Source organism: Sphingobacterium sp. UBA6645, from assembly GCF_002455685.1.
In the GTDB taxonomy this organism is placed as follows: Bacteria; Bacteroidota; Bacteroidia; order Sphingobacteriales; family Sphingobacteriaceae; genus Sphingobacterium; species Sphingobacterium hotanense.
Genome location: NZ_DKLH01000010.1, coordinates 1 through 57671 on the forward strand (window position 1 = coordinate 1; position 57671 = coordinate 57671).

General features: G+C 40.9%; 49 protein-coding genes (1 of these 49 running past the window's edge). 27 read left to right on the forward strand and 22 right to left on the reverse strand.

The features are described 5' to 3' along the window. Positions 1 to 210: 210 nt before the first annotated feature. Genes B2400_RS01865 through B2400_RS01875 form a run of 3 tightly spaced genes read right to left on the reverse strand, consistent with a single transcriptional unit; the run spans position 211 to position 3248 of the window. On the reverse strand, positions 211 to 711 hold the full coding sequence (locus B2400_RS01865; protein ID WP_260042603.1) for an FKBP-type peptidyl-prolyl cis-trans isomerase: 501 nt from the start codon (positions 709 to 711) through the stop codon (positions 211 to 213). A 20-nt stretch (positions 712 to 731) separates the two neighbouring features. Then, on the reverse strand, positions 732 to 2741 hold the full coding sequence (locus B2400_RS01870; RefSeq protein WP_293930436.1) for a thioredoxin domain-containing protein: 2010 nt from the start codon (positions 2739 to 2741) through the stop codon (positions 732 to 734). Positions 2742 to 2762: 21 nt separating this feature from the next. Next, a complete protein-coding gene (locus B2400_RS01875) occupies positions 2763 to 3248 on the reverse strand; it encodes a SixA phosphatase family protein (protein WP_149524992.1) in 486 nt (161 codons plus the stop codon). Between the two features lie 375 nt (positions 3249 to 3623). Here B2400_RS01875 and B2400_RS01880 point away from each other — a divergent pair, with 375 nt between their 5' ends. Genes B2400_RS01880 through B2400_RS01895 form a run of 4 tightly spaced genes read left to right on the forward strand, consistent with a single transcriptional unit; the run spans position 3624 to position 8284 of the window. Continuing rightward, positions 3624 to 4805, forward strand: coding sequence for a hypothetical protein (locus B2400_RS01880; RefSeq protein ID WP_293930440.1), 1182 nt, complete (start codon positions 3624 to 3626; stop codon positions 4803 to 4805). A gap of 16 nt (positions 4806 to 4821) precedes the next feature. Continuing rightward, positions 4822 to 5853 carry a glycosyltransferase family 2 protein gene (locus B2400_RS01885; RefSeq protein ID WP_293930442.1) on the forward strand — a complete coding sequence of 344 codons (1032 nt, stop codon included), beginning with the start codon at positions 4822 to 4824 and terminating at the stop codon, positions 5851 to 5853. Further along, on the forward strand, positions 5850 to 7097 hold the full coding sequence (locus B2400_RS01890; RefSeq protein WP_293930444.1) for a glycosyltransferase: 1248 nt from the start codon (positions 5850 to 5852) through the stop codon (positions 7095 to 7097). The genes B2400_RS01885 and B2400_RS01890 overlap by 4 nt, the downstream gene beginning before the upstream one ends. A 5-nt stretch (positions 7098 to 7102) precedes the next feature. After that, on the forward strand, positions 7103 to 8284 hold the full coding sequence (locus tag B2400_RS01895; RefSeq protein ID WP_293930446.1) for a glycosyltransferase: 1182 nt from the start codon (positions 7103 to 7105) through the stop codon (positions 8282 to 8284). A 22-nt stretch (positions 8285 to 8306) separates the two neighbouring features. Here B2400_RS01895 and B2400_RS01900 read toward each other — a convergent pair whose 3' ends face one another. From B2400_RS01900 to nuoH, 12 genes are all read right to left on the reverse strand, one after another. Beyond that, a complete protein-coding gene (locus B2400_RS01900) occupies positions 8307 to 9122 on the reverse strand; it encodes a glycosyltransferase family 2 protein (RefSeq protein WP_293930448.1) in 816 nt (271 codons plus the stop codon). A 7-nt stretch (positions 9123 to 9129) separates the two neighbouring features. After that, positions 9130 to 9936 carry a glycosyltransferase family 2 protein gene (locus B2400_RS01905; protein ID WP_286652104.1) on the reverse strand — a complete coding sequence of 269 codons (807 nt, stop codon included), beginning with the start codon at positions 9934 to 9936 and terminating at the stop codon, positions 9130 to 9132. 94 nt (positions 9937 to 10030) lie between these two features. Continuing rightward, a complete protein-coding gene (locus B2400_RS01910; RefSeq protein WP_293930451.1) occupies positions 10031 to 11269 on the reverse strand; it encodes a glycosyltransferase in 1239 nt (412 codons plus the stop codon). A 50-nt stretch (positions 11270 to 11319) separates the two neighbouring features. After that, positions 11320 to 12342, reverse strand: a complete 1023-nt coding sequence (locus B2400_RS01915) for a glycosyltransferase family 9 protein (RefSeq protein ID WP_293930452.1) — start codon at positions 12340 to 12342, stop codon at positions 11320 to 11322. Between the two features lie 8 nt (positions 12343 to 12350). Beyond that, positions 12351 to 12956, reverse strand: a complete 606-nt coding sequence (locus tag B2400_RS01920) for a DUF4254 domain-containing protein (RefSeq protein WP_149525001.1) — start codon at positions 12954 to 12956, stop codon at positions 12351 to 12353. A 179-nt stretch (positions 12957 to 13135) separates the two neighbouring features. Further along, the gene (locus B2400_RS01925) at positions 13136 to 14632 is read right to left on the reverse strand and encodes an NADH-quinone oxidoreductase subunit N (RefSeq protein ID WP_293930454.1); all 1497 of its coding nucleotides are present in this window, start codon (positions 14630 to 14632) and stop codon (positions 13136 to 13138) included. A gap of 9 nt (positions 14633 to 14641) precedes the next feature. After that, positions 14642 to 16246 (reverse strand): complex I subunit 4 family protein, encoded by a 1605-nt coding sequence (locus B2400_RS01930; protein WP_293930456.1) that lies wholly within the window; start codon positions 16244 to 16246, stop codon positions 14642 to 14644. A 1-nt stretch (position 16247) separates the two neighbouring features. Beyond that, complete coding sequence (locus B2400_RS01935; RefSeq protein WP_293930458.1) at positions 16248 to 18251, reverse strand: NADH-quinone oxidoreductase subunit L; 2004 nt, start codon at positions 18249 to 18251, stop codon at positions 16248 to 16250. Further along, positions 18251 to 18556, reverse strand: coding sequence for an NADH-quinone oxidoreductase subunit NuoK (gene nuoK / locus B2400_RS01940; RefSeq protein WP_286652110.1), 306 nt, complete (start codon positions 18554 to 18556; stop codon positions 18251 to 18253). The genes B2400_RS01935 and nuoK overlap by 1 nt, the downstream gene beginning before the upstream one ends. Then, positions 18553 to 19095 carry an NADH-quinone oxidoreductase subunit J gene (locus B2400_RS01945; RefSeq protein WP_293930461.1) on the reverse strand — a complete coding sequence of 181 codons (543 nt, stop codon included), beginning with the start codon at positions 19093 to 19095 and terminating at the stop codon, positions 18553 to 18555. Before B2400_RS01945 ends, nuoK begins: the two co-directional genes overlap by 4 nt. Continuing rightward, positions 19095 to 19655 (reverse strand): 4Fe-4S binding protein, encoded by a 561-nt coding sequence (locus tag B2400_RS01950; protein ID WP_394344164.1) that lies wholly within the window; start codon positions 19653 to 19655, stop codon positions 19095 to 19097. Before B2400_RS01950 ends, B2400_RS01945 begins: the two co-directional genes overlap by 1 nt. Before the next feature lie 4 nt (positions 19656 to 19659). Continuing rightward, positions 19660 to 20733, reverse strand: coding sequence for an NADH-quinone oxidoreductase subunit NuoH (gene nuoH / locus B2400_RS01955; protein ID WP_149525007.1), 1074 nt, complete (start codon positions 20731 to 20733; stop codon positions 19660 to 19662). A 248-nt stretch (positions 20734 to 20981) separates the two neighbouring features. On the opposite strand from nuoH, the gene B2400_RS01960 reads away from it, so the two are divergent. Continuing rightward, on the forward strand, positions 20982 to 21758 hold the full coding sequence (locus tag B2400_RS01960; protein WP_293930464.1) for an META domain-containing protein: 777 nt from the start codon (positions 20982 to 20984) through the stop codon (positions 21756 to 21758). A gap of 364 nt (positions 21759 to 22122) precedes the next feature. On the opposite strand, the gene ispG is transcribed toward B2400_RS01960, so the two are convergent. Both ispG and B2400_RS01970 read right to left on the reverse strand, forming a co-directional pair. After that, positions 22123 to 24129, reverse strand: a complete 2007-nt coding sequence (ispG, locus tag B2400_RS01965; protein WP_293930466.1) for a (E)-4-hydroxy-3-methylbut-2-enyl-diphosphate synthase — start codon at positions 24127 to 24129, stop codon at positions 22123 to 22125. 27 nt (positions 24130 to 24156) lie between these two features. Further along, positions 24157 to 25089 carry a LiaI-LiaF-like domain-containing protein gene (locus B2400_RS01970; protein ID WP_149525010.1) on the reverse strand — a complete coding sequence of 311 codons (933 nt, stop codon included), beginning with the start codon at positions 25087 to 25089 and terminating at the stop codon, positions 24157 to 24159. 211 nt (positions 25090 to 25300) lie between these two features. Here B2400_RS01970 and B2400_RS01975 point away from each other — a divergent pair, with 211 nt between their 5' ends. From B2400_RS01975 to B2400_RS01985, 3 genes are read left to right on the forward strand one after another with little or no spacing between them, the layout of a single operon-like run. After that, on the forward strand, positions 25301 to 26035 hold the full coding sequence (locus tag B2400_RS01975) for an MlaE family ABC transporter permease (RefSeq protein WP_149525011.1): 735 nt from the start codon (positions 25301 to 25303) through the stop codon (positions 26033 to 26035). 4 nt (positions 26036 to 26039) lie between these two features. Then, entirely contained in the window at positions 26040 to 26798 is a 759-nt protein-coding gene (locus B2400_RS01980) for an ABC transporter ATP-binding protein (RefSeq protein WP_293930468.1), read from the forward strand. A gap of 37 nt (positions 26799 to 26835) precedes the next feature. Further along, a complete protein-coding gene (locus tag B2400_RS01985) occupies positions 26836 to 27756 on the forward strand; it encodes a class I SAM-dependent methyltransferase (protein ID WP_260042580.1) in 921 nt (306 codons plus the stop codon). A gap of 62 nt (positions 27757 to 27818) precedes the next feature. Here B2400_RS01985 and B2400_RS01990 read toward each other — a convergent pair whose 3' ends face one another. The 4 genes from B2400_RS01990 to B2400_RS02005 form a co-directional block, all read right to left on the reverse strand. Beyond that, positions 27819 to 29600, reverse strand: a complete 1782-nt coding sequence (locus B2400_RS01990; protein ID WP_286652119.1) for a hypothetical protein — start codon at positions 29598 to 29600, stop codon at positions 27819 to 27821. Between the two features lie 747 nt (positions 29601 to 30347). Continuing rightward, positions 30348 to 31190 carry a formyltetrahydrofolate deformylase gene (gene purU, locus B2400_RS01995; RefSeq protein ID WP_286652434.1) on the reverse strand — a complete coding sequence of 281 codons (843 nt, stop codon included), beginning with the start codon at positions 31188 to 31190 and terminating at the stop codon, positions 30348 to 30350. A gap of 52 nt (positions 31191 to 31242) precedes the next feature. Continuing rightward, entirely contained in the window at positions 31243 to 33096 is a 1854-nt protein-coding gene (locus B2400_RS02000) for a DNA topoisomerase IV subunit B (RefSeq protein ID WP_293930472.1), read from the reverse strand. A gap of 205 nt (positions 33097 to 33301) precedes the next feature. Beyond that, a complete protein-coding gene (locus B2400_RS02005; protein ID WP_149525016.1) occupies positions 33302 to 33808 on the reverse strand; it encodes a phosphoheptose isomerase in 507 nt (168 codons plus the stop codon). Positions 33809 to 33920: 112 nt separating this feature from the next. Between B2400_RS02005 and B2400_RS02010 the strand changes: the two genes are divergently transcribed. From B2400_RS02010 to B2400_RS02055, 10 genes are all read left to right on the forward strand, one after another. Next, entirely contained in the window at positions 33921 to 36137 is a 2217-nt protein-coding gene (locus tag B2400_RS02010) for a helix-turn-helix domain-containing protein (protein ID WP_293930474.1), read from the forward strand. 40 nt (positions 36138 to 36177) lie between these two features. Further along, positions 36178 to 36405, forward strand: coding sequence for an AtpZ/AtpI family protein (locus tag B2400_RS02015; protein ID WP_246172455.1), 228 nt, complete (start codon positions 36178 to 36180; stop codon positions 36403 to 36405). Continuing rightward, entirely contained in the window at positions 36398 to 36802 is a 405-nt protein-coding gene (locus tag B2400_RS02020; protein WP_149525018.1) for a hypothetical protein, read from the forward strand. The genes B2400_RS02015 and B2400_RS02020 overlap by 8 nt, the downstream gene beginning before the upstream one ends. A gap of 88 nt (positions 36803 to 36890) precedes the next feature. Next, positions 36891 to 37979: a F0F1 ATP synthase subunit A gene (atpB, locus tag B2400_RS02025; protein WP_149525019.1), complete on the forward strand. Its 1089-nt coding sequence runs from the start codon at positions 36891 to 36893 to the stop codon at positions 37977 to 37979. A 38-nt stretch (positions 37980 to 38017) separates the two neighbouring features. Further along, positions 38018 to 38209 (forward strand): ATP synthase F0 subunit C, encoded by a 192-nt coding sequence (gene atpE / locus B2400_RS02030; RefSeq protein WP_099367593.1) that lies wholly within the window; start codon positions 38018 to 38020, stop codon positions 38207 to 38209. 102 nt (positions 38210 to 38311) lie between these two features. Next, positions 38312 to 38812 (forward strand): F0F1 ATP synthase subunit B, encoded by a 501-nt coding sequence (locus B2400_RS02035; RefSeq protein WP_149525021.1) that lies wholly within the window; start codon positions 38312 to 38314, stop codon positions 38810 to 38812. A 26-nt stretch (positions 38813 to 38838) separates the two neighbouring features. Next, positions 38839 to 39381, forward strand: coding sequence for a F0F1 ATP synthase subunit delta (locus tag B2400_RS02040; RefSeq protein WP_149525022.1), 543 nt, complete (start codon positions 38839 to 38841; stop codon positions 39379 to 39381). A 56-nt stretch (positions 39382 to 39437) separates the two neighbouring features. Continuing rightward, complete coding sequence (atpA, locus tag B2400_RS02045) at positions 39438 to 41012, forward strand: F0F1 ATP synthase subunit alpha (RefSeq protein WP_293930481.1); 1575 nt, start codon at positions 39438 to 39440, stop codon at positions 41010 to 41012. 108 nt (positions 41013 to 41120) lie between these two features. Further along, a complete protein-coding gene (gene atpG, locus B2400_RS02050) occupies positions 41121 to 41999 on the forward strand; it encodes an ATP synthase F1 subunit gamma (protein ID WP_149525024.1) in 879 nt (292 codons plus the stop codon). Positions 42000 to 42428: 429 nt separating this feature from the next. After that, on the forward strand, positions 42429 to 43109 hold the full coding sequence (locus B2400_RS02055; protein ID WP_293930482.1) for a sterol desaturase family protein: 681 nt from the start codon (positions 42429 to 42431) through the stop codon (positions 43107 to 43109). A gap of 124 nt (positions 43110 to 43233) precedes the next feature. Here the strand turns inward: B2400_RS02055 and B2400_RS02060 are convergent, their stop codons facing one another. Next, entirely contained in the window at positions 43234 to 44280 is a 1047-nt protein-coding gene (locus B2400_RS02060; protein ID WP_293930484.1) for a 3-oxoacyl-ACP synthase III family protein, read from the reverse strand. 68 nt (positions 44281 to 44348) lie between these two features. Here B2400_RS02060 and B2400_RS02065 point away from each other — a divergent pair, with 68 nt between their 5' ends. From B2400_RS02065 to gluP, 9 genes are all read left to right on the forward strand, one after another. Then, positions 44349 to 44630, forward strand: coding sequence for an ATP-dependent Clp protease adaptor ClpS (locus tag B2400_RS02065; protein WP_149525026.1), 282 nt, complete (start codon positions 44349 to 44351; stop codon positions 44628 to 44630). Positions 44631 to 44725: 95 nt separating this feature from the next. Then, on the forward strand, positions 44726 to 47212 hold the full coding sequence (locus B2400_RS02070) for a TonB-dependent receptor domain-containing protein (protein WP_293930487.1): 2487 nt from the start codon (positions 44726 to 44728) through the stop codon (positions 47210 to 47212). 60 nt (positions 47213 to 47272) lie between these two features. After that, entirely contained in the window at positions 47273 to 48088 is an 816-nt protein-coding gene (locus B2400_RS02075; RefSeq protein WP_293930489.1) for a 3-keto-disaccharide hydrolase, read from the forward strand. Further along, complete coding sequence (locus tag B2400_RS02080) at positions 48088 to 49206, forward strand: SGNH/GDSL hydrolase family protein (protein ID WP_293930491.1); 1119 nt, start codon at positions 48088 to 48090, stop codon at positions 49204 to 49206. The genes B2400_RS02075 and B2400_RS02080 overlap by 1 nt, the downstream gene beginning before the upstream one ends. 211 nt (positions 49207 to 49417) lie before the next feature. Beyond that, a complete protein-coding gene (locus B2400_RS02085) occupies positions 49418 to 50638 on the forward strand; it encodes a FecR family protein (RefSeq protein ID WP_293930493.1) in 1221 nt (406 codons plus the stop codon). A gap of 189 nt (positions 50639 to 50827) precedes the next feature. Beyond that, positions 50828 to 54166 carry a TonB-dependent receptor gene (locus B2400_RS02090; protein ID WP_293930494.1) on the forward strand — a complete coding sequence of 1113 codons (3339 nt, stop codon included), beginning with the start codon at positions 50828 to 50830 and terminating at the stop codon, positions 54164 to 54166. 11 nt (positions 54167 to 54177) lie between these two features. Further along, positions 54178 to 55824 (forward strand): RagB/SusD family nutrient uptake outer membrane protein, encoded by a 1647-nt coding sequence (locus tag B2400_RS02095; RefSeq protein WP_293930495.1) that lies wholly within the window; start codon positions 54178 to 54180, stop codon positions 55822 to 55824. Positions 55825 to 55849: 25 nt separating this feature from the next. Beyond that, entirely contained in the window at positions 55850 to 56596 is a 747-nt protein-coding gene (locus B2400_RS02100; protein ID WP_293930496.1) for a creatininase family protein, read from the forward strand. Positions 56597 to 56606: 10 nt separating this feature from the next. Then, a protein-coding gene (gene gluP / locus B2400_RS02105) for a glucose/galactose MFS transporter (protein ID WP_293930497.1) crosses the window boundary here: on the forward strand, positions 56607 to 57671 show its 5' portion. Its footprint extends 144 nt past the window's final position; the window shows 1065 of its 1209 coding nt (coding positions 1-1065); the start codon lies at positions 56607 to 56609; its stop codon lies off the right edge, out of view.

Below are 57671 nucleotides of genomic sequence, written 5' to 3' on the forward strand. Positions count from 1 at the left end.
ACAACTTGCCACACGATGTCTTCTTTGAGAATCGTTATAGCGATAAAACACTATATACAATACAAATTGACGTCAGGAGCGTTAAAACTATCAAATATCGACTTACTGCTTAAAACTCAAAAATGAAAACAGTAATGAAATCGCAAAAGCTATAAAACAGAAGAAGGTGCCTTTTTAGACACCTTCTTTTTTTTTAAATTTACTAATTACTTAGTGGGCTTCATTTCCGTCGATGCCATGTGCATGGCCGTGCGACAACTCTTCAGCAGTTGCTGGACGAGAAGCGATTACTTCGATGTCGAAGTTTAATTTTTTACCAGCCATTGGGTGGTTAAGGTCAGCAACTACCGTTTCTGGAGTTACTTCGATAACTACCGCGCGGAATTGGTTTCCTTGGTTATCTTGCAAAGGTATTACTTCACCAACAGGAGGAAGTCCAACTTCTTGGAACATTTCCGCTGGTAATTGTGCGATTGCTTTATCGTCACGCTCACCGTAAGCGTCATTTGGTTCTAATTCGAATGATGTTTTATCACCTGCGTTTAATCCAGCGATGTTTTCCTCAAATTTAGGAAGCATCATGCCTACACCATATAAAAATGTTAACGGATTGTCCGATGTTGTTTGCTCTACAAAGGTTTTTTCTCCATTTTCTTCAATTGTATGAAGAACGTAATTCAACGTTACTACGTTGTTGTTTTCTACTGCCATTGTACTTAGTTTATGGGGTACTAGCCCTGTTTATTATTTATTAATTCTATTATTTGGGCAATCGACGTTTGCGGAAGACTGCATGTTTTATTCTGGCAAAGGTATGCTTTTGATTCCATACCCGCTTTATATTCTAACAAGGGTAGACTGCTTTTTGTTCCACCTAATGTTACTTTATTTGGAATATAATACTGGTCTAATTCCTCTCGCCACTCGGAAGCATCTGCTCCGGTAAGCGCTATTTCCCAAATTCCGTAGTGCAGTTCCAGTAAGTGAATGGCCCAGTTTGAGTAGGCTGACCCATATGATTTAATGTGCGGAAATACATTTGCGAAAACCTGATCGGCTATTAGCGTATATTGTTCCTCATCGAACAAGATGCCTAACTTATACAATTGGCGTACCATTGTCGATACCGAACCCGGAATGACATTATCCATGATTTCACTTTTTCGTGCAATCAGTTCTTCCCCATGTGAGGAAGTGTAGAAAAATGTGCGTTCGTCTTTGTCGTAAAAAATGTTAATCGCTTGTTCTGTAAGTGTTTTTGCGCGGTTAATCCAAGTTTCATCAAATGTCGCTTCGTATAAACTGATGAAGGATTCAATGCTGAAACCATAGTCATCTAAGAATCCAGGAATACTTCGGTTGCTGTCAGCCGGTTGGTGCAGTAGTATGTCATTTTCATGACATTTTGTCCATATAAACTCCGCTGTTTGCTTCGCTAGGTTCAAATAATGATCATTTCTAAAGGTGCGGTAAGCATCTACGAGTCCTTTGATCATCAACGCATTCCAGGTCACAAGCTGCTTATGGTCTAAACCGGGTCGGATTCTCTGTTCGCGGTAATTCAGTAGAGTTTCTTTAATTGACTTTAGTTCTTCTTCCCATTCATATTCGCTGTAGCCAGCCTCGGCGATCAGTTGATTATCATCTGCGCTGAGGTAAGGAACGTTCGTTTGTTCTTCGGTCCAATTCCCGTTTTTGCTGATATGGAAGTAATTTCTTGCTAGGTCTGCTCGATCGCCGAGAATATCAAACTCATCATAATCGAAGCTATAGAATTTGCCTTCTATGCCCTCGCTGTCGGCATCTAATGCGCTGTAAAATCCACCGTTAGGATCAAGCATTTCACGTTCGGCCCAAGCAATGGTTTCTTCTACTACACGCTTATAGAGGATAGTTGGCTTCTGCTGGTAGGCTTCACTATAAAGGCTTAGTAACTGCCCATTATCGTATAGCATCTTCTCGAAATGCGGAATATGCCAGCGGTTATCGACAGAATAGCGTGCGAAACCACCTCCAATTTGGTCGTAGATACCGCCATTTGCTATTTTTTCTAAGGTAAAGTGTACATGGTCTAATATTGCCTGATCTTTACTTAATGCGCCATATCTAAGGAGGAACGACCAATTGTTTGGCAGAGGAAACTTAGGAGTACGGCGATACCCCCCTTCATTTTGATCGAAGGTTTCTATCCAAGGGTCTACAATATTTAATAGGTCCTGCTTTGTATAGGCTTCTGGTATTTCCTGAATCGGTAGCTTTTCTGCTTGTTGTATGCCTTTTGTTAAGCGATCTGCATAGTCTAAGGCAACTTCTGGTGTTTCTTCCCACATTTTAGCAATCTGTAGGAGCACATTTTGCCAATCCTGCGGTTTAAAATAGGTGCCTCCATAAATAGGGCGGCCGTCCGGCAAACAGATACAGTTCAATGGCCATCCGCCGGCGTTTGTCATCAGTTGGACGGCTATCATGTAGATTTGATCGATGTCCGGTCGTTCTTCGCGGTCGACTTTGATCGATACGAAAAACTTGTTCATGGTTTGTGCGATGGCGTCGTTTTCAAAACTTTCGCGTTCCATCACATGACACCAATGGCATGCCGAATAGCCGACACTAATGATGATGAGTTTATTTTCTTCCTTTGCCTTTTTTAAAGCTTCCTCGCCCCAAGGGTACCATTGTACCGGGTTGTGGGCGTGTTGTTGTAGGTAAGGGGAGTTTTCGTTCTGCAGTTTGTTTGCCATAGAATACGAAGGTAGAGAATATTACTGAATTGTGTTCAGTAAGGTCGCTGTACCTCCTGCGAGTTCGGAGAAGTTAAAGTTGTCAGGTAAAGTTAATATGGCAACGTTGGAAGTCGCTAGGTCTACCTCCGCGTGACTGAGGTAGTTTGTTAGATTGGAAAGTCCTGGATTATGGCCGAAGACTAGCAGTTTATCAACCTTGTTAGGCATACCGTTTATGATTCGTAGGATATCGATGAAGTGTGCCTCATATATTTCTTTGGTTTCTTGAATGTCCGCTAAAGGATAGCCTAATATTTCACAAAAGATGTCTGCTGTTTGTTTTGCGCGATTGGCGGAGGAGCTGATAACGAGCGTATTGCTATCAATCTTTAGCTGTGTTGCCAGCTCGTTGGCAATTCTGATTGCTCTTTCTTTTCCTTTGGATATAATATTACGGTTATAGTCGTTTTTCAAAAGGCCATGATCTTCGGCTTTTGCGTGACGTATGAGATAGAGTGTTTTCATACCTAGTGTAATTCGCTGTTAATTGACTAGCTAATTTAAGGTTTTCTGGATTAAATGTGTGTTTCTAAATTGTTAATATTGAGGGGGATTCCGAGCATACCAAGTAGGACCTATATAGGTTTAACCTTAAAGCGATTCTTAATACTATATTTTTTACTTAAAATTGAAAAAATATCGCGAATCATATTTTCGTTGCTGTAAGCGGCAATTAGAAAAATATTTAAAAATCCTCTTAATGGCTGTTACGTTATAGAAGGAATTTACGTTATTTACAGTAGATTGTTTGTGAGCATTTATATGTTGTTTAATAAAACTGTGCTGCGTTTTGGCGCATTTACTTTAATTCTTTTTCTTACAGCTTGTGCTAGAGGAGAAATGGAGTTATTTCCCGAGGAAATTCCGGAAAAGGTAGGAAGAAAAGATTTTACTATTGATTTGCAAGTTAATATTTTTCCGCAGCAGGTAAATATTGATATGCTGGCAAATGGGAACTATCCAAGATATGTAAAACCAGAATTTATCAAGAATATCGGATATAACAATAGCAGCTATTGTCATCCTGATGTACAGTATTTTCCGGATGGTTTTCAAGGCTATAAGTATTGGATGGTTTTTACGCCTTATTTTGGCGCCATTGGAGGCGATCAATTGGCAAAGCGTTATGAAAACCCGACAATTGTTGTATCTAACGATGGCTTGAATTGGGTAGAACCTGCGGAAATTGTTAATCCGATTCAGGCATGCCCAGGTTATAAGGAGAGTTTTCGGGAGATGCAGGGGGAGCAGATTCAAGGATTTTGGTCCGATGTGGATTGGTTATTTGAAGGCGGGGAATTTCAACTGTATTATCGAGGGAGCTTTTTATCAGCAAAAGCTTTGTCAGCGCGCGGAGCAAAGAGTCAAAACAACCGCGCAAAATTGATAAAGAACGCGCGTAGAACCATCGTTCGTCAAACTTCGAGGGATGGCGTGCATTGGGATCCTTTAGAAGCTGTCATGTATTCTGATGTCCCTTATTCGCCGAAGAATAGTCATATGCTGTCACCATCCTTTCTCAAAGTTGGTGAAGGCTATGTTAGTTACGAGGTGGAGCTGAATTCGGGGAAGAAACACTTTAAGCAGGATAAGCCTTCTTTTGTTATACAGCGGAGTTCGACCAATGGACTTGATTTTAGTCGCTTTTCAAATAGTAAAATTGTTAACTTTATCAATGAGCCCTGGATCCGACAGAATCGCGATAATGGTCCCTGGCATTTACAAGCGAGCTATGTAGACGGTTTTTACTTTCTCTGTATCGCTGTGGGTGATGTGAAGAAGTACACTGCTGATCAATTGTATCTTGCTTTTTCGAACGATGGACTAAATTTTTACGTCTGTCCAAAACCTATTATTACAGAGGATGCCTACCGCTCTGCCATTTTTCCAAAAACTGTTGATGAGAAAGCCGTTCAGTTCGGAGCAATACTAGGTTATAAAACTGGTGTTTTCAAGTATGGGGAGATGAGTCTACAGTGGGCTCAAATGCAAGAGCTGATTGATAATAAGATGGATAGGTAAAAAGAATTAAGATATTTTGGAGAGAAACGATATTCTGATTTCAATAATTATCCCTGTTTATAACCGGGAAGCATTTATAGGACAAGCAATTGAAAGTGTTTTAGGACAGAGCGTTGTTGATTTCGAGCTTTGGGTGGTTGATGACGGAAGTAAGGATCGGACTTCGGATATTGTTCAGGGGTATGCGCAGCGTGATGCTAGAGTTAACTATGTTTATCAGGAAAATGCGGGTGTCTCGGTTGCTCGAAATGTAGGTCTGTCGCGTGCGGGCGGTAAGTACGTCTATTTCTTGGATTCGGATGATGCTTTAGATTTCGAATTTTTAAGAACTTCTATTGATGTGATTGAACGTTCCGCAGCAGATGTGGTGGTTGTGGGGCAGCCATATCAAGATCGACTACCTCATCCAACGGCTTTGCCGACCTGCGGGCAATTGTGGCGTCATGCGTTCTTAAAACAAAATAGCACTGTCCGTTTTCCAGTAGGAGTACAGCCTGGCGAAGATGGCCTATTTTCTCACTGTTTATTAGCAATGACAGACCGTATCGCCGCAAATCCAGCTGGTATTTATTATTATGGACGACATGAGGGGCAGAATCATCTTCTGATTAATCGCGATTGTGAGTCCGTATTGCAGCAGATGGATAAGTGGTTTACTTATTTGGATGATTTTTACAGCAGGGAATCCTTATTTGAGCGTCGTGCGTTACATTTAGCCAAATTTTTGGAGCATGAACGCTTTGAGCTCCGCTATTTGTTAATGCCATTCAACGCAGCACAAAAGGAACGAGTATTTCAGTCCGTACAGGATTTTTATAAGCGAAGAGTGGCTCCTTACCTACCTAAAGAGGAATTTGACAGTTTATCAGGTAGGTTTCAGTTATTTTTAGAAGCTAGTAGTGCGGAGGATTTCGATGAACAATACGAACGTTATAAGAGCCGCATCAATAATTCGATCAAGTGGAAGCTTAAGCTATTGAAGTTACTGCCGATTTCTTCTTGGAGAAGAAAGATAAGGCAACAATTATGGAAGAAAGAAATTAAATGAAAATAATATTTATACAGCATAATTCCTTTTTAAATGGGAACGGTGGGTCAGAGAAAATGTGTACTTTTTTAGCGAATAGCTTTTCAGAAAAGGGGCATGAGGTCAGCATCGCCGTAAACCAAAAGGAGGGGGGCAGTCCCGTTTTTCCTTTGAATTCGGACATCAAGGTTGACAATATTTATAACGCTCGAGTCGATCAGATTGAGCTTCTGCCCATTGTTAATTATTCGGGGAAAAACCCAATCGCCTGGTTAGTTGGAAAGATAAAAAAGAAATATACGAAACAGGTCAATAAGAATAAATGCCGAGCTTTCCCCGACGGGTATCAAGGGGTTTATAAGCATAACCTAAAGAAACGATCGGAGCAATGGTACGCGTATTTAAAGGCCGCAGAACCAGATTTGATTATAACGATGTCTACGGCTTCGCTATTGGAGATTACCTACGATAATACTTTGGATATCCCGATTATCAATTCTGTGAATGGGCGTCCGGATTATGATTATGAGGATGTATTTGGTCGAAGAGATCCCCTAGAAAAGAATCTGCTAAAGAATTCTTACTCGCGCTTAAGTGGAATTCAGATTTTATTGGATGATTATGATAAGTTTCTTCCGGATACGTTTAAGGGCAAGGTATTCGTAATCGGCAATCCATTCCCTGAGGTCGACACGACGGAACACGTGGATCATCAAATAGAAAAGAGTCAATACGTCATCTCCCATTTAGGACGTTTAGATAATGATTGTAAGCAGCAAACTCTAGCAATTGAAGCATTCCATCGTGCGTGTAGCGAGAATTCTGAATGGCGATTGGATTTGTGGGGTACTGGAGCAGATCGGGATTTGATTCAACAGAAAATTGATGAACTTGCTCTAGGTGATAAAGTCGCTCTTAAGGGCTTTTGCACCGATCCGATTGCTGTTTTAAAGAACGCAGATATATTTTTATTTCCGAGCCGGTATGAAGGTTTTCCTTTGGCATTAGGGGAAGCGATGTCTGTTGGCTTACCTGCTATTGGTCTGGGAAGTTGTTCGGGCGTAAATAAGCTTATTGTAGATGGAGAATCCGGTTACTTAGTTGAAAATGTAGAAGCGATGGCATCTCGGTTAAAACAGTTGATGAACAATTCGGCGTTGAGGCAAGAAATGGGAAAGAGGGGGGTAGAGCTGATGCGCGCCTATACGCCGGCGTCAGTATTGGCGAAGTGGGATGAGTTGATAAATGAAATTGTAGAGCGATAGAACAGATGAACAAGAGAAAGATTTTGTATTTCATGACCGACAATCCGATGCGGTATAAGGCGGGAAATACGACGCGTTGCAATAAGATGTTGGACTACTTTAGCAGTAGATCTGACGTTTTTGATGTGGATTTTCTGACGCTTCAACCTTGGACAGAAGAGGAGATAGAGAAATTCAAATCGATTTATCCAACGATTAACCTGGATCTGTTTCGGCCAGGGAGCGAGTTTTCAAAGAAGGATAACTATACGAAATACTTCATTCACGAAAAATTACCTCGTTTGATTGGCAAGAAAAGAAATGCGAAAAAGTTGATCAGTCTGGTTACTCCTTTTGTTGAGAAGCAACTCCTCGAGCGATACGCAGATAGGCATTATGATGTCCTCATAGTAAGTTATGCTTATTGGGCTGAGCTTATAAAATTGATCCCAGCAACCTATAAGATAAACGATACGCATGATTTTCTCTCTGTTCAACATGCACCGCAAGAATCCAATGATTTCGCAGCAGTAGGTAAAATGTTTCAGGAGGAATTAAGCCTTTTGAATCCATTCGATGAAGTTTGGTCTTATTCAGTGGAGGAACGTTTTATTTTCGACCAATTCCTGAACACCAAGGTTAAATTAGTTCCGCTTTCTTTTGAAGACCGAACAGCAGAGGGGGTAATTGCTAAAGAATACGATATACTTTACGTCGCAAGCGATAATCATCATAATGTGACGAGCATGAATTGGTTTATGGAGCATGTATTACCGTCGTTAAAGAACAGAAAAGTAACGGTGGTAGGAAAGATTTGCGATGCTATTCCTGATCATTCTCAGATAACGAAACTTGGTCTTGTTGAGGATCTAGATAAAGAGTATTCGAAAGCCAGGATAACCATTTGCCCCATGCTTTCTGGTACTGGGGTAAAGATTAAGGTGCTGGAGTCCCTGTCGTTTGGAATCCCAGTAGTAACGACAATGAGAGGGGTCGATGGACTCTTAAATAAGACGAATAACGGATGTTTGATTTCAGATAACCCTACGGAATTCGTGGATAATATTGAACTGTTATTAAATGATGACAAGGCTTATCAGATGCATCGTGCTGATGCGGTCCGATACTTTCAGCAACACCATCACCCATCGAAAGAATTAGATTTTCTGAACAGCAGTTTGTTGCAAAGCGATTCGAGTAGACGTTAATTAGTTTTTGCTGTTCCGAGCACTACTGTTTAACAATACCTTCTTTTGCCCACACCTTTTTTGTGGTTATGGTATCTTCTAATATTTTGTCGTTTTCAGGAAGGTTCTCCTTGTTGTTTTCTTTATGATATAAGTGATAAGCAACTGCTGCGAACTTTAAGAATCTTTTTTTGACCCCGGTGTTCATTAAGCGAAATGCGAGCTCCGCATCTTCACTTCCCCAGCCCTGAATTGCTTCATTATAACCATTAACAGCGAGCAGGTCTTTCTTCCAAAAAGACATATTGCAACCTCTTAATATTCGAGGTTTATTTTTCTTATATCGATCAGCAAGGAATCGAGATAATATGCCTGAACGTAGGCTGTTCAAAATAAATGGCAACGGGAATTTATGCCTTTGAACTTTGATCGTAGACTTTTGCTCTAATAACTCCTGGCTTTGCTCTTTAGAAACCCAAACGCGACTTCCACACAGGAAATAATTCGGTTCTACTAGACTTAAATGATCTTTGATAAAATGAGGATCTAGTAAGATATCGCCATCGATCTGGATAATATATTCAGAGCTTGCAATCGCTATAGCTTTGTTTCGGATAACCGAAAGGCGAAAGCCCTCGTCTGGATGCCAAACATGGACGATGGGTACTGGAGATTCTTGCTTTAGTCGTTCAATTAGGCGCTTGGTAGGTTCTTTTGAACCATCATCAGCAATAAGGATTTCATCTGGCAGACGGTCTTGCGACCATACTGTCTGTACACAGCGCTCTAGCGCTTCGGGCCAATTGTATGTGGAGATTAGTATACTAACCGTTTTGGGTTTATCTGATGATATACTCATATTTGGTTTAAAGATATTGATTTAAACCTGCATTTATCCAAGTGATCTGATTTTTTAGCGTCGCTTCCATGATCTCTTTGTTGCGCTCTTCTTGTTGATTATTCTTCTTTTCGGGATGGTAGAGGTGGTAAACGATTGCTGCAAACTTGATTACAGATTTCTGAACACCCGTATTCATCAATCGTAGGGTAAGGTCGCTATCTTCATGTCCCCAGCCCTCATAAGACTCATTATAACCATTAACAGCGTAGATATCCTTCTTCCAAAAAGACATGTTCGCTCCTCGTGCATAATAAACAGGATATTTGTTTTTGTAACGATTTAAAAGATAATTGGAGAGCAGAGGAAATCGTATGCCGTTCTCTATTCGCTTATTATTATGTCCAAGAAGTTGTGGATTGGTATTAACCTTTTCGATGAGTTCTTTCGAATAAGCGTCGCTCAGCATAACACGGCTGCCTTGAAGCAAATAATTCGGGCGAGCGGCCTTAAGATGATCACTGATAAAGTCGGGGTGTAGAAAAACATCACCGTCGATTTGAATAATGTATTCGTATTGTACCTTAGCGAAACATTTATTCAGGATAATGGTTTTCCTGAATCCTTTATCTTCTTGCCATAAATGAGTTATTGGCACTGGATAATCTTGTTTTATTTTGTCAATCAGCTGGCGAGTTTCTTCCGTAGACCCATCGTCTGCAATAATGATCTCATTGGGTAGGACACGTTGTTTCCGTATGCTCAATAAGCATAAATTTAGTGCTTCAGGCCAATTGTAGGTGGCAATAATTAATGAGCATTTGTTGTCCGACATATTTCGCAAATAGAATAGGTCCCCAATTATAGAAATAATTAGTTAGTTGTTAAAAAAATAGATTTGATTTTTTTGAGGAATTAATAACAACTTTCTATATGGTGCTGATTAGATGTTTTATACGGCCCATAATAATTGGCCAAGAATAATGTTCATCGACGTAGTTCTTTGCTTTGATTTCCGACTCCTCGTTAAGTTCTGGATGTTCCAGGTGCTTTCTAATTTTCTCTTGGAAGTCTTTTTCATTCCCGTAGGGCTCAGCAGCATAGTCGCTACGGATTGCATGGCCAACCATAACATCCGACTTTTTGTTTACCAATACAGTTTTTCCAAGCTTCATAGCTTCCAATAACAACAACGATAGGCTTTCATTTCTTGATGGATTGATAATAAGCGTGGCATTTTTTACCAATGCTATTTTCTCCTCGTCCGTTACGAAGCCTGTATAGATAATATCCGGATGCTCCACCTTCTCCTGAAATAATCTCCCTGTTAACACCAATTTTAAATTGGAAGGAAATTTTTCCTTATATCGGATAAACCAAGGGATCAATTTGTCCATTTTCGAGTTACAGATGCGGCCGAAATAATGTAAATAGCGTTCAGGTAGGGTGAATTTTTTCTGTATTTCGGTCTTTGATATCGAGTTTTCAAATTCAGTCTCTATACCAACGGCGAGAATGCTGCTTTCGGACATCTTATTACCAAAGATCTTTCGTGCCAGATTCCGCTCTTCTTCCGTATTAAATCCAATATGCTTTACGCTGGTAAATAGATGAGTCTGGATGGAACGAAATATATCACCTTCATTATGTACTGTAGGAATCAAGATTGTTTTTTCCGGGGCAATACGCGAACCAAATATAGTATGTGGATAAACATAAGACATCAGGATGATAGCTTTATAGGAATCTTTATTTGCTTCCAAATAATTCAACAAATCTGGGGAATAAAAACCATGGGTCTTTATGAGCATCTCCTCGTTTTTAATTCCCATATCCCAAATATGATTCATATTGGCGGCTGTTTCTAATAAGCCCATGCGAAATAAGTTGCGGCGCACTTTGCGAGGAAACTTAGTCTTCTTTCGCCACTTGCCATGTTCCTCAGCAGAATAATCTATACAATCAAACCGTAGTATATTGACACCGTTTATTGTTTCTTGATTGTTCTTGTAATAAGGTTCGAAGGTGTGATAGTTTATTGTTTTTGTCGTTAGAATATCCACTTGGAAATCACCGACCAAACGCTCTGCGAGCATTTTGCAATGATATTCTGCCCCTCCATTCACTTCCTTGCCGTACTGACAGACTAAAAAACAAATTTTATCCATATACTATTTTATCCTTTTGGTAAGCATAACGTATGAACCATATGTTATCGCTACAGCGTAAAGATAGTTTTTTTAACTTTAACAATAATCATTTCAACTGTTACTAAGTCGATCGCTTCTATTCCATCGCAATTGCATGGTTTATTTCCATAAACCGAGCTTGGACGGTTCGGATGTTCGACCTGAATGCAATCATCGTTGGATTGTCCGTATCCGATGAAGCCCGCATAGGGATGAGTCGCCCCCCAGATCGATAGGCTTCTAGTACCCGCTAAGGATGACATATGCATACCTGAGCTATCCATGCTCAGCATCAAATCGAGGTTGGAGATAATGTCAAGTTCTTCTCGAAGACTGAATTTTCCAATCGTATTAAAGACGTGCTGATATTTTTTAGCCCATTCATCCACGATTTCCTTTTCTTTCTTTCCACCTCCGAACACCAGTATTTGTATATTATCATCGGATAGTCCAGCGATGACCTCTTCCATGCGTTCCAAGGCGAAGACTTTATAAGGATGCTGTGCAAACGGAGCAATACCTAAAAACCTCTTCCCTCCGACAAACAGCGTCTGTATGTTTTTCGGTAATGCGACAGGCTCGTTTCTCAGCTGATGCGTTAATTCCAATGTGTATCCCAATGACCGCAATACATCTCCATAACGCTCAGTTGTTAACTTTAATTGCTTTTTGACCTTATTTATTGATCTAGTTAATGCTTTTTTTTCTTTTCTTCCTTTGTTGATCGTCTGGACTTTGTATCCCGAAAGACGGAAGAATGTGCTTAAAATATTCGAACGGATGTTGTCGTGTAGATCGGCCAATGCTGTTGGTTTGTAAGCACGGAGCTCCTTGAAAAGCTTATACAATCCAATTATTCCCTTATGTTGTTTATCAGGGTAAATTGGATGAAATAATATTCTTGGAATTCCTTCGAAAAAGGGAGCAAAGAATGCTCTTGAAACCATAATGATTTCAACATCCGCATGTTGCTCTTGAAATTCACGGAGCACAGAGGCGACCATGGCTACATCTCCCATTGCGGAAAAGCGAGTAACGAGGATGCGCTTCATTAGAGATACTATTTTTTAACGCCGTAGAGTACCGGATTCAAGTTGGGGTCATTGTACATCTTCATCTGCTTATACACTTTCATGTATTTATTGCCCGACTCAATGTCTGATAATAACTCGTCTATACTTTTAGAAAGGTCTTTTCTTTGTTCTAACAGGATATTAAGTTTTGTTTGGCAAGATTCCAGATGAGCATGTGAAACATCCTCTCGTTTTGTCTCTTGCGCCATATGATATATTTTAAGCGCTAGGATCGACAATCTGTCAATAGCCCATGCTGGACTCTCCGTATTTACTTTAGCCCCAGCAAGCGGAGTAACGCCTTCAAATTTCTGAAGATAATAGCCATCAATATATTCCACCATATCCGTACGTTCCTGATTTTGACGATCAATTCTACGCTTCCAGTACAATCCCTCGCGAGGATCAATTTCCGGATTTCGTACCACATCTTCCATATGCCACTGTGCGGTGTCAATCCAACATTTCAAATATAATAGATGTTCTAAACTTGAAGAATCATATGGATTCTCTACAGGATGATCGATAGCGTCGTGGACGTGATAGTCTGCAATTACTTGATCAAAAATACGGTTGGCTAATTCGCTAATCATACACAAAACTACATAATAAAAACATGTTTTATCATTTCATTTACTTAAAATGAACAAAAGATGTTTATTTCGTAAAAACTTTGATGTTTCCATAGAACATCAATAGCGAATAAAGTTCTCGATGTACATTGAAAACAGATAATTCACAGAAAAATGCGTGGCTCGTTTAACTGCCCTACTTATTGTTGAAAGAAATTGATAATTATTGTTGGGAAGATTCCGAATAAAAGCAGCAGGAGCGCTAGTACTACTGCAATGACATAGGTTGCAGTTATCGTCGGTCCAGCAAGTGATTCATTTTCAGATTTATGCTTTAAGAAGGCGAATAAAGGTATTTTGAAATAATAAAATAGGGAAATGACCGAGGTCAATGCTCCGATGATTAATAGCCATAAATGCGTCGCTTCTTCATTCTGTTGGAAGATTTCAAAAATAGAAGAAAACACAAACAATTTCCCGATGAACCCTGCTGTAGGGGGAAGTCCGACTAATGAAATCCCGACAATGCTAAATAATGTAAAGATGATAGGCATACGTTTTCCCATCCCGGTATAGTCAGAGAATTCGTTGGCAGCATATTTTTGCTCAAGTATATCAATAAAGCCGAAGGCGGCCAGGTTCATCAATGTGTATACAAATAAATAAAACAGGAGGGTATCTTGATGCCCGCCCATATATCCAACGACCGCCATCAAGAGAAAGCCCGTATGGCCAATTGACGAGTAGGCCATCATTCGTTTCACATTGTGCTGGCGTAGTGCTATCAAATTTCCCGCTAACATACTTACGATAGCGACAATCGTTAAAAATAGTACGAAGATATCGGAGAAATAAAATAAAGTCGTTCCATAGGATGCTGCTAATCTTGCAAAGAGCACGATAGCGGCGATCTTTGGAACGGTGGATAGGAAAGCCGTTATCGGAGTTGGGGCACCTTCATAAACATCAGGTGTCCAAAGATGAAATGGCACAAAACTTAATTTAAATCCGATGCCAGTCAACATAAAGAGAATGGCAATACTGCTCATCACTTTAGGCGAGTCGATTAAGCCTTGAATATGTCGGGTATCCGCAAAATCGAGTACTCCCGTAAAGCCGTAGATCAGCGATAAGCCGTAGAGCATAATTGCAGCACAAGCAGAACCGAATAACGCATATTTCATGGCGGCTTCCGTTTGCTTTTTATCCTCCGCAAAATAGCCAACTAGGATATAGGAGGATATGGACACCATTTCTATAGCGATAAAAGCTAATAACCAATTGCTGGTCATCACCAAGATCAGTAAGCCAATGGATGATCCTATCAAAATACTATACAAATCACCCTTACGCTTTTTCGTCTCGCGCTTTTCAAAATGCTGCCGTATCATAACTGCAGACACAAGTAGCCCAATCAGGATTAGCGTCTTGGAGAGCAATGCCATGTTATCAATCTGTAGCATGCCAAAGAACCCAGTTCCTAAGTCCTCATATTGAAGGAAATTGCATATCAATGCCGCTATCAGTGTTAGAATCGCAATGCTAAATGAGCTGTCTTTCCATTTCCGATCGAAAAATAAGCTACTAAAAACACATAATAAAAACCCAATAGCTAGAATAAGCTCTGTTTTGAAGAACCCAACAGACGCTAGAATCGAATCAATAAAGTGGGTGATATGTGGCGTAAAATCATTCATTATCCGAGCCTAGAAATAATTAGAGACTATGTTCAACAAACTAATTACCGAGCTATTCAATGGATCGAATACTAGAGATGGCATAACACCTAACATCAGTGCTAATGCCAAAGCCGGGAATAGGATCAGCTGTTCTCTAATTGTTAGATCTTTAAGAGATACCGCCCATTCTTCGCCTCCTTTCAATCTTGTTTCACCAAAAAACATACGTTGTAAAGTCCAAAGGAAATACGCTGCAGATAATAGAATACCTAGAGAACCGAAGATTGCCATCCAACGAGGGATGCCAGTACCGACGCTTTCTGCGTTAAATGTTCCGATGATTACAAATGCTTCTCCGATGAAGGCAGAGAATCCAGGAAGCCCTAAAGAGGCAAAGAATGCAATAGCAACATAGGCTGTGTACTTAGGCATTATGTTCGCTAGACCTCGGAAGTTGTAGATAAATCGATCATGTACGCGGTCGTAAAGTACACCAACTAAGAAGAAAAGGGCCGCAGATAAGAACCCATGGCTTAACATTTGGAACATTGCACCAGAGATACTCTCTGCTGTTAATGATGCTATTCCTAACAAAACGAATCCCATATGGGAAACCGAAGAATAGGCTATCATGCGCTTTAAATCGGTCTGAGCTAATGCATTGAAAGCTCCGTATAGGATGGAAATAATTCCAATCAAAGCTAACCACCAGTTCGCCTCTGCGGCTGCATCTGGAAAAATACCGATGCAGATACGAATTATCCCATAACCCCCGATCTTTAATAGAATACCTGCTAGTATGATCGAAACAGGAGTAGGCGCTTCAACGTGGGCGTCTGGTAACCAGGTATGCAACGGAACAATCGGTATCTTAATAGCAAAAGCTACGAACAGGACGATAAACCCAATCATACGCGCAGGGATACCAAAGACCTCATAGCTGTTTGCCAGATAGTCGAAAAACGATCCATTCACATAATTCTCCGGGTTCATCATGTAAAGGATGTTGAACGTATGTGCACCGGTATGAGGATTGACTACAGAGAAATATAAGCCTACAATAATCAATAGCATGAATACCGATCCAAAGAGCGTATATAAAAAGAATTTAATAGCTGCGTATTCTCTGCGTGCGCCACCCCAGATGCCGATTAAGAAGTACAATGGCAATAACATCACTTCGTAGAATACGTAGAAAAGAAATAGATCTAACGAGCAGAAAATTCCCATAATAGCCGTATTCAACAGCATTAACAACGCGAAATAGCCTTTGACACTTTTACTGATGTTCCACGAGGCACCTACTGCCATCAGCATGACAAAAGCACTTAAAACAAGTAAGGGTAAAGAAAACCCATCGACACCTAGGAAATAGTCAATCTCCAGTTTTCCAATCGAACCTAAGTCTAGTCGAATCCAAGGCAATTGCTCTACAAATTGATAGCCCGATAGCTGATTGAACCCGGCTATATTCGGATTATACTGACTATATAAATAGCCCGAAATACCTAGCTGAATAAAGGTGATCAACAGCGCAATATATTTATAGCTTTGATTGAAGCGGCTTGGTAGAACCAAGATACCAGCCAGAGCTATGATCGGAAGGAAAATAAGTAAGGATAATAGTCCCATCTTATGTCAATATCAAATAAATTATTCCAATTAATAAAACCGTAAAAGCAAAACCCAAGTAGTTCTGCAGGCGACCATTCTGAACCCACCTCAATAAATGCCCGAAGTAATAAGTCGTACCACCGAGCGTATTGATAAGTCCATCGACAATGTATTTATCGATCCAGGCTGCAACGCGGCTGATTCCCTTTGCTAACGTTCCAAGCTGATTCACTATGCCGTCTATGATGTTGCGATCGAACCAATAGAGTCCTTTGCTTAAATTAACTGTCCCTGCAACAAAGGTTCTTGTATAAAACTGATTCAAATAAGCCTGATTTAAAGAAAATGTAATTCCTTTTGATGCAGCATTTAACGGATAGGATCCTTTAACATACCATCGCCAAGCGATGATCCACATGAAACAGCTCGCCAAAGTCAATCCGATGGGGATCAAAAGATGCAAACTATGAACCTCTTCGAAACCGTAATCAACATAGAAACCTTGAAATACATTGGCATCGTGGTAGGAGATAGGATTGAAAGAAAAAACGAAAAACAGCGAACAAACACCTAGAAATGCCATTGGCAATAACATCGTCTTGTTCGCGTCCTGAATATTGCTGGGAGATAAGGGAAGCTTAAACTCTCCAAAAAACACCTTAAATATTAGTCGCCCAATGTAGAATGCTGTCAGCACACTAACAATCGTTAGTAGCATCGGAATAAGAATAGATGCGCCGCCCTTGCTAATTGCCCACTCATAGGACGATATCAAGATTGCATCTTTCGAAAGAAAGCCTGATGTCAAAGGGAAACCCGCCAATGCAAGCGAGGCAATTGCCATTAGCACAAAGGTCTTCGGCATTTGCTTCCTTAGCCCGCCCATATTATTGATGTTTTGTGGGTCAAAGTCTAGATGATGATCATGCTTCAAATGGGCCATTTCATGTATTACTGCGCCAGCACCTAAGAAAAGAAGACACTTGAAGAAAGCATGCGTCACTAAATGGAACATCGCAGCATCCCAAGCGCCTACACCAATAGCGACCATCATGAATCCCAGTTGCGAAATCGTTGAAAATGCTAAGATTTTCTTAATGTCAGTTTGCGCTAGAGCAAAGTACGCCGCGCTAGCAGCTGTCGTCACTCCGATAATAGCGATAATCAACAAAACAGTATCGTTAAACAGTGGGAAAACACTGCTAAGCAAGAAGATTCCCGCTGCAACCATCGTGGCAGCGTGTATTAAGGATGATACCGCCGTTGGGCCTTCCATCGCATCAGGAAGCCATACATGCAGTGGAAACTGTGCTGATTTAGCCATGGCTCCAATAAAGAACCCGATTCCCGCCAATGTTAATAAGCCCGAATTCTCTGAAGCTACGCTATAAAATCGGTCTTCTTTACCAAATAATTCAACAAGGTCCAGACTGCCATAAACACTGAAAACCGTCGCAATGCCGATTAGGAAACCTAAATCCCCTATACGGTTCACGATAAAGGCCTTTTTATTCGCCTGTACCGCGCTCTCTTTAGTAAACCAAAACCCTATCAGGAGGTAGGATGCAAAACCTACGAGCTCCCAAAAGATGTACATCATAAAGAGATTCTTCGAAATACATAGGCCCAACATGGCGAAACAGAACAAACTTAAATACATCCAATAGCGATGTATGCCCGGGTCACCTTTCATATATGCCCGAGAATAGATATGAACGGGAAGCGCAATAACGCAGATCAACAGTTGCATGAGGACCGTCAGGTTATTGAGTAATACTCCAACGGTAAACGTGTTTATTCCTATTGTGAACCAAGGTTGTGTAGCACTACGGGGTATAGATTGCCAAACTTCAGCAAATACACATACCATACTAATGACCGTGCTTAAGCAGATCGCAATTAAAGATATATTGCCCGATGTTGAACGTTTGCCCAAAAGCGCCTGAATCAAGAATGCGATAAAGGGCAAAGCAACCACTACAATAGCGGCAAAAACAGGCGATATTTGTTCTACTGCTACCATTAATCTCTTAAGTCAGTGATATTATCCGGGTTAATCGTTTTATATTTTCGGTAGACGTTGAGAATAATCGCCAAGCCGACAGCTACAGCTGCTGCAGCCAATACAATTGCAAATAGAGCAAATACTTGTCCTCCGTAGTTCACCTTATCGTATCGTCCGAACGCTACGAAGTTGAGAATCGCTGCATTGATGATTAGCTCAATACCGATTAGCACCATAATTGCATTTCTTTTAGCCACCATGGCATAAAGACCGATACAGAATAGTATGGCCGAAACGACTAAAAAATGAGTCAACGTGATCAAGCGTTTTCCTCCTTTCTAGATAAGTGGGCTGCACCGATTAGAGCAACCAATAAAAAGATGGAAATAACTTCAAATGGAAGCAGATACTTCGTCATAAAATGCACCCCCAAATGTTGTATATTATTATCCGACGACTGGATTACCTCTCCAGAACGGATGTTTTCTGTTATCCACATCGGTGTATGCTCATGCCATTCCCAAATGCCGTAAGCAAGCACGGCGAAGAATCCCACCGCTAATAGCAGCGATTGCCAGTTAGGCAGAGATAGAAATTTGCTGCTGGTATTTTGTAGGTCAGCGAGCAATTCCTTGTTGGAAAGCATAAAGGCAAATATCATTAGGATCAATACACCGCCCACATACACCAATATTTGCGTGATAGCGACAAAATCTGCTAATGCGAATAGGAATAGGCCCGCCATCGCAAATAAAACCACGAAAAATAAAAAGAGCGCTCTTGCCGTATTTTTTAAACTAACGACCATTAAGGCCGAACCGATTGCCAAAACCGCGAACGCGTAGAAAATTGCTAATTCCATTATTTTGTTTTGGCCGCCTCCTTCTCAGCTTGAAACTTGGTCCATTCCGCTTTTCTATCAACAATCTCTTGTTCGCTCATCTCCGCGAAGCCATATATTAAGTCTGTTAATTTAGACGTGCTCTTATCGTATTGGTTGGTCATCGTGATGCATTCAGTCGGACATACCACAGTACATAACCCGCAATACATACATTTCGCCATATCGATATCAAACTGCGCTGCATATAGTCTCTTCACGCTGCCATCCGATGTTTTCCCGATCGCCTCAGTTGCTTTAATTGATTCTATCGTAATGCAATCCACAGGACAGGCTTTTGCACATAAGTCACATACAATACAATCGTCTATTTCTACGTCCAGTTGATAGCGCGCAACTTCAGGGATAGGCATCTTTTCCTTCGGAAACTGAACGGTCGTCACGCCATCCTGCCGCTCAAAGTAATTCGGGTCCTTAATATCTTTGCTGCGACGAGCGGTGCGCGCAGCAAAAAGATGCTTAATCGTAAGCATAAGCCCCTTTACAGCCGTTAATAATCCTTGTATGGTCGTTTTTAATATCACGTTACAGCATTACCATTATTCTCCAGATTCCCGAAATCGCCATACATGCGAAAGCAACAGGAATCAGGATTTTCCAACATAAAGTCATTAATTGATCCGCACGGAAGCGAGGTAGAGTCCATCGAATCCAAATTTGAATAGCAACAATAGTCAGGGACTTAATTAATGTCCAAAATATACCCCAATAAAGCCCTGTTGTCCAATCTGCCAAGCGTACTGACCCGATATTTGGCAGCGGCGTGTTCCATCCTCCTAAAAATATAACGACGCCTAGCATCGCAACGAGGAACATCATGGCATATTCCGCAAGGAAAATAAAAGCAAATCGAATGCCTCCATATTCCGTGTGGAACCCGCCGATCAGCTCACTCTCGGCTTCTGGTATATCGAACGGCGCTCTATTGCATTCTGCCAACGTGGCAATAAAGAAAACAACATAGCTAACGAGCAAATGCGGAGCTTGGAATATATGCCATCCCAATATGCCTCCTATTTCATTCACTTTCCAAAAACCTAGAAAATAAATATCCTGAGTAGCCAAGATTCCTTGGCTTAGTGCGATTTCATTTAGGTTGAGGGTCTGCGTAATCATGACAGCTGCAATCAAAGAAAGGCCCACCGGCAATTCGTAGGATATCATTTGCGAGATTGCACGAATAGAACCCAATAAAGAGTATTTGTTGTTGGAGCCCCAGCCAGCCATCAAAATACCGATGGCATCTATAGAAACAACCGCCATAATAAAAAAGAGCCCGGTATGTACATTGGCGGGCATAAAATTCGGCGCCCAGGGCACCACGCTAAAACCAATGAATACAGCAACGAATATGATTACAGGTGCTAAAGCGAACAATACTTTATCCGCGGCAGCTGGCGTAATCAATTCTTTTTGCAAAAGTTTTAGAATATCGGCGAAGGTCTGGAGCAAACCAAATTTGCCGGTTTCCATGGGGCCTAATCTATCTTGTACAAAACCCGCAATCTTCCGCTCTGCATATACGGCAAAGAGTGTGAATAGCGCAATAAATAAAAAAATGGCTACAGGTACGAGAATATAGATAAATAAGGAGTCCAAACTTCTTTTTAGAATAGTTCTTGATTAGCTACAAACATACGTAAATCGAGACAAATACGCCATAATAAATAAAAAATATACCAACTTAGTAGATTATTTCCTGGCCTGCTATTTGCCTCACTAAGAATAGTCAGATTTAATAAAAGAACACCATTATTTATTCAAATTTACAGACATTGTGTAGCACAAATGTTAAACCTTTCGTCTGTTTTGTGGTATTTATAGAAGAATTAAATAATATAAAGTATATGAAACAATCTATTTTAAGCATGCTTGCAGTATTCACCATTTTATTCGCTAGTTGTGGCGGCGCTAAGAATGTAGCGGGAAATGATGCAAATATTTCAAAATTAACAGGCCACAAATGGCAACTGATAGAAATAGGGGGAAAGGAAATTTCCACAGTCACTAAACGCACCTTGCATCTATCGCTTATCCCTTCGGAAAGTCGTTATGCCGTAACAGGGGGGTGTAATACCCTTAATGGTGCTTACTCCTTTACGAAGAGAGCGGGCGGTATTAAGTTCAGCCAAGGAATTTCAACAATGATGGCCTGCGATGACATGGAAATCGATCGCGAAGTGATTTCAGCAGTTACACAAACTTCCAAATACGGAATTGAGGACGAAATCCTAGTGTTGTATAAAGGAAACACGCCTTTAGCTAAGTTTAAAGCAGTAGCAGCAGACAGCGAACTTGCCGGAACTTGGGAATTGGATTATATCCAAGGCGGAAACACCCCATTCAATGAACTGTTTCCACAAGGAAAACCAACAATCAACTTTGATCTTAACGCTAAGAAAGTAAACGGAAAGGGCGCTTGTAATAACTATAATGCGACAGTAGAAATCAACGGTAGAAGTATCAAAATCGGCCCTGTTGCTTCAACAAGTATGGGATGTCTAGGAAATGGTGAAGGCCTTTACTTCGAAACTTTACAAAAAGTAAATGTCATCAGCGTAAATGGAGATACCATGACCTTGATTATCGGCGATGTTGCGGTAATGAGATTCGCTAGACGTTAGGTTTTAGATATTAGATATTAGATTTTAGACATTAGAGCGTCTTGAACCAGGAAAGGAAGGGTGCTTTGTCTTTGAACCAGGAAAGGAAGGATGCAAGGATGATCAGGATACTGTTCATCTTTCTATCCTTCCTTTCTTGGTTCAGACTAGATTTTACACAGCTGACATTAGATAATAGACCGGCGCCTGTTAATCTTTATATCCTTCCTTTCCTGGTATTAAGAAATCCTTTTTTTCTTTCAACATGATCCTGCCAATCCTTAAATCCTTTCTTTCCTGGTTCAAAACAAATTACCCTTTCTAAACAAAGGTTCAAAATAAACCTCAATGCATAGCCATAGGTCTTTATACTAAATACTAACTACTAAATACTACCTTCCTCCACCCAAAGTCCATCAGATTTAATTATCTCGATCAGTTCATCTAAAGCGCGAGCAGAGCTAACATTTCTTTTTACGACTTCTTTGCTTCGATATAGTGTAATTTTATCGGGACCTGCACCTACATAACCATAGTCGGCGTCTGCCATTTCTCCAGGTCCATTGACGATACAACCCATAATGGCAATCTTTAAACCTTTTAAATGGTTAGTACGACTTCTTACCATCTGCGTAGTTTCTTGTAGGTCGAAGAGGGTTCGGCCGCAGCTAGGGCAGGAGATATACTCTGTTTTCGATATTCTGGAGCGTGTTGCTTGTAGAATACCAAAAGATACTGAGCTAAGTTTGTCGGTAGGTGTTGCCTCGCTATCAATCCAGATACCCGAGCCTAATCCATCGATCAACAAAGCACCCAAATCGGTAGCAGCATAAAGCTGGATCTTCGAGATAGGTTCTTCAGGGCTCATGACATCACCCATAGGACCCGAAAATTCTTCCTTCGGATAGCTACGTTTGATAATAACAGGATTATCTAATCCAATTTCCTGCAGATTCGCAAAGAACTGGCGCTGATCGGCCATTCCATGGATGTGATTGGTTTCTAAAACGAATACAACTGTCTCGTCCAGGGGTAGCTGCGAAAAGCTATCGCCCGCCAAATCATCATTCGAGATATGCACAAGGTTCAATACTGGATCTTTGTGCTCGGCAGCAACAAATTCCTGTAAACGATAAATCGGGTGTATATTGGTTTTATTCGCCAACTTAACCCAAGTTCCATAGTTATATAACTGTTTTAAGTTACCAGGCATCGTAAAGGAAGGCAAGCCGTCTGCGAGATATACAAAATCTACAGATTGATCGCCCATATGATACTTATCTAAAACAGCGTCATATTTATAACCCACATCCGTCAAGATAAATGGGTCCTTTAAGTTCTTTTTTGAAATATCGACCACGACACGTGGAACCAGGGAGCCGCCAATAAAAGCATTTACCTCCTTCGTCTCATAAGGCTTGGTCGTGATCTCGTTTGTTAATCTTAGAATTTCACGTTGAGCGACTGCTTGAATCTGTTTTTCACGTTTCGCATATCGATTTACTAATGCGATAGCGACTGGTGCTTCTTTTTCTGGTTCTTCGGTAAGCGATACACGAACCGTGTCACCAAGACCGTCTTCCAATAGTGTTCCAATACCCACTGCCGACTTAATACGTCCATCTTCGCCGTCACCAGCTTCTGTAACACCTAAGTGCAAAGGATAATTCATATTCTCCGCAACCATCTTCTCCACCAACAAACGATAGGCTTGCACCATCACTTGCGGATTGGAGGATTTCATCGAAACAACTAAATTATAGTAGTTCAAATCTTCACAGATGCGAATGAACTCTAATGCCGACTCCACCATTCCTTCCGGAGTGTCCCCGTACCGGCTCATAATACGATCGGAAAGAGAACCATGATTCGTCCCAATTCGCATCGCGGTGCCATACTCTTTACAGATTTTTACTAGGGGAGCAAACTTCTTATAGATACGATCAAGCTCTGCTTGATAGGCAATATCCGTATAGTCGATCTGGTCAAATTTCTTTTTATCGGCGTAGTTGCCTGGGTTCACACGAACTTTTTCAACAATGCGTGCAGCAACCTCCGCAGCATTTGGTGTAAAATGTATATCCGCAACAAGCGGGACATCGTAGCCCCGCTTGCGCAATTCATTTTTTATATTCGCTAAATTCTCCGCCTCCTTGATGCTCGGTGCAGTGATACGTACATATTCACACCCCGCGTCAACCATCTTAATAGTTTGTTCTACAGATCCAAGCGTATCCATCGTATCAACGGTTGTCATACTTTGTATACGGATGGGGTGATGTGCACCCATAGGAATATTGCCTATTTGTACCTCTCGGGTTAGGAATCTGCTATAGGTAGTTTTGGAGTTGCAATAGCCGCCTCCTAAGTGTGCTGATGTAATACTGTCCATGCTAATGCAAAGTTAGCTATTTTCCCTTTAATAGCGTACGACAGTTAGGGAATTTGCGGCGCCGGAGATGACGATGTGATAGCGATTTGCTGCCTGGTCATATCCTGTGGATTTACGAACGTCGCCATCCTTATGCTCTATATCTTCAAGTTTATTGTTCGAGATGATACTATCATATTCCACCATGCAAGGAACGCCTTTCGGAATTTGCAAGTGTACTTGGGATGCGGCAGTATTTATTTCTAGCTCAGTTGTTCCTAGGGTAGGCGTAGGCAGCGATAAGGTCATTTTGCTAGCTCCCGAGTTCAACTCAAGTCTTTTGATTTTCAGTTTTTTGAAATCTCCTTCTACCGCTGCTGCACCAATATTGAACTCAAAGTTCCAAATTGGAGCCTCATTCAGACTCAACTCTACTAAATTATTGCTCTTTCCATTTCCTTTAATGCTCGAATTAAGTTCCAGCTTAGTCTTTGTCGTACCTGACTTATCCAAATTCAACTTCATGTTGCTGGCATTAGTAGATCCACTAAATAAGTTGGAGGAGTCTGCTTTGGTAACAAATCTATATTTAGCGGCTCCGCCGTTTATTGTCAGTTTCGCTTCTTGAACCTCCGAATTATAGTCTGCACGGACGGTCTTACTGTAACTTTTGTCCTTATCGTCTGTATTCTCAATAATAACGCTGTTGCCGATCATCGATTCGAAATTCGTATTGGCATTTTTGTCCGGATAAATTCCTTTAAAGAACACGAAAACACATAGGAGAATGTTGATCCCGGCTGTTAAATAGGTGCTATACGGTCGGTTCTGTAACAATAGGTTGAGACCAATTGAAACTAATAGGAGCGGCCAGAATCTTAAGACCTGTAAAAAATGAAAGTCGATGACACGGAAATTGTCTAATAGAAATACCAGTCCGATGAAGACTAACCATATACCTGTTGCTACTTTATTGTTCATTGTTAGTTTGTTTTGTTGTCCCAAAACTAGCACGATAATACAAATTAAATCACTTAAAATAGGTTATGCTAGGGATATTTTCGGTAAATCAATTAGATTTGTCGGTGAAAATAGTCGAGAGTAATTTGTATATTGAGAAATTAAAAAACAAATTGTTCTTCACTACGTTAAAAACAAGACTAAGAATCATAAAACGTAATAAAACCAACATATGATATTTTACTATTTTGGTGAGTACCTGTTACTATTGAAAAAGGTTTTCCGAAAACCTGAGAAATGGAAAATATACATAAGGGAAATTATTCATGAAATGACAGAGATAGGCGTAGGGTCTGTAGGGCTTATCGTGATTATCTCCACCTTTATTGGTGCCGTTATGACCATGCAGATTGCCTTTCAGTTGGTTTCTGATCTTATCCCTAGTTCCGTAATCGGACAGATTAACCGCGACTCCAATATTCTAGAATTAGGACCAACCATATCCGCATTAGTATTGATGGGAAAAGTTGGTAGTTCCATTTCATCACAAATCGGATCTATGCGGGTAACCGAGCAAATCGATGCCCTGGAAATCATGGGGATCAATGCTGCAGGATACCTTATCCTCCCAAAAATCATTGCCGGGGTAATCATGGTACCTGTGTTAGTAACAGTGGCCATTGGCTGTGCCTTGGTAGGTGGTTTATTTGGAGGGGTATTGTCCGGAGCGGTCAGTGCCGATGATTATATAGAAGGTGTCCAAGGTGGATTCAATGGTTTTACGGTGGCTGTTGCCATGGTCAAGGCATTTGTATTCGGCTTTATTATCACTTCTGTACCAGCTTACAAAGGGTTCTTCGTAAGAGGGGGCGCCTTGGAAGTAGGACAGGCAGGTACGCGCGCTGTAGTAATCGGATGTATCAGCATCTTGGCGTGTGACTACATCATTACCGCATTAATGTTATAATACAATGATTGAAGTTAAGAATATTCATAAAACTTTTGGCGATAACCATGTTTTAACCGGTATTGATGCGGTGTTCGAACCTGGAAAAGTAAGTTTGATCATTGGTGGATCCGGCTCAGGAAAGAGTACGCTCCTGAAATGTATTGTCGGTCTTCATGAACCTACCGAAGGCAAGGTGTTTTTCGATGGACAGGAATTCACGAAGATGAGTTTCGAGGAGAAGGTGCCTATTCGTAAGGAGATCGGGATGTTATTTCAAAACTCCGCGCTCTTTGATTCCATGACTGTAGAGCAGAATATTGTCTTTACCCTAGATATGTTCTCTGACATGAGCAGAGCAGAAAAGGTGGAGCGAGCAAATTTCTGTCTTGAGCGGGTAAATCTTGCCGGAAAAAATGATCTATATCCTTCTGAACTATCCGGAGGTATGAAGAAAAGGGTCGGTATTGCGCGTGCAATCAGCATGAATCCTAAATATTTATTTTGCGATGAGCCCAACTCGGGACTTGATCCTGCTACGTCTATTCTTATCGATGAATTGATACAAGAACTTACAGACGAGTTTAAATGTACTACCGTAGTCGTAACGCATGATATGAACTCGGTAATGGGTATCGGCGATTATATTCTATTCTTATTTAAAGGACAGAAATACTGGGAAGGCTCGAATCAGGATATGTTGAAGTCTGATAATAAAGAACTCAACGACTTCGTATTCGCCAGCCCGTTAATGAAAGCAGCCCGAGATACCATCAAGCAATAATGGGGGTATCCCGAATCTTTGCTCTAATTTTCTATCTTTGCAGAAAAATATCACATTGAATACTTCAACGCAAATACAACTACTTACTCCACAACACTGGAAAGATTACGAATTAATAGACTGTGGCGATTTTGAAAAACTAGAGCGCTTTGGTGACTTAATTCTTATTCGTCCGGAACCTCAAGCTGTTTGGCCAAAGAGCCTTTCTGAAGCTGAGTGGAATAAGCGTTATCATATTAAGTTTAAAGGTCGCTCGGCAACAAGCGGAGAGTGGTTAAAGAAGAACCCAAAGGCAGCAGATCGTTGGCATATTGAATATAAAAATTCCGATGTAGCTATCCGCTTCCGCCTGGGGCTAACCTCTTTTAAGCATGTGGGTATTTTTCCGGAGCAGGCAGTAAATTGGGACTATATTTCCAGTTCCATTAAATCTTTCAAAACTCCAAAACCCAAAGTACTCAATCTATTTGCTTATACAGGTGGCGCCTCGTTGATTGCGAAGGCGGCAGGTGCCGATACGACGCATGTCGACTCGATTAAGCAGGTCGTTACATGGGCGAATGAAAATCAGGAACTATCGGAACTTCAAGACATTCGTTGGGTTGTTGAAGATGCACTGAAGTTTGTGAAGCGAGAGTTGAAACGTGGAAATACCTACAACGGGATTATCCTCGACCCTCCAGCTTACGGACATGGTCCGAAGGGCGAGAAATGGAAACTCGAAGATCATATCATGGAGATGATGCGCGATGTTGTACAATTGCTGGATCCTAACGAGCACTTCCTTATTCTGAACACGTATTCATTAGGTTTTTCTTCTGTAATCGTAGAAAACTTGATAAAAACAGCCTACCCTAAGGTTGAAAATCTTGAAATCGGAGAGCTTTTTCTTCAGGCAACTGCTGGTCCTAAATTGCCATTAGGTGTCTTTGGAAAGTTCAGAAAAATAGCAAAATAGAAAAGGCCATCAATAGATGGCCAATTCCGTTTTCATAGGTAATAAGTATCTTCTCAACCGTCTTATTCAACCACAAGCGGTTTCAATTGTAATTCATAACGATTTAATTGTTCAAGGAAGTTCGCCTTCGATTCGCCGAATGCCTGCTGTACTTGCTCCTGCAATCCGCGATAGTAGGCAATGCCCTCTAACAACTGCGCATTGAATTTATTGATGTATTTCTTTTTCTTATTGTCTAGATCTGCTACGTTATTGTTGATGTAAGTGGCTAGGTGTTTTACATAGAGTTCTAGCTCATTCACAAAAAGCGATGGACGTTCCACGTTTTTTAAGACGTTTATTCGACCATAAATATGATCTACCATCTCCTTCAAACTGTAGACTTTCTTAAAGTAGGCGGTATTCGGACCCGGACAGATCGCAACAGCCTTACGTTCTCTAGGTTTTAAAATATCATATTTTAAATAGGCCGGAGCGGCTAATCCTTCGCAAAGGCACTGCTTTTCCACTATTTTATCAAATGCCTGCTGATATTCCGGTTGTGGCAGATCTTGTGCTTTCAGTTCCTTGATCTTCAGGTTTTGATACTGTCGAGAGGCTGTGCAGATCAATTCCTCGCCACAAACATTGCTGGAAACGAGATACTTTTTGGTACATGGGAAACCAGGTTTTCCCTGTTCGATACGCTGCAGGCGATTAATCTCTGCGGTGCTTTTTCTGAAATTGTTGAAAGGCACACCCAGCGGCGAGGCTTCACTGATATAGAAGTCGCTAGCATCTGCGCTCGCTAAATTCTGCAGGGTTTCTTCATCCACAGTCGTTGCTTCCGGAACCAGTAAAAATGGGGAACCCCAGCCAACTTGATCGACACCATAATGGTTCATCAAAAACTGGTGTTCCCGATTTGTACCTACACCACCTTGAACGGTGATTTTTAGGAGGGGTGTATCGTTAAAAATTATCCCTTTTTCTGCCAATGCTTGTTGGTACAATGGCAAAACCTCCTGAATCATATTAAGTTTATTTGTTTTAAACTCTTCTAGAATCGGGCCTAATAGGAAGCCTTCGGTGGCAAACGCATGTCCTCCACAGTTTAAGCCCGATTCGATACGGTATTCGGAAATCCAAATACCTTTCTTCGCTAAAAACTTAGCTTGAATAAGAGCAGATCGATAATCAGATACTTTTAAGGTTATCTTCTTATCGAATGTTCCAGCGCTGTTCGGCATAAAGGCTGGAAACTCAGCGAGGTAACTATACAGCCTAGGATTCATCCCTGCAGACAAAACCACAGATGATCGTAAGTTACTGTTCGCAAACCCACGAAGAGCAGCCGAGGCATCGGAGAATTGTTCCGGAAGCATCTCGCCGTTCTTTGCATGGTTTATCTTATCGACTTTAGACATGATGTTGACATCGATGTCGCCAGCAGTAATCTGTTCTTTAATAATTTCTGTAAGCGATTCCTTTTCTGGGCTAGGGGTTAGCGTCAGCCATGTGTTGAAAAGCTGTTTCAATCCCCCTTCCGGTAATAATCGAAAATACTGTATCGCATGATCATCCTTTAACCAATTCGCTCGCTTAATATGTCGAATTTGCTTATCGACTAAATCTTTAACCATGTTTAAATATGCGCTGATGCGGTTCGCCCGAGCATCAGGACTATATTTTTCAATCTCTTTGTAAGGTAGATTATGCTGTTTAGAATAGTAGGCTCTCAGTCGCTCAACGAGCTCATCGTCTACAATAGACATTACCGAGGAAATGCCGTATTGAGCTACTTTAAGCGGAGTGTCGACGGAAAAGGCCAATCCTAATACAGGAATGTGAAATGTATGGGTCATCTTCTTTATCTGTGCGTCGCAAATAGCAAAATTTTAAGCAAAGAAAAAGTAATGCAGCATAGGGGGAAATGTGATATACATCACACCGACGAAATAGAAGCTCCCAAGCTTCGTTGGTTTACTTCCCTTTCAAAGCCCTTTCAAACCCAATATATAACCCTATCAAAACCGCTTCCGAAGGGCTTTGATTTGGGAGTAAAAGAGGTATGGAATGGGGGAAAGTTATAGGAGACTCTACTGGGAAAGGAAGTTAAGGTAGGGGTGTTTTGAACCAAGAAAGGACGGACAGGATGCTTTGTTTTGAACCAAGAAATGAAGGGTTCAAGGATTGGCAGGATCGGGTCTGATGTCTAGTATCTAATCCGAACGGAAGGGTGTATGGATTAGAGGTCACGTATAGAGTTGGAGACGTTTAGTGAAACGTCTCTACGCATTGGCGTCCAATTGGCTTCTATACAATTTTGAACTATATAGGTGGAAATCATGACGAACCGCGTAGAGACGTTTCACTAAACGTCTCCTTTTAAACGTACGATGTCTATTCCCTGAAAAGACGTTATACCCGATCCTGTTCATCTTTTTCATCCTTCCTTTCCTGGTTCAGAAATAGTATTTAGTAGTTAGTATTTAGTATTAAGACCTATGGCGACACATCCTGTCCACCCTTGAATCCTTTCTTTCCTGGTTCAAGACAACTATAGAAAGAAATGCATGGCCGCCATAGGTCTAACTACTAAATACTAACTACTACTTAAAAACAATCGTCCTATTTCCATTCAGCATCACTCTATCTTCCGTCAGCAACTGTATAGCTCGTATGAGTACCGCTTTTTCGATTTCTTTTCCTGCTGTTCGCATACGTTGTACGTCGTAGCTGTGGTCGATTGACTTGGTGTTTTGCACGATAATGGGTCCTTCGTCGAGGTCGTCGGTGACATAGTGTGCGGTTGCTCCAATAATTTTTACACCCCGGTCATGCGCTTGCTGATATGGGTTTGCACCGATAAAGGCGGGCAAGAAGGAGTGGTGGATGTTTACGAGTTTACCTTTAAACTGGCTTACGAAGGTCGGCGATAAAATACGCATGAACTTCGCAAGGATGATATAATCGGGTTGGTAGGGTTTTATCGCTTCAGCAAGTTCGAATTCAAATTCCTCTTTTGATTTTCCTTCATGCGAGATATGATGAAAAGGGATATCGAACTTCTCTGTAAAATGTTGAAGCGTATCGTAGTTTCCGATGACGGCAGCAACGTCGGCCTGTAAGGTCTTGAAATAATAGCGAACTAAGATATCCGCTAGACAATGGTGTTCTTTGGTAACCAGGATAACGAGTTTCTTCTGTATATCCGGATTGATTGTCAGTTGGGTGCTCTCTGGAAGCTGTGCGGACAGATCTTCTTGAAGTTTGGTTTTATTGTGCAATGTTCCGCTACACACTACGCGTACGAAGAATTTTCGATCGACTTCATCCACGAACTCGCGCATCGCAACAATGTTCAGATGATGCTGTGCCAATACATTGGAAATGATGGCCACGAGACCAACTGCATCCCTGCATTGGATGAGAATTAAGGTTTGATTATGCATGTTAGGTTAGGTTGTAAATATAAGTAGGGGAGGAAATCCTCCCCCATATAGGTTATACGGCTTCTTTAGCCAGTTCTTCCTCCAGGTCAACTTCAACCCGTAGGTTGTTGACAATGTGCTGCTGACGATCTGGGGTATTTTTACCCATATAATACTCAAGCAACTGTGGAAGTTTATTGTCTTTTGAAAGAATAACAGGCTCTAAACGCATATCATTCCCTATGAATAAGCCGAATTCCGATGGTGAGATCTCTCCAAGACCTTTAAATCGTGTGATCTCAGGCTTGGCGCCCAATTTGGCGATCGCGCGCTGTCTTTCTTCATCAGAGTAGCAGTAGATTGTTTCTTTTTTGTTTCTTACGCGGAATAATGGTGTTTGCAAGATGGAAACATGGCCCGCTTTCACTAAGTCTGGAAAAAACTGCAAGAAGAATGTAATCAGGAGCAGGCGAATGTGCATTCCGTCGACATCGGCATCCGTGGCGATTACGATATTGTTATAACGTAGTCCTTCGATACCGTCTTCAATATTCAACGCGTGTTGCAATAAATTGAACTCTTCATTTTCGTAGACAATCTTCTTGGTCAGACCGTAAGAGTTTAAGGGCTTACCTTTTAAACTGAAGACTGCTTGTGTTTGTACATCACGCGATTTGGTGATGGAACCACTTGCCGAGTCCCCCTCGGTGATGAATAGGGTGGTCTCTAAATTGCGTTCATGCTTATCGCTGAAGTGAATCTTACAATCTCTCAGTTTTCTATTGTGTAGCGAAGCTTTCTTCGCACGTTCATTAGCTAATTTCTTGATACCGGCAATATCTTTGCGCTCGCGCTCCGATTGCATGATACGTTTTAATAACGCGTCTGCCGTTGCAGAATCTTTATGCAAATAATCATCCAATGCTTTTTTTACGAAGTCATTGATGAAGGTTCTGACGGTCGGCCCGTCTGGTCCAACACTTTGGGAACCCAGTTTTGTCTTCGTCTGCGACTCGAAAACCGGTTCTTGAACTTTGATAGCGATTGCGCCAATGATAGAGGCACGTACGTCTGACGCATCAAATTCCTTTTTATAGAATTCGCGGATGGTTTTTACGAGCGCCTCGCGGAATGCTGCTTGATGTGTTCCTCCTTGTGTAGTATGCTGCCCGTTGACGAAGGAATAATACTCCTCCCCATATTGCTGACCGTGGGTCAAAGCGATTTCGATATCCTCACCACGTAAGTGGATAATAGGATAGCGCATGCCTTCTGTGTCTACATTGCGCTCTAATAGATCTTTAAGACCATTTTCTGAAATGAATTTCTCTCCGTTGAAGTTGATGGTCAATCCAGAGTTTAGAAACACGTAGTTCCAGATCATATTCTCTACAAATTCTAAACGATATTTGTAGTTTTTGAAAATAGAATCGTCAGGGTAGAAAGTTACGGATGTACCGTTTCTTTGCGTTGTTTCTTTTTGTTCATCGGTTAGTAGCTCGCCTTTGCTGAATAGGGCAATACGTGTTTGTCCCTGGCGATAGGATTGTACGGTGAACTGGTTAGACAAGGCGTTTACGGCCTTTGTACCCACACCATTTAATCCAACTGACTTTTGAAAGGCTTTACTGTCATACTTACCACCGGTATTGATTTTTGAAACAACATCGACAACAGAACCAATAGGAATCCCACGACCATAATCTCGTACGGAAACCTTATTATCGTTTACTGTAATATCAATCGTTTTGCCTGCACCCATTACGAACTCATCAATTGAGTTGTCCACAACTTCTTTTAGCAAAACATAAATACCATCATCGTAAGCAGAACCATCTCCCAATTTACCGATGTACATACCTGGTCTTAACCGGATATGCTCTTTCCAATCGAGCGATCGTATACTGTCTTCGTTATATGCTGTCATAATTTATACTAGATATGAATGAACCATTGCAAAAATATAAAAAAACTTAACAGTAAACGTAATCAAGCTTTGCTGCATGTAGGAGTATTGTCTAGTCCCTTGTCGAATAATCCGCATTCTGCTAAAGGATGTGAATATTGGAATTTTGGGTGCAAAAAAAAGAGCTGTCCTTTTGGAACAGCTCTTTTCATTGGAATACCGTTTATTATTCTCCGCGGCCGAAATCGTCCTGCACGCGTACAATGTCTTCTTCATCCGATGGATTTCCTGCATCCGTATGTTGCCAAATTTCAGCAACTACGCCATAGGATTCCATACCTACTAATCGGTGTCTTTCACCTTGACTTAGGCGGATAGAATCGCCTTCTTTCAAGATTTTTAATTCATGTTCTTCATCGTTCGGGCTTGTTACTACGCCTACTTCGCCGCGAATGACGCGCCAAATTTCTGCTCTACGATGATGATACTGCCAAGAAAGACGTTTGTTCGGTCCAACAATAAGAATCTTTGGGCTCAATTTGCCAGAGATCTTTAAATCTTGAACGTCAAGTCCTTCGAAGTATGCATTGGCAAACTCCTGTGCTTGCTCCTCATTGATAACAAAGAAACCACCCCACGGTCTGTTTTGATCAACATTCTCAATCTTAAAGCCTTTCTCGGTCAACTTTGTTTCAACCTCTTGGAACAAATCATTTTTATCAATATATGCCATGGTTATTTACGTTTACATGGTGAAGATAATATAACTTTTGAATTAATACAAGCATATTTCGAAAGTCCTTCGCCCGAATTGACGTATATTTGTCCTTGTAATTTTACTTGCTATGTCTCAGAGTTTCGATACCGATAATGATGTTTTTGCTCAAGCTGTTGCTTTCGTCAATCAGACGCAACAACCTATATTTTTAACTGGAAAGGCCGGTACTGGTAAAACCACCTTCTTGAAGTTTATTCGTGAAAATAGCTATAAGAAGATGGCTGTTACGGCGCCAACAGGTGTGGCGGCAATGAATGCGGGTGGCACTACGCTACATGCATTGTTTTGGCTGCCTTTTGGTGTTTTTATTGAAGATTATCCTTTGCAATGGGGTGAAACAGATCAATTTATCTACAATAAACATCGCTTGTTCAGTACAATCAAGCTAACGAAACAGCGTCGCGCTATTCTTCAAGAGCTGGAGTTGTTAGTTATCGATGAGGTGTCGATGGTACGTGCGGATACGCTGGATGCGATCGACGTAATCCTAAAAAGCGTCCGTCGGGATATGCGTCCCTTTGGTGGTGTGCAAGTTCTGTTCATTGGCGACTTATATCAGCTTCCACCCGTAGTGCAGGACAGAGAATGGCAGGTATTGAGAGATTACTACAGCAGTATGTTTTTCTTTGATGCTAAGGTATTCAAGCAACATCCGCCGATATTGATCGAGTTAAAAAAGATTTATAGACAACAGGACGATGCCTTTATTCGTGTGTTGAATAGCATTCGCAATAATGAGACGAGTGCTGAAGAGTTAGAAGAACTGAATGCCCATTATAAACCGGATTTTGTTCCGGAAAAAGACGAGCAATACATTACGCTGACTTCACATAATCGCCTAGCTGATCAAATAAATCAGGAAAAACTAATGAGCTTGGATACGAAGCTACATCAGATAAAGTCGCTGATTAAGGACGATTTTGGTCAGTCGATGTTTCCTGCCGACGAGAATCTGAGTTTGCGAATCGGTGCACAGGTGATGTTCATTAAGAACGACACAGGGGAGGATAGACGTTATTACAACGGGAAGATAGGTACGGTTAAGGATATTAATTTAGATAAGCATCAGGTAATCGTTTCTTTTCCAAATGATGAGGAAGATGTCGTGGTGAAGCGGGAGACTTGGGAGAATATTCGGTATTCCTACAACAAAGGGGATGATAAGATTGAAGAAGAAGTGTTAGGTACCTTTTCGCAATTCCCTTTGCGGTTGGCTTGGGCAATCACGATACATAAGAGCCAGGGATTGACGTTTGAGAAGGCTATCGTTGATGCAGGGACTTCTTTCGCGGCTGGGCAGGTCTATGTTGCCTTGAGTAGATTGACGGGCTTAGAGGGTTTGGTATTGCGTTCTAAGATTTCTCCATTTGCTATTCGCACCGACCATCAGGTGGTGAACTTTATGAAGCAGATGGCCGCTATGGGTAATCTAGATGATATCCTGCAGAAGAGCAGGCAGAATTATTTAGGACAGATTCTTTTGCACTCTTTCCGTTGGCACCAATTGACGGACGAATTCGAGAAACTTGTGGAAGAGTATCGCGACAAGAAGATGGAACAGAAGGAAGAGGCGATTACGGTATTAACGGGCATTTTAGATGCGCTGAAAAAACAAGAACAGGTGGCGAATAAATTTATGACTCAACTGCATGGACTATTGAGCAAACGAGAGGAAATTGATTACGACCTGATCTGCGATCGTTCTAAAGCTGCGGTGAATTGGTTTTTGCCAACCTTTGAAAAAGATTGCTTGCAGGCCTTGGAAGCCCATTTAGAAGCTTGGAAGGTCAAGAAGCGCACGAAGAAGTATGTGACTTTGTTGAAGGGCTTGTTGTTAGATTTCAAACGTAAGTTTGAGCAACTGAAGCACAGCTTGACGATTGCGGAGGCATTGACCAAGTCGAATGATCAAGTTTCGGAGGAATTGTTGACTTGGGCGAAGCCAAAGGATGATCTGCCGAAGGAGTCTGAGAATGAGAAGGAAAAGGATACCAAGTCGATTACCTTAGAGATGTTTCAGGATGGAATGGAGATTGCGGAAATTGCTGAGAAACGCAATATGGTTGTAGGCACTATTTATGGGCATTTAATCAATTTCATGGGTACCGATCTAGAGGCGACCGACCTGATGACGGAAAAGGAGCTAACACAGATTGTTACACTGATAGAAAAGAATCCCGAGGCGACAACATTGGAGCTGAAGACCATGTTAGGGTCTGATGTGGATTACCCGGCAATTCGGATAGCACAAAGACACGTGGAAATATTGGCAGAGAAGCCATAGCGTAGGTATAAATAATTATATTTGCTGAAATCGAATACCTTTGAAAGAAGAAAAATCAAACAAGAAAGTAAATAAGTGGTTGGTTTTCACGAGTATGCCTTTTCAAATGGGCGTGACTATTTATGCTTTCTATTGGGTTGGGACTTGGCTAGATGGTAAATATCAAGTTGAGGGAGAGTGGTGGATGAAGGGATTGACGATGCTGGGTGTGTTGGTTTCGATGTACCAATTTATTAGACAGGTAAACTATATCAATAAAAATGAATAAAATTTTCGAATTCTTAATCTACTTGGTTGTTCTGACGGGTATTGCCTATGGGCTGCATTATTTTATCCTTAAGATTAATGATCAAGATCATTGGTGGATTGGAACAGACTATAGCTTGGCGAGCATGTATACCTTTGGTGCGGTGTCTTCTTTAGTGATGATTTTATTCCTTTATGGCGCCGAATATGCGATGCCAAAACAACTGGGTTTTGTATTCCTTGGAGCCATGTTATTGAAGTCCGTAGCGAGCTATATTTTTATTCATTCTGGCCTAGATTTATTGGAGAATAATTTCATCGAGTTGAATTTCTTAGGCGTATTCTTTTTATACCTCTTTTTCGACGTCTATATTGCATTTCGTCTACTTAATACGGAAGGTCGCAATGTGGAAAAGTAAATTTTCAAAAAGTTTTCATAAATGTGAACTAATGCCAAATAAAATTGTATTTTTGCGCAAAATTTGTCATAATTCAACACTAGTTAAAATGGTGAGTCTTAGAAGAGTACTTTTATTTATCGCAGTATTATTTATCGCTGTAAGCCCATTTCGCTCGTTCGCTGCTGAGGAAGCACACGGAACTGAGGGAAAAACAAAAGACCAAGAAATCAAAGAACACATTGATCATCACTTACAGGATGATTACTATTGGACGTTCTTCGTGGATAAAGAAGCGAACAAGCATTATGGCTTCGCTCTTCCTGTAATTTTGATTGACAACGGTCTTCATGTGTTTTCAGCTGCTGAATTCGAACATGGCGATAAAGTAGTTGAAAAGGCTGGAAATTATTACAAACTATACCACGGTAAAATCTATAAAACTGATGCTGCCGGCACGATTACCTATGATGATAAGCATCATGCAACGAATGAAAAACCATTAGACTTCTCCATTACAAAGAATGTTTTAGGTTTAATGTTGACAGCAGTGTTGTTGTTCATCGGCTTCATCGGTTTAGCAAAAACTTATAAAAACGGTGCTAACGCTATCCCTAAAGGTTTCGCACGTGTATTAGAACCATTAGTGCTTTACGTTCGTGACGAGATGGCAATCCCTAACATCGGTCACCGCTACAAAGAATTTATGCCGTACTTACTTTCGGTATTCTTCTTAATCTTCACTTTAAACTTATTAGGATTGACTCCACTTGGATTCAACGTAACAGGTAATATCTCCATCACATTGTGTTTAGCTTTATTCACGTTCGTAATCACGACGTTCAAAGCAAACAAAGACTATTGGAAACACATCTTCTGGATGCCTGGTGTACCGGTTCCTTTTAAATTCGTATTAGCTCCTATCGAGGTTCTAGGTATGTTTACTAAGCCTTTCTCGTTGATGCTACGTTTGTTTGCAAACATTACAGCAGGTCACTCTGTAGTAATGGGATTAATTGCAATCGTTTACTTATTCCAACATCAATTAACTATCCCTGGAAGTATCGGTGTATCGATGGTATTAACATTGATTTTATTCTTCCTAGAGTTATTGGTTGCATTTTTACAAGCGTTTATCTTTACCATGTTGTCATCCCTATTTATCGGTATGGCAGTAGAAGAACACGCTCATCACTAGTAGAATTTTTTTGTTAAATTATATAAATAATAATTATTATGATCCCAAATTTAGTAGGTGCAGGTTTAATCGTAATTGGTGCAGGTTTAGGTTTAGGTAAAATCGGTGGTTCTGCAATGGAAGCTATCGCTCGTCAACCAGAAGCAGCATCAAAAATTCAAACTGCAATGATCATCATCGGTGCCCTTGTTGAAGGTTTAGCATTCGGTGCTTTAATCTTAGGTAAATAAGCCCCAAGATTTGAAAAAAATAAGCATAACTTGTAACGGTTGGTTGCAAGTTATGTTTTAACAAAAAAAAGAACTTAAAATCTATATTTTATACATACATAAATGGACGCATTAATTAATCAGTTTTCGTACGGTCTGTTCTTCTGGCAATTGATCATCTTATTGATCGTTATCTTTATCCTAGGTAAGTTTGCTTGGAAACCTATTGTAAACGCTTTAGAAGAGCGCGAAAAAGGTATTTCTGATGCTTTAGCTTCCGCTGAGAAAGCGAAGTTAGAGATGGCGCGTTTAACGAACGAGAATGAGGCTTTATTAAAGCAAGCTCGTGAAGAACGTGATATCATCTTGAAAGAAGCAAAAGAATTGAAAGATAAGATTGTTGCTGAAGCGAAAGAAGTAGCTCAAGCAGAAGGTGGTAAAATCATCGAGCAAGCAAAACGTGAGATCGAAGACCAAAAACAAAAAGCTTTAGCTGAGGTTAAAAATCAAGTGTCTGCATTATCTTTGGATATTGCTCGTAAAGTATTAAGCAAAGAGTTTGAAGATCAAAACAAACAAGAAGCATTAGTTTCTGATTTGTTGAAAGATGTGAAATTAAACTAATTGCTTACCAAATTAAGAATTAACGTATGTCAGTTTTCAAAGTAGCTTCAAGATATGCCAAATCATTAATTGATTTGTCAAAAGAGCATAACAACTTAGACGAGATTAAGGGCGACATGGAAGAAATCGTGTCGATCATTAAATCGAGTACCGAGTTGCAAGCTGTTTTAAAGAACCCAATTATCAAAACAGATAAGAAATTGGCGATCTTGAACGCATTATTCCAAGGTAAGGTGAAGCCAGAGATTATTGGTTTCTTCAATATCATGGTGAAAAAAGGACGTGCTGAATTGGTATTTGCTACTGCGCAGGAGTTCATCGCCGAGTACAACGAAGTGAAGGGCATTGTGAAAGCAGAAGTTACTTCAGCAGCTCCGCTATCGGAAGATAATTTACAAGCTTTGCGTACTGCTATCGCTCAACAAATCAATAAAGAGGTAATCTTGTCTAACAAGGTTGATAAGTCTTTAATTGGTGGTTTTGTTGTTCGCGTTGGTGATAGACAAATTGATGCAAGCATCAACGGTAAATTAGAGAAATTAGAAAGACATTTCGCAGGGCAGAATTAATAGGCCTAGCGAGACAAGAAATAATAGAATAAAAACCCCTTATACGAATTTAAACAATGATAGAGGTAAGACCAGATGAAGTTTCGGCAATTCTAAGAGAGCAATTGTCAGGCTTTAAGTCAGAGGCCGAATTAGAAGAAGTGGGTACCGTATTACAAGTAGGTGACGGTATTGCACGTATTTACGGCTTAACAAAAGTTCAATCAGGTGAGTTGGTTGAGTTTGCAAACGGATTACAAGGTATCGTGATGAACTTAGAAGAAGACAACGTGGGTGTCGTAATTTTAGGTTCTTCAGATGAAATCAAAGAAGGTGATACTATCAAACGTACTAACCGTATCGCATCTATTAAAGTAGGTGAAGGTATGTTAGGCCGTGTAGTAAATACTTTAGGTCAACCAATCGATGGTAAAGGACCTATCGCTGGTGAAACATATGAAATGCCTATCGAGCGTAAAGCGCCAGGTGTTATCTACCGTCAGCCAGTAACTGAGCCATTACAAACTGGTATCAAAGCGATTGACGCGATGATTCCAATCGGTCGTGGACAGCGTGAGTTAGTAATCGGTGACCGTCAGACAGGTAAAACTGCGGTATGTATCGATACTATCTTGAATCAAAAAGAATTTTATGATGCTGGTCAACCAGTATACTGTATATATGTTGCTGTAGGTCAAAAGAACTCTACAGTTGCTAACATCGTACGTACATTGGAAGAAAGAGGTGCAATGCCTTATACAGTGATCGTGTCTGCATCTGCAGCTGATCCAGCTCCAATGCAGTTCTACGCGCCAATGGCGGGTGCTGCAATCGGTGAGTTCTTCCGTGATACAGGTCGTCCTGCATTAATCGTTTATGATGATTTATCTAAACAAGCAGTGGCTTACCGTGAGGTGTCATTATTATTAAAACGTCCTCCAGGCCGTGAGGCATACCCAGGAGACGTATTCTACCTTCACTCTCGTTTATTAGAGCGTGCTGCGAAGATCAACTCTTCTGATGAGATTGCTCGTAATATGAACGACCTTCCTGAGTCTATCAAGCACTTAGTTAAAGGTGGTGGTTCATTAACAGCTCTTCCTATCATCGAAACTCAAGCGGGTGACGTATCAGCTTATATCCCGACTAACGTAATTTCGATTACTGACGGTCAGATCTTCTTAGAGTCTAACTTATTCAACGCAGGTATCCGTCCAGCGATCAACGTAGGTATTTCGGTATCACGTGTTGGTGGTAATGCGCAGATTAAGTCGATGAAGAAAGTTGCTGGTACATTGAAATTAGACCAAGCTCAATACCGTGAGCTAGAGGCTTTCGCGAAATTCGGTTCTGATCTAGATGCTGCTACTAAAGCAGTATTAGATAAAGGTGTTCGTAACGTGGAAATCCTTAAACAAGGTCAATACTCACCAGTTGCTGTAGAGAAACAAGTTGCTATTATTTACGCAGGTACAAAAGGTTTATTACGTGCTGTTCCAGTAAATAAAGTAAGACAGTTCGAAGAGGAGTTCTTAACTCAATTGGAGCAACGTCATCCAGAAGTATTATCTGCGTTAAAAGCAGGTAAGTTCTCCGATGAGTTGACTGATGTATTAGAAAAAGTAGCTAAAGAATTAGCTTCTAAATATTAATTAGACATTAGAGTATAGACATTAGATCTATAGAGTAGGGTGGGCGATTTATTCTTAATGGATAGTTCACTCATCTGAAATCTAAGATCCTATATCTAAAAAAGAAATATGGCAAACTTAAAAGAAGTTAGAAATCGTATTACCTCCGTAACATCAACTCAGCAGATTACGAAAGCTATGAAAATGGTTTCCGCTGCGAAGTTGAAGCGTGCGACAAATGCTATTGTGCAATTACGTCCTTATGCAAACAAGTTGAGAGACATTTTAGCACAAGTTTCAGCATCTGTAGAGGGTAATAATTCGCCTTATACACAAGATCGTATCCCTACAAAGGTTATGGTTATTGTGGTTACCTCGAATAGAGGTTTGGCAGGTGCATTCAATGCGAATGCCATTAAGACTGCCAACAACTTGATCGCTGATAAATATGCAGATCAATTTGCAAGAGGTGATGTTAGTATTATTGCTATCGGTAAGAGAGGTCATGATTTCTTTAGCAGACGTAACTTTAATGTAATTGGAAACCATAATGAACTATTCAACAACTTAGACTTTGAAAATGTGTCTAAAGTGACAGAATATGTTATGGATCAATTCAAGGAAGGTAATATCGACCGCGTAGAGGTTGTTTATAACCAATTCCGCAATGCTGCAGTTCAAATCCTTACTTCAGAGCAAATCTTACCTCTGCTACCTGAAGAAAAAGAAGAGAATGTTGCAGAACTTGATTACATTATCGAGCCTTCTAAAGAGAAGATTATTGAAGAGCTAATTCCTAAAGCAATTAAGATTCAGCTTTACAAAGCTGTTCTTGATTCTAATGCTTCAGAACATGGTGCTCGTATGACTGCAATGGACAAAGCAACTGAAAACGCAGGTGATCTATTGCGTTCATTAAAATTGTCATACAACCAAGCTCGTCAAGCTGCTATTACTACTGAGTTAACAGAGATTGTTTCCGGTGCTGCAGCGCTATCAAACGGATAAGCATAACAAATATTTGTATAAGGAAAGCCGCTGACTTAGTCAGCGGCTTTTTTAGTATATAGTAGTTAGTATTTAGACCTAGGGCTGATATTATATTTTAGATATCAGATGTAGGTTATTAAGGATTGTGGATATGTATTTCTGAGAAAAGGTATCTAGGAGAGGAGAGATGGTTTGGAGGTGTCTTATATTTATTGTATTACACCTATTCTCTCATACATAGAATCTAATTCCAACCCTAGGTCTAAATACTAACTACTAAGTACTAACTACTATTTCTGACTTTTATCTAAAAATTGTCAAAATATTAGCTAATTCAAGAGCGCCCAACCATTTTTAAGTACATTTGTTCTAATTCAATTAGGCTAGCCGAACGCTATTGCGGCTAGATTATTAACTATTAGGGTTTACTTTTTTAATAGATGTACTATGGCGAAGAAGTTATATGTTTCGAATTCTACGGGATCCTCACGAATGTTTAAGAACGATTTTTTGGAGTCCTTAACCAAAGTTCACTTTACAGTTCCACTTATCTTTTGGATACCGGTTATCATCTATTTTATATGGAAAGCTTCAGCTCAAGGAGGGATGACGGCGGGCGCCATAGCCTTGTGGTTTATCTTCGGACTAGCTTTCTGGACGTTAGCAGAATATGTTCTTCATCGTTGGGTATTTCATTACGAACCTACTTCAAAGTTCGGTCAGCGTGTTCACTTCATCTTCCACGGCGTACATCATGACTTTCCGAAGGATAGATTGCGTCTAGTTATGCCATTATCAGCCAGTATTCCAATGGCTACTATTATTTATATTCTATTTAGTTTTTTCTTTGCCGAGTTTACCTTGGCGGCGTTCTTTGCTGGATTTCTCTTAGGATACTTGATTTATGACGAGAGCCATTATGCGATGCATCATGCAAATTTCAAATCCGGACTCTTTAAGAGAATAAAAGACCACCATATGTTACATCATTACTCAGATCCTGAAAAGGGATTTGGCGTAAGTTCGTCGATTTGGGATGTCTTTTTTAATTCGAGATTTCCTAAAAAGAAATCAGCGAAGAGCGTAAAGACTGAAAAGCTTTCCCAAGAGTCAGTAGAGAACGCATAAAAAGAGCGGACTATCGATTTCGATAGCCCGCTCTTTTTATCTGAAAGTGTTTGTTTTCAGAAGCCATCATGAACTTTCATCCCTGTTGGTGTTTCAATGACAACATGAGAGTTTTATTGGGTTATTACCAGCGAATTAAAGCTGATCCCCAAGTAAACCCAGCGCCGAAAGCTGCTAAACATACCAGGTCGCCATCTTTGATTTTCCCTTGTTCCCAAGCCTCACAAAGTGCGATCGGAACAGAGGCAGCTGTAGTATTACCATATTTCTGAATATTGTTGAAAATCTTCTCATCCGGTAATCCCATTGTCTTTTGTACAAATTGGGAGATACGTAGGTTTGCCTGATGCGGAATCAACATATCGATGTCGGTCGGTTTCAAGCTATTCTTTGCTAAGGCTTCCCCGATAACTTCAGGGAATTTCACGACTGCTTTTTTGAATACTGCTTGTCCGTCCATGTATGGGAATGCAGAACCATCCTCCAACATTTCTTTCGTCATCAACATACCGCCCAACTCTTGCTCTGGCCATGCTGGAGGATTTTCCAAATAACAGCCAGCAGAAGCTCCAGGATAATACATCGCTAGTTTCTCAGCTTCAGCACCGTCGGAGTGAAGATGTGTACTTAGGATGCCTTTTCCAGGTTCTATAGTCGGTTGTAACACGACCGCACCAGCACCGTCTCCGAAGATAACAGATACTGCGCGTCCGCGTGTTGAAAAGTCCAGTGCGAAGGAATGCTTCTCAGATCCTACCACAAGAATATTCTTGTACATACCGGTCTTAATAAACTGATCGGCAATAGATAGTGCATATACGAAGCCCGAACATTGATTTCTGACATCCAATGCACCGACTTCTTTCATTCCCATCTCTCTTTGTAACAAAACGCCACATCCGGGGAAGTAATAATCAGGAGATAATGTTGCGAAAATAATAAAATCGATTTCCTCAGCAGTTGTATTTGCCCGCTCGATCGCAATTTTAGAAGCCTCAACTGCCATGCTCGTTGTAGTCTCCCCAACGCGGTCGGCGAATCGTCTTTCTTTGATACCCGTACGTTCCTGGATCCATTCATCAGAGGTCTCCATAAAACGTGTCATATCGTTATTGGTATATACATTCTTAGGGACATAGTAGCCTAGTCCAGCTATTTTTGATTGAAACATAGGGTCTTTATTAGTAAACAGTTCGCCAAAATTAAGGAATTATTTGAAAAATAAGCTATTTTTGCATTATGAGCGTAGAGGTAGAAACCGAGGCATTTACACTTGAAGAAATACTAGCCGTAACCAAGGAGTCCAATCGATTGATCTTATGGAACGATGATATCAATACCTTCGATCATGTGATCGAATGTTTGATGCATTATCTGCAATATGGCGAAGAAGAAGCTGCAAGAATAGCTTGGACGGTTCATACCAAAGGAAAATGCGCCATTCTCGAAGGCTCCTATACAGAAATGGAAGTTTATCGAAAGATCTTAAAGTCTGAGGGACTTACCGTTAGCATTGAGTAAGGGGCTAAGACACACGTAATAATGCAGTTACGATAGGCTCAGTTCCCCCTTTATTGTGCAATTTTGCATCTTATCACTAGAAACGAAGATATTGCATGCAGAAGAATCATCTACTCCTCATCCTATTCCTATTTCCATTTATTTTATTTGCTCAGAAGGGTATTATCCGTGGAACTGTTTATGAACAAGACGGAATAACATTAGCCATTGGTGCGAGTGTCAATCTAATTCCTGCGGCCGCGCAGGGTGCTCAAAAAGGTCAGCAAACAAGCAATGCTGGAACATTCAGATTTGAAGACCTAACGGCAGGAACCTATCGTATACAAATAAGTTTTCTTGGACATGAAACCTACAACAGAGGTAGTATCAGCATTACAGCGAACCAGGATTTCAATCTTGGAAAGATCACGCTTTTGGAAGATGGTAAGCAGATTGAAGAAGTCGTAGTTCAAGGAAGGGTGCCGGATTTGCAGATTGGAATCGACAAAAAGGTATTCGATGTATCCCAAAGTACAATCAGCATTGGGGGAAGTGCGCAAGAATTGTTGGGCAATGTGCCAACCTTGCAGGTCGAATCTGACGGTGCGATCAGTCTTCGTGGTTCTACATCGGTACGTATTTTAGTCGATGGCAAGGAGTCTGCAATGGCAGGTTCTGACATCAATGCCTTCTTACAGTCTCTGCCTGCTGAGGCGATTGATAAGGTGGAGATTATCACCAACCCCTCTGCGCGCTATGACGCCGAAGGGCAATCGGGTATTGTTAATATCATCCTAAAGAAAAATGCACGATTGGGACTGAACGGTTCGGTGAATGCTTCTGTAGGTAATTATGAAAATGCAAACGGTGGTGTTACATTGAACTACAGACCGGGTAAAGTGAATTACTTCGGTAGCTACAACTTCGCCAGAAGAAACTCAATGGGCGATGGTTTCAATGATAATACGGAATATATCAACGGACAGGTTACGGATTTAAGTCCGCGCACGCGTAGCGAAGACGAGAGCTCCCGATTAGGCTACAACCACACTATACGTTTGGGATCTGACTACTATATCAATGATAAAAATTCACTTAGTATTGCCGGAAACTTCAGTATCCGCGATAATGAACGCGGCCGTAAGATCAATTATCAATATTGGAACATTCCTGAATACGGTGCAAGCAGTTTTAGAAACGCGATGCAGGAAGAGCAGGATTTCGGAGTTGATGCACAGTTAGACTATAAGCGTACTTTTAAACGTGAAGGCGAAGAGTTAATGGCGAACGTCTCATTCGGTTATGACACGGAAGATGGTACAAACGATTTCCACCAAACCTATGCAAGCGGCATCGCTGATTTAAGACGTCAGAATACCACTTCTGAGCTTGGCAGAAACTGGAACTTCCAATTAGACTATACGCTCCCATTAGGCGAGGATCATAAGTTTGAAGCTGGCTACCGCTCTATCTTACGTTATGCGGATGAAAGCCAGTATTCCGCACTATTAGACACCATCACGAATGAATTCGCGACAGATTTTTCGGTTACGAATGATTTCGATATGAGCAGTGCTGTACATGCGCTGTATGCCAATTATCAACGTAAATTGACCGACCGATTAGGAGCACAATTAGGTTTGCGCGCCGAACAGGCTTATTTAAATACCAGCATCTATTCTTTTGATGAAGATGCGCCTACAGTACCTATCCGTGCTGATGGAAAATTAGATTATTTCCGCTTATATCCAAGTGTATTCTTGAGTTATGGCGTGGGGGAAGCGAAGACGGATAAGATACAGTTAAGTTATTCACGTCGCGTACAACGTCCTAGAGGGTGGCAGGTGAATCCATTTATCAACATGTCAGACGAGCAGAACTTTATGCAAGGAAATCCAAACCTATTGCCGGAGGATATCCATGCCATGGAGTTAGGTTTCTCTAAATTCTATGATAAATGGAATTTCGTAGCTTCTGCTTTCTATCGTCGTGTAAATGATGAAGTACAACCGGTATTGTACGATCCATCCATGATTTCGGAAATTGTGGGCGACCGCACAAATGTGAATTATTCAAAATGGGAAAATGCCTCCGATATGGATGTTGCCGGTTTCGAGTTGATCTCCAAGGTCAATATTTTTAGCTGGTGGGATGTTACAGGAAACTTAAACTTATCTTCTATCAAATTCAATCCTAAACCGGGGTTGGGATTAAACGAGCGTGAGTCCTTCAACTGGAATGGAAACCTGACCACGAACGTGAAATTTACGCCTACTTTTTCTGCACAAATTCGTGGAGATTATCGCAGCGGCATGAAAACCATGCAAGGGCAGATGGAACCGATGAAAGGGGTGGATGTAGCGCTTAAGAAAGATATCTTAAAGAATAAAGGTACCTTAAGCTTGAATGCAAGAGACGTGTTCAATACACGTAAATTTGAAATGAAAAACTATCTAGCGGATCGTCAAATGCATTTCTCACACCGTTGGATGCGTAGAATGGTTACTCTTTCATTCTCTTACCGTTTCGGTATTCAAGACTTAAATAAGAAAGAGAGAAGAGAGCAAAACGATATGGGCGACATGGAAGGACAGCAATTTTAAACCTTGCATTTACGATTTGTTTCACTAAATTTAATCTTTCAACTTAATCGACTAATGACTATGAAAAGAAATTTTGCGTATGGATTAATCGTTGCATTTGGTTTAACATTAGGTTCCTGTGCAACAAAATCATCTACCACAGCGCCTCAAGCGCAGCCTGTATACGAATTAAATAATCTTCCAAAGGTCAATCTTAAAGATTTCAAAAAGAACTCTGCGGGCGCTTATGTATTATTTGATGGGTCTTCTTTAAATGGATGGAGAGGGTACAATAAAGACCATGTGCCTGCAAAATGGGCTATCGACAATGGTACATTGAAATTCTCGAAAGCACCGGGAGGGAATGCGAAGGCGGAAGGTGGCGATATTATTTTTGCCCACGATTTTAAAAACTTTGAATTAGAATTTGAATGGAAAATCTCGCAGGCGGGAAACTCAGGTGTGTTCTTCTTAGCTAAAGAGGTTAAAAACCAACCAATCTATATCTCTTCTCCTGAGTATCAATTGCTAGACAACCAGAACCACCCGGATGCAAAGCAAGGTGTTGATGGCAACCGTAAATCCGCGTCTTTATATGACATGATTCCAGCAAAGCCGCAGAATGCTTTCCCAGCAGGAGAGTGGAATAGAGCGAAGATTGTCGTTAATAAAGGGAAAGTAACGCACTATCAAAACGATGAAAAAGTCGTAGAATACGAACTATGGACGCCGTCTTGGATTGAATTGCTACAAGCTAGCAAATTCAGCAAGGAGAAATGGCCGTTAGCATTTGAGTTGTTAAGCACTGTTGGTGGAAAAGAAAAGGCCGGTGTTATCGGTTTCCAAGACCACGGTGATGATATTTGGTTGAGAAATGTAACTGTAAAAGTATTATAATGAAGAAAACACTTCATAATTGGAAAGAGAGCTTATTGAGCTCTCTTTTCTTGCTTGTGGCTACCGGCAGTTTGTTGGCTCAGGGTATTTCCTGGCATAATCCATTGCAAGAATCCGCTCTGCAGGGACGTACAGCTGCTTTAAAAACAGACGATGCCTATGCTCGATTGCCATTGAATTTGAAATCAGAAGTTCGTGAACCGGTGTGGTACCTAGGGCAGCAAGCTGCCGGTATCTATGTGGAGTTTGTTTCGAACTCGCCGGAAGTATCCGTGCGCTATAAGGTGCGCAATGCGTTGAATATGCCCCATATGCCGACCACCGGTGTGAGCGGTGTCGACCTATATGCAAAGGGTGAAAAAGAGGGCGATTGGAAATGGTCTTTCGGCAAATACAAGTTCGCTGACACCATTACTTACAACTACGTAAACCTTGCAGTGCCAACGGATAAAGGGAACTATTATAGACTTTATCTCCCCCTTTATAATGCGGTTGATTGGATGGAGATCGGCGTTAATGAAGGTGCGAGCTTTGAATTCAAGAAAAATACTGAAAAGCCAATTATTGTCTACGGCACTTCTATCGCGCAGGGCGCTTGTGCAACACGCCCAGGTTTAGGCTGGACGAATATGCTTGGTCGTAACTTTAGCCAACCGGTCATCAATCTGGCGTTCTCCGGAAATGGTAGACTGGAACAGCCTATCCTAGACCTCATCAATGATGTCGATGCTGCCGCCTATTTGTTGGATTGCATCCCTAACCTAGCGCTTACCAAAGATCGTTCGGCTGATGATCTGAAAAAGTTGATCATTAATGCGGTTTCTACCTTGCGTAAGAAGCATCCCAAGACGCCAATTATGCTGATGGCGCACAGCTCTAGCGAGGTGCCGGGCATTATGAGCAAAAGTAACCTTTCAGAATATGGCTCATCTTCGGTGGTCGCATTCGAGACTTTTAAAGAGATTAAAGCAAAAGGCGATGCGAATTTGTATTGGGTGTCAAGTCAGGATATTGGCTTCGATATAGAATCTACGGTAGACTACGCGCATCCTAACGATATAGGCATGAAGAAGATTTCCGATGCTTATACCAAATTTTTGAAACAAATTTTGAGGTAGTATTTAGCAGACATAGATGTAAGACATTAGACATTAGAGCAGGGCGCCGATAAGGCGCCTTTTTTTGTGATGGATCGTCGTTATGGCTGGATTTAGTCATTATGCATACTTTTCTCTGTTCTGTGAGGATCTTTTTTTATGTAAAAAAAATCAAACTTTTTTGCTAAGGTTTAAGTCAGTTTCCCGTTTCTAGTGAAATTGTTAATAACCAATGTATAATCTCGATGAAATATTATCGCTTTTACAGAAGCGAATCGATGGCAGTATAACTGAGGAAGAGTCCACTGTTTTAGAATGCTACGCTTCTTCCAATCCGTATTTCCAACGGGTTCTCGAAAAGATCGGAGAAGATGGTGTATTGTGGGATGATCTAGTTGAAAAATTAGAGTTAGAAAAATCCGATAATGAATCATGGGAGGAAAGGTTGAGGATCCAAACATTGGGTAAGATTCGGGAGCAAGAATTTAAAGTTTTCCCAAATAAATTTAGGCGAATGTCATGGCTTCGTATAGCGAGTCTATTACTTGTCACACTCTCCATTTCTACCTTGTTTATTTTATATCAAAAAAGTCGAAATAGTTCTAATATCGAGATTGTTAGTGAAATACCAACGCCTTCTTCCAAAGCAATTCTGCGACTCGATAATGGAAAAGTTATCGAGCTTGATTCCGCGAAATCTGGGCTTCTGATAGATAACGGTTTATCCTATGTCGATGGAACATCTGTTGGCAATGACTCCGAATTATCAAATACTGTGATGCTCAGTTTGGAGGTTCCGAAAGGAGGTAACTATCATCTCGTTTTAGGCGACGGAACAAAGGTTTGGTTAAACTCGGGGAGTGTGTTGAAGTATCCTTTGAAGTTTAAAAACCATGAGCGATTAGTAGAGCTGTCAGGGGAAGGGTATTTCGAAGTTTCTACGAGGTTCCATACAGACCTTTCAGATCAAGAGCAGGTTCGGACACCATTCTTAATACATACCAAAAGACAAATTATAGAGGTGCTAGGCACAGCTTTCAATGTAGAAGCTTATGCTGACGATAAACTAGAGAAAACAAGCTTAGTACATGGTAAAGTCCGTGTTAGGGAAGTACTTAGATCTTCGGAAAAATTAAATCTAATTCCAGGAGAGCAGTCGATTATTAGCGATTCATCTATCGAGAAGACGCAATTTAATCCAGACGACATTTTAGGATGGAAGGATAATAAGTTCATTTTCAACAATACGGACTTGAGTCAAGCATTGAAAGTATTGAGTAGATGGTATGATTTCGATGTTCTTTATGAAGGCGAGGTGCCCCAATCTCAATTTTATGCAGAAATCAATCGTTCCAATAAATTAACCACGGTACTAAAGACACTAGAAAAAGGAGGTGTAAAATTTAGAATGGAAAAACAAGATAACCGCTTTCGGTTAGTAGTCAAGAAGTAATGGATTAAAAATGAGTCCAAATAGTGCTGCTACACTATTTGGACGTGATTAAATCGATTATTTCATCAATTGAACTGTAGGAAGGCCAATTAAAAGCAACAAAAACAATTTAAACCACTTAAAATTATGATTTTTTATTCAATTGTTAAAGACCGAATCAGGTCTTTAGGGAAGCCATTTTTACTAGCCATGAAATTAATAGTCTTATTAACTTTCTTAAATATCTGCACCGTTCTAGGGAATGGACTCGCGCAGCAAGTTACCCTGAAAGGGGAGGGCATCACTTTGGTACAGGCCATGCGCAGCATTCAACAGCAGACCGGTAAACAGTTTTTTCTGAATGGGAGAAAACTAGCCGAGCTTAGGGTGAATATTAATGTGAAATCGATGGATTTACCGCTCGCTATGGAGTCCCTTTTAAACGGAAAGCCCGTTTCTTGGGAAATGCAAGATGACATCATCGTAATTAGGCAAAAGCAGAACGGAAATCTGAAGTCTCAAAAATTGCAGATTCATGCGGAGAGTCTTAATGCTTGGAATCAGCAAAGCAACGTTCAAGGCGTTGTTAGCAAAGAGTCAGGAGAGCCTCTAGCTGGTGCCACCGTGGCGATAAAAGGCACTTCTGCTGCTGTTTCTACAAATGAAAGAGGTGAGTATTCCTTATCCTATTCCACTCAAAACCCTGTTTTAATTGTCAATTTGATGGGGTTTTCAAGTAAAGAAGTTGCAATTGGCAATCGTTCAAATGTAAATATAACCTTATTGGAGGCTGTTGATGATATTGATGAGGTTGTCGTAGTTGGATATGGTACGCAGAAGAAAATCAATTTAACAGGTTCTGTGGCAACAGTTAGTGGAGATGAAATTGCAAAAACACCAACAAATAATTTATCGAATGCAATAGGGGGGCGTATGCCTGGGGTTTCCTCAGTGAACTCTGATGGTCGCCCGGGGAACGGATCCACTATTCGTGTTCGCGGATTGAGCACACTGAATGACAATAATCCACTCGTGGTAGTCGACGGTGTTGTTCGTTCCGATGGCTTTGGAAATATCGATCCAAACGAAGTCGCTAGCATCTCCGTTTTGAAAGATGCGTCAGCCGCAGCGGTTTATGGTGCTCGCGCAGCAAACGGTGTTATCCTGATTACCACAAAAAGAGGAAAAGTCGGAAAACCCGTTTTAACTTACTCTGGCATGGTAGGGCTGCAGGAGCCAACCCAATATCCAACGTTAATGACCGCTTATGACTATGGCGTTACGCGCAATCAGGCATTCTATAATCAAGGCTACGACCCGAATAACCCCGCACAGGCAAATAACTTCTATACCGATGCTGAATTACAGAAATTTAAGGAAAGTGGAACCGATTGGTATGCTGAAACGTTCAAAGATCGTAGTCCTCAAAATCAACATAATTTGAGTCTTCAGGGTGGTAGCGAGTCTGTTCGATATTTTGGTTCGCTAGGTTATCTGAACCAAACCGGACTATATGATAATATCGGTTTCAAACGATATAATATTCGTTCAAATATCGATGCTTCAATAACAAATAGTTTAACGGTTGGATTAAATCTTGAAGCACGACAAGAGCTTTTTGAATCTCCAAGTTGGGACGCTTCGGAAATCTTTCATCGTGTTATCAACGCTTCTCCTACGCGTTTAGCATATCACCCAAGCGGTAGAGCTGCTAATACCACAGGTTCGCATCCGGTAGAGATGATAAGAAACTCTGGGTACAAAGATCAAGAATACGATATTTTTCAAGGAACGTTATTCTTTAATCAAAAGTTAGACATACTGACTGAAGGACTCGCACTGAACGGAAATTTCTCGTACTATAAACAACATTATTTCAATAAGGTGTTCGCGATGCCTTATACCATGTACGATGAAGATGCACAGGGAAATGTGACCAATGAAAAAATGGTGGGTAGTAAAACGTCATTAACCGAAGGTTTTGATGCTTTGACCAATACGACTTACAATATTTCAATGAACTACGCCCGCGACTTTAATAATCATAATGTTGCCGGTATGCTACTCTATGAGCAATATGGAGCAAAAGGTAAAAACTTCACCGCGAGAAAGGAAGATTTCATATCAAATATAAAAGATGAATTTTTTGCGAGTGGACCAACTAATCAATCCATTGATGGACGTGGATATATTAACGATGCACGTCGTTCGCTCGTGGGGCGCGTGAATTATGCTTTCGCAGGAAAATATTTGTTTGAAGGGACGTTTAGGTATGATGGCTCTTATCGTTTCCCGAAAGAGAGACGATTTGGCTTCTTTCCTGCAGTTTCTGCTGGTTGGAGAATTTCAGAAGAACCTTTTTTTAAGAATAATGAGAGTTTGAACTTTATAAATAACCTAAAGCTACGGGCATCTAAGGGTTTGATAGGTAACGATCGAGTGAATGCATATCAATTCTTAGAGAGTTATTCAATCATAACCGGGGCAGGGCCTGTGGTCGACGGGCAAGCTGTACCACAGGTTGGATATGGTGTTTATCCGAATTATAATATTACTTGGGAAAAACAAGACAACACGAACATCGGATTGGAATGGAGCCTATGGAATTCTATGTTGAATTTCGAAGTTGACTATTTCTTCCGACATACCCGCGACATCCTTTGGAGCAAGGATAGATCGGTTCCTGGAACTTTTGGACGCCAGTTGCCAAATGAAAATTATGCCAAAGTTAAAAGTAAAGGTATTGAATTCACTATCGGCCATCAGAACGCTGTTAATGACTGGAGTTACAATTTTAGGCTAGTGGGCTCTTATGCAACAAATGAAGTTACACAAATCGACGATCCCGCGAATGCGATGGACTTCAATAAACAACTAGGGCGTCCCATTGGCTACCGTGCAGGCTACGAAGCATTGGGTTTATTTCGATCAAAAGAAGAAGCCGATTCATGGTATGGCGGCAAACAGTTCGGTTTGCAAAGTCTTCCAGGAGATATCAAATACGCTGATATCGACGGTGATGGCGCGATTACTATCCAAGACCAAAAAGTCATTGCTAACTATGGAAGTGAACCGCGCATTATGTACGGTTTTAATGGATCGCTCTCGTGGAAAAATTTAGACATGAATTTCTTTTTCCAAGGGGCTTCACAGCGTAATATGATGTTGACTGCCGCTGGACGAGTGATGTATTTGAACGGTGGGTCAAGTAATAACTTCGCTTATTTTGCTGATTCATGGTCTCCGGAGAATCCAGACGCCAAATATCCGCTTGCATGGGTCGACTCTCGATCAATCAATAATCGCGATTCTAATTTCTGGTTGCGCAAGGCCGGTTATGTGCGATTAAAGTCATTGGACTTGGGATATAATTTCTCTGGCGACTGGTTAGATAAAATCAAAGTCAGCAAAATGAGATTATATGTATCAGGATTTAATCTATTCACGATTAGCCAAATCGATGAATTAGATCCTGAAGCTGCAACAGGTGCTGGAAACTACTATCCGCAACAACGTAATTACAACCTAGGTGTTATGCTTTCATTTTAATTATTAACGTTATGAAATTCACAAAATATATAGCAATAGTCGCTTTCTTTACTTTCGCCTTTTCTTCCTGCGAGTCAGACTTTTTAGACCCCAAAAATCCATCGGCTATTTCAGAAGAAGACGTATGGTCGGACGGTAAATTAATTGAGTTATTAGTCAACCAGATGTATAATGATAGACAAGGATACGAATATTCAAATACGCAAGACAACATCGTCGATGAAGGTCGATGTAATTATACGGGAGATGCACCCAACCAAATCCTTCGAGGTCAATGGGATCAGACTTATAATCCATTGGGTTTTTGGGCATACCAACAGGTTCGTCGAGCAAACGAGTTTTTATCAAAGATTGATGGCGCTACGCTAGATGACGAAACGCGAAAGCGCCTAAAAGGAGAGGCGCGTTTTCTAAGGGCCTTTCTATATTTTGATATGGTCAAACGTTATGGTGGAATTCCAATCATAACAACACCACAAGACATCTCGGATGATTTGATGGTAAAAAGAGCCAGTATTAAAGAAACGTTTGACTTTATCGTGAGTGAATTAAGATTAGCTAAGGATGAACTACCCCCTTCAGCGCCGAGAGGAAGAGCATCCCAAGGATCTGCCATGGCATTGTTAGGAAGAGCCTTATTGTATTATGCTAGTCCTCTGTATAACGAGGAAAACAATAGTTCACTTTGGGCAGAGGCTGCGAAAGCAAGCAAAGATGTAATGGATTTGAACAAATATAGCTTGTATCCCGATTTGAATAAAATCTGGTTGGATAAGGCAAATAATCACGTTGAGTCAATTTTTGAAATACAATATAAATTACCAGAAAAGCAACACAGCTGGGATGCTGGATTGAGACCCCTAATCCTTGCCAATAACAATGCTGGTCAACTATCTCCATTGCAGGAATTGGTAGACGCATTTCCGATGAAGAACGGAAAAGGAATCAAAGAAGCGGGATCAAATTACAATCCGAACGATCCCTATGTCGGTCGCGACAATCGTTTTTATGCATTCATCGCATTTAATGGGTCTAAAGTCAAGGGTACAACTTCTGGTCCGCCAGTTCGTGAAATCACGTTGGAAACATACTCAGGTGGAAGAGATTATGACGCCTCAAAAGAGAATACGATCTATAACACCATAACGAGCTACTATACGCGAAAAGCTATCAATCCAGATAATACAATATATACCGGCAGCACAGGAAGTGACCAGCCATGGATAGAACTGCGCTATGCAGAGGTTTTGTTGAATTATGCAGAGGCTCAGAACGAGGCGCTTTCCTCACCAGATGCTTCCGTCTATCAAGCGTTGAACACGCTGCGAAAACGCGCAGGTATAACGTCAGATTTGGCAGTAGGATCACTAAATAAAGTGCAGATGCGCGATTTGATTCGTAACGAACGTTATGTGGAAATGTGCTTTGAGAAGAAGAGATATTGGGATTTAAGACGTTGGAAATTGGCAGAAACAGTCTTAAATGGAAGAAAATATCACGGGGCCCTAATAACCAAGCATGCTGACGGTAGCTTCACATATGCTTATCCTGAAGTTGATGCAACACCGATCGTGTTTGAAAGCAAAATGTATTTTATGCCGATTCCACAAGGCGAAATTGATAAAAATGGAAACCTAGAACAGAACCAAGGTTGGTAGTGATAAACGCTAAAACTAATTTATTATGAGATACGAATTAATGATTCCGACACAGATTCGTAAAGCAATCGCTGACAACATTCCGGTCGTTCTTCCATTAGGTGTGTTGGAATATCATGGAGAGCATCTATGCACAGGAGTAGACACTTTGGTGATTACCGAGACGTTAGCACGATTAGAAAACGAAGTTCCCTTTATTATTTTACCAGCCTTTTATTATGGCGCTGCGAGCTACGCGGTCGAAGGCCCTGAAGCAAATGGTAGTATACATAATCGACCAGATATACTTTATCCTTTTGCAAGTTCATTATTTATGAACTTGCTAAGGATTGGTTTTCGGAATATCCATATCATTGTGCATCATCAGAGTGAGAATTTTGCAGCAGGGATGCCTACGGATTTATCTTTCAAATTAGCAGCACGGCAAACCTTGTTCGATTTTATTGAGCGGCAATCTGGTGAAGGTTGGTGGGGCAAAGCAGACGCTGCAAATTATTATGAAGGGCATGAGGAAGGCGATAATCCATTTAATTGGATTCAAGCTTATCCATTATTGTCCGATTCTATTCAAAAGGAATATCCTATTGATCATGCAGGGAAATTAGAAACAGCATTAATGATGGCAGTATGTCCTGAAGGGGTATATATGGATCATTTCTCGGAGGACAAATGGTATACGCAGACTGCAAAAGACGCCAACTTGGAGTACGGTGAAGCTGTCTTAGCCAGAGTTAAGGATCATTTGAAAGCGAAATTGAAGCCGAAATCCTAATATCAAGATTATGAAAACATTGTCAACAGCAAATGTTAGGCTATATTTGATCATTATCGGGTGTATGTACGCGGTTTTGGGCTTTTCTATAGGAATAAATGCCTATTTCATCCCTTTTGTTCAAGAAGCATTTACATTAAAAACAGCAACGTCATATCTTATTATGACAGCTACTTTTTCAGCTTACGTGCTTTTTGCCATTCCTTCAGCAATATTGCTAAAGAAGATTGGATACCGTAATTCTATATGTACCTCATTTTTCATATTGGCAAGTGGGTTCACACTAATAGCTTTTTCTTCCCAGTCAGCGAGTTTTGAATTATTCCTTTTCGGCCTTTTTGTGTTGGGGATTGCGCAGACCTTGCTCACGGACTCCATCAATTCTTATGTGACGATCCTGGGATCGCCGGAGTCCGCAGCCAAGCGAATCAGTATCATGGGGATCGCTGATAAACTAGCACTTGCAGGTGCATCCTTTATTTTGGCCCTGTTCTTAGACTTAAAGAATGTAGATATCAACCACCTAAAAATTCCATTTTACAGTATCGCTGCGATTGCCGTTTTAGTCGGGGTTGCGATTTATTTTTCTCCTTTACCAGAAATATCCGCACCAGGTGAAGATAGCGAAAGTTCAGAGCTTGATGCCAGCGTTTATGGAAATACGAAATCATCCATCTTCCAGATCCCACATTTATATCTCGGCGCGATTGCAATATTCTTTGATGTCGGGGTGGAAATAATTGCTCTTGGATCAATTAATGATTATGCAAAGAGTTTAAATCTCAAACATCCTGAACACTATGTTTGGTATACGACCTTTGGAATGGTATTTGGCTACTTGTGTGGCGTAAGCCTAATACCAAAACGACTTTCCCAAAGACAGGGACTTGTTATATGCACACTTTTGGGTATAGTAACTACAATAGTTATATTGGTTGTAGAACCGATTATCTCTATCTATCTCGTCGCCGCTCTAGGCGTCGCAAACTCCTTACTATGGCCGACGGTATTTCCTTTGGCATTACGTGACCTGGGACGCTTTACTAAAAAAGGAGCTTCAGTGTTGGTGATGGGT

What these genes read in the sequence shown, in the direction of transcription:
- B2400_RS01865 (WP_260042603.1), bottom strand. Translation starts at nt 711, where the DNA reads ATGGCAGTAGAAAACAACAACGTAGTAACGTTGAATTACGTTCTTCAT.
- B2400_RS01870 (WP_293930436.1), bottom strand. Translation starts at nt 2,741, where the DNA reads ATGGCAAACAAACTGCAGAACGAAAACTCCCCTTACCTACAACAACAC.
- B2400_RS01875 (WP_149524992.1), bottom strand. Translation starts at nt 3,248, where the DNA reads ATGAAAACACTCTATCTCATACGTCACGCAAAAGCCGAAGATCATGGC.
- B2400_RS01880 (WP_293930440.1), top strand. Translation starts at nt 3,624, where the DNA reads ATGGAGTTATTTCCCGAGGAAATTCCGGAAAAGGTAGGAAGAAAAGAT.
- B2400_RS01890 (WP_293930444.1), top strand. Translation starts at nt 5,850, where the DNA reads ATGAAAATAATATTTATACAGCATAATTCCTTTTTAAATGGGAACGGT.
- B2400_RS01895 (WP_293930446.1), top strand. Translation starts at nt 7,103, where the DNA reads ATGAACAAGAGAAAGATTTTGTATTTCATGACCGACAATCCGATGCGG.
- B2400_RS01900 (WP_293930448.1), bottom strand. Translation starts at nt 9,122, where the DNA reads ATGAGTATATCATCAGATAAACCCAAAACGGTTAGTATACTAATCTCC.
- B2400_RS01905 (WP_286652104.1), bottom strand. Translation starts at nt 9,936, where the DNA reads ATGTCGGACAACAAATGCTCATTAATTATTGCCACCTACAATTGGCCT.
- B2400_RS01910 (WP_293930451.1), bottom strand. Translation starts at nt 11,269, where the DNA reads ATGGATAAAATTTGTTTTTTAGTCTGTCAGTACGGCAAGGAAGTGAAT.
- B2400_RS01915 (WP_293930452.1), bottom strand. Translation starts at nt 12,342, where the DNA reads ATGAAGCGCATCCTCGTTACTCGCTTTTCCGCAATGGGAGATGTAGCC.
- B2400_RS01920 (WP_149525001.1), bottom strand. Translation starts at nt 12,956, where the DNA reads ATGATTAGCGAATTAGCCAACCGTATTTTTGATCAAGTAATTGCAGAC.
- B2400_RS01925 (WP_293930454.1), bottom strand. Translation starts at nt 14,632, where the DNA reads ATGAATGATTTTACGCCACATATCACCCACTTTATTGATTCGATTCTA.
- B2400_RS01930 (WP_293930456.1), bottom strand. Translation starts at nt 16,246, where the DNA reads ATGGGACTATTATCCTTACTTATTTTCCTTCCGATCATAGCTCTGGCT.
- B2400_RS01935 (WP_293930458.1), bottom strand. Translation starts at nt 18,251, where the DNA reads ATGGTAGCAGTAGAACAAATATCGCCTGTTTTTGCCGCTATTGTAGTG.
- B2400_RS01945 (WP_293930461.1), bottom strand. Translation starts at nt 19,095, where the DNA reads ATGGAATTAGCAATTTTCTACGCGTTCGCGGTTTTGGCAATCGGTTCG.
- B2400_RS01960 (WP_293930464.1), top strand. Translation starts at nt 20,982, where the DNA reads ATGAAACAATCTATTTTAAGCATGCTTGCAGTATTCACCATTTTATTC.
- ispG (WP_293930466.1), bottom strand. Translation starts at nt 24,129, where the DNA reads ATGGACAGTATTACATCAGCACACTTAGGAGGCGGCTATTGCAACTCC.
- B2400_RS01970 (WP_149525010.1), bottom strand. Translation starts at nt 25,089, where the DNA reads ATGAACAATAAAGTAGCAACAGGTATATGGTTAGTCTTCATCGGACTG.
- B2400_RS01975 (WP_149525011.1), top strand. Translation starts at nt 25,301, where the DNA reads ATGATATTTTACTATTTTGGTGAGTACCTGTTACTATTGAAAAAGGTT.
- B2400_RS01980 (WP_293930468.1), top strand. Translation starts at nt 26,040, where the DNA reads ATGATTGAAGTTAAGAATATTCATAAAACTTTTGGCGATAACCATGTT.
- B2400_RS01990 (WP_286652119.1), bottom strand. Translation starts at nt 29,600, where the DNA reads ATGACCCATACATTTCACATTCCTGTATTAGGATTGGCCTTTTCCGTC.
- purU (WP_286652434.1), bottom strand. Translation starts at nt 31,190, where the DNA reads ATGCATAATCAAACCTTAATTCTCATCCAATGCAGGGATGCAGTTGGT.
- B2400_RS02000 (WP_293930472.1), bottom strand. Translation starts at nt 33,096, where the DNA reads ATGACAGCATATAACGAAGACAGTATACGATCGCTCGATTGGAAAGAG.
- B2400_RS02005 (WP_149525016.1), bottom strand. Translation starts at nt 33,808, where the DNA reads ATGGCATATATTGATAAAAATGATTTGTTCCAAGAGGTTGAAACAAAG.
- B2400_RS02010 (WP_293930474.1), top strand. Translation starts at nt 33,921, where the DNA reads ATGTCTCAGAGTTTCGATACCGATAATGATGTTTTTGCTCAAGCTGTT.
- B2400_RS02020 (WP_149525018.1), top strand. Translation starts at nt 36,398, where the DNA reads ATGAATAAAATTTTCGAATTCTTAATCTACTTGGTTGTTCTGACGGGT.
- atpB (WP_149525019.1), top strand. Translation starts at nt 36,891, where the DNA reads ATGGTGAGTCTTAGAAGAGTACTTTTATTTATCGCAGTATTATTTATC.
- atpE (WP_099367593.1), top strand. Translation starts at nt 38,018, where the DNA reads ATGATCCCAAATTTAGTAGGTGCAGGTTTAATCGTAATTGGTGCAGGT.
- B2400_RS02035 (WP_149525021.1), top strand. Translation starts at nt 38,312, where the DNA reads ATGGACGCATTAATTAATCAGTTTTCGTACGGTCTGTTCTTCTGGCAA.
- B2400_RS02040 (WP_149525022.1), top strand. Translation starts at nt 38,839, where the DNA reads ATGTCAGTTTTCAAAGTAGCTTCAAGATATGCCAAATCATTAATTGAT.
- atpA (WP_293930481.1), top strand. Translation starts at nt 39,438, where the DNA reads ATGATAGAGGTAAGACCAGATGAAGTTTCGGCAATTCTAAGAGAGCAA.
- atpG (WP_149525024.1), top strand. Translation starts at nt 41,121, where the DNA reads ATGGCAAACTTAAAAGAAGTTAGAAATCGTATTACCTCCGTAACATCA.
- B2400_RS02055 (WP_293930482.1), top strand. Translation starts at nt 42,429, where the DNA reads ATGGCGAAGAAGTTATATGTTTCGAATTCTACGGGATCCTCACGAATG.
- B2400_RS02060 (WP_293930484.1), bottom strand. Translation starts at nt 44,280, where the DNA reads ATGTTTCAATCAAAAATAGCTGGACTAGGCTACTATGTCCCTAAGAAT.
- B2400_RS02065 (WP_149525026.1), top strand. Translation starts at nt 44,349, where the DNA reads ATGAGCGTAGAGGTAGAAACCGAGGCATTTACACTTGAAGAAATACTA.
- B2400_RS02070 (WP_293930487.1), top strand. Translation starts at nt 44,726, where the DNA reads ATGCAGAAGAATCATCTACTCCTCATCCTATTCCTATTTCCATTTATT.
- B2400_RS02075 (WP_293930489.1), top strand. Translation starts at nt 47,273, where the DNA reads ATGAAAAGAAATTTTGCGTATGGATTAATCGTTGCATTTGGTTTAACA.
- B2400_RS02080 (WP_293930491.1), top strand. Translation starts at nt 48,088, where the DNA reads ATGAAGAAAACACTTCATAATTGGAAAGAGAGCTTATTGAGCTCTCTT.
- B2400_RS02085 (WP_293930493.1), top strand. Translation starts at nt 49,418, where the DNA reads ATGTATAATCTCGATGAAATATTATCGCTTTTACAGAAGCGAATCGAT.
- B2400_RS02090 (WP_293930494.1), top strand. Translation starts at nt 50,828, where the DNA reads ATGAAATTAATAGTCTTATTAACTTTCTTAAATATCTGCACCGTTCTA.
- B2400_RS02095 (WP_293930495.1), top strand. Translation starts at nt 54,178, where the DNA reads ATGAAATTCACAAAATATATAGCAATAGTCGCTTTCTTTACTTTCGCC.
- B2400_RS02100 (WP_293930496.1), top strand. Translation starts at nt 55,850, where the DNA reads ATGAGATACGAATTAATGATTCCGACACAGATTCGTAAAGCAATCGCT.